The following is a 57671-nucleotide window of genomic DNA, read 5'->3' as shown; positions in this document are numbered from 1 at the left end:
TTATGGCTTTCAAGCTATAAAAAATTAGAACCGTTAATGGAAAGACAATTAGCAGAATTAGACAGTGATATTTCTATAGAAGGAAGCAAAATTAGTAAGCGAATACAAAAATGTTTAAAAAAGAAAGTTTTTTATCCTATAGCAGAACCGGTATCAGGAAACTCATATGCACGTTCTAATTATTCAAATTGTCCATCTTGTGAAAAAGATTGGTAATTAAAAACAACATTTCATGGAATATTTGATTATAAATGTAATAAATGCCTTTTATTAAGTTATGAACTTCATAGTTAGTTTTGTTTCCTAAAATTAGTATACCTTGCATATACGCCGGTTTAAAATAAGGCTCAAACAAATCCGTTAACTTGATGCTCCCAAAGCTCCTTAAACTTACCCTTTTCCTTACGAACGAGTTCCGTAAAAGTGCCGTCTTCTATGATCTTGCCTTTATCCATAACAATAATTCTATCCATATGCTTGATAGTAGATAATCTGTGGGCTATAGCAATTATAGTTACATTCTCAATATCAAGCATGGTATTAATAGATTTTTTCACTTCTTGCTCAGTATGGCTATCAAAGCTTGAAGTTGCTTCATCTAAAACCAAAATCGGAGCGTTTTTAAGAATAGCACGAGCAATTGCTATACGTTGTCTCTGTCCGCCACTTAGCTTTACTCCTCTCTCACCGACAATGGTGTTATATTTTTCCGGTAAACTCTCGATAAATTCATGGATATTTGCAGCTTTGGCAGTATTTTCTATTTCCTTAGATGAAAAAGCATAATATCTTGAGGAATTAATGATATCTGCTCCCGCAGGCTGTCAGAGGAAGTATTGTAAAGGCTTTGGTTATCGATTATAATATCGCCGGTTTTTCAGCTTTAAAATTTTTCAACAATAATGCAATCAAAGTAGATTTACCACTACCTGAATGCCCTACAATACCTACCTTCTCACCAGCCTTAATATGCAAATTAAGATTGCTAAATACACTACTACCCTCTTTGCATGCAAAAGATATATCCTTAAATATAATCTCGCCTTTAGAGATTTTTAATTCAGCAGCATTTTCTTTATCTATAACATCTTCTAAAAAGTCTTTAACTCTCATAGTAGCATGCCAAGAATTTTCAGCAAATAAAAAGTTAGTGACATAATAAAAGCGATATCACCGATACCGATCTCACCAAGATTACACAAGTAAATTACGTATACAAATACTCCTATCAAATATACCCAATATACTAAGTTCAATATTATAGAGATAATGAGATCATATTTATAATATCTAGTTGTTAAACTATTATGCACATTATGATAATAATCTTTTATTTTATTTAATTCTCTCTGTTTTGCCGCAAATGAAAAAATGGTAAAAATATTTGTAATACAATCAGCTACGATACCAAATAAATTATACCAAGAATCTTGCTTATCCTGCTCCATTTTTGCAAGTTTGATAAAAAACCGTAATGCAAGCGGTAAATAAACAGCAATAAAACCAACAATAATAAATATTTTAATATTAATATAGGCAAGAGTAACACCGGAAAATAATGTAATAAGTAGAGTTTGGCTTAATTTATACTCAATTGCTTGGTGCATTTTATAATAATTATCACCTATGCCCCGTACTCTTCCGACTATAGAACCGGAAAGGTTATTTTGAAAATAAGTATACGGCAAATCAAAACAGTGATTACATATTTTATTCATCATATCTTGAAAGATATAAGGCATGTCTTTAAGCTGTGCAAAATTGTGAGCACGCCAAGCTACATCAAGTATTGCTTGTGCCATTACAAACCATATTATTGGTTTATAACCTTGTGCGAATGTAATCTTTTCGTTTTGGGTAAACAAATCAAGCAAAAGCTTTACGGCATAATTATATAGAATAGGATGAAAAGCGCTCGCAAACGGTGCAATCATCATAACAAGATAGCAATATTTATACGGCTTTATAACCGACCATAAAAAAGGAACAGGATAAGTTTTGATTTTCATAAGTTGAGAAATATTGGACAAATTTAGAGAACTTTTGTGGTATGCATTCCTACATAGGCAGAAATTTAGCTCTTTCCGGTGTCATACCGTGGTCAAGCCACAGTATGACAACACCGAACATGCCTTATGATTTATACAACAATGCCGCTTTAGTTAGAAATGACATCAAAAAAGCTATACGAGATATTATAGATACCTACTATTCTCTTCCTTAACTAGAACTATTAACTGCTCAATCGATAATACTTCCTGCTCGGTAGTTCCGAGTCTTCTTATCGTTACTTGTTTATTTTCTTTTTCCTGCTTACCGATTACGGCAATCATCGGTATTTTTTGATTAGAAAACTCACGAATCTTATGGTTAATTTTATCAGGTGAGATATTAATATCCGTTCTTACGCCATTATCAATTAAAGCTTTTTGTACTTCTAAAGCATAATCGTTTAAATCACTGGTAATGGTCGCCACAGCGACCTGTATAGGAGCAATCCAAAGCGGAAAACGTCCCGCATATTCTTCGATCAATATACCGATAAAACGCTCAAGCGAACCAAGGATTGCTCTATGCAGCATTACAGGTCTTTTTTTCTCACCGCTTGCTGCGATATAGCTAGCATCGAGTCGCTCCGGCAATACAAAATCCATCTGAAGCGTACCGCATTGCCACTGCCGTCCTATCGCATCGGTTAAAACAAACTCAAGCTTTGGACCGTAAAATGCCCCCTCACCTGGGTTTAGCGTATAAGTAAACCCTGCTTTTTCTACTGCTTCTTTTAAAGCATTCTCAGCCTTATCCCAAACTTCATCACTTCCTGCTCTGATTTCAGGACGATCAGAAAATTTTACCTTTATATCGGTAAAGCCGAAATCTTTATAAACTTCCGTCAGTAGCTTACAGAAACTAACCGTTTCATCGGTAATTTGTTCCTCAGCACAAAATATATGTGCATCATCTTGCACTAAGCTACGCACTCTCATTAAACCGTGCAATGCACCGGACGCCTCATTACGGTGACACAAACCAAACTCCGACATACGAAGCGGTAAATCACGATAGCTCTTGATACCTTGTTTGAAAATCTGCACGTGGCAAGGGCAATTCATCGGCTTTAAAGCTAATGTCTTATCATCTGTTTCTAACGCGAACATATCATCACGAAATTTTTCCCAGTGTCCTGAAGCCTCCCAAAGTCTTTTATCCACCAAAACAGGAGTCTTAACTTCAATATAACCGTTTTTACGAATCTTTTTCCTAATATATTGCTCGATAATATTATATATACTCCAGCCCTTATCATGCCAGAATACCATTCCTTGAGCTTCTTCTTGGAAGTGGAATAAATCAAGCTCTCGCCCAAGCTTTCTATGATCACGCTTTTCGGCTTCTTCAAGCATAAAAAGGTAATTATCTAGTTGCTCTTTCGTAGCCCACGCCGTACCGTATATACGCTGCAACATCTCATTACAACTATCACCTCGCCAATAAGCTCCTGCAACTTTCATCAACTTAAAATGCTTAACAAACCCTGTAGAGGGAGCATGCGGACCTAGACATAAATCAATAAAATTACCTTGCCTGTATAAAGTAATTGGTTCACCTGCCGGAATTGAAGCAATAATTTCGGCTTTATAATGCTCTCCTATCGATTTAAAAAACTCTACGGCTTTATCCCTATCCCATAGCTCTCTTGTTACTTTCTCGTTCTTTTTTGAAAGTTCTTGCATTTTAGCTTCTATAACAGCTAAATCATCAGTGGTAAAAGGTTTATCACGAGCAAAATCGTAATAATAACCGTTTTCAATTGCAGGACCTATTGTTACTTGAGTTTCAGGGAATAGTTCCTTTACGGCTTCAGCAGTTAAATGAGCAGCATCGTGCCTTATTATCTCAAGACATTCAGGATCTTTTACGGTTAAAATACGAAGCTTGCAATCATTTTCAATTACGGTACTTAAATCTTTAAGCTCACCGTTTATTTCAGCAACCATTGCTTGTTTTGCAAGTGACATTGAAATCGCATTTGCTACTTCATAGGCGGTAATGTTTTTTTCAAATTGTTTTATACTCCCATCGGGAAAGGAAATATTAATCATTATTTTATAACTTATTTCTTTATCTTAAAATTTATAATCTAATACTATCACCGAATTTATCCCATCCTCAGTTAAAGGCATAATATCGTCAGAAGCTACTCTAATATGATCATGGTGTTTTAAATAATCTTCTCTATCTTTCTCACTTAAAAACTCCATAACAAAAGCATAGCTAAAACCCTTATTTAAATTTTCAGGGCTACAATTTCTGCTAAAACTAAAAGATTTAATTTGTGGAATAGTAGTATTTTTTAAATTTCCTAACTTTGCTAAAGCCTGCTATATTTGCCTTTCTGAAGCAGTTATTGCAAATTTAAATAATACTATATGTTTGAGCATATCAATATAATTCTTAAGATTATTTTTTATTTTCAACTTTTCTTTCTTGATCTATCATAGCCATGGCATTCATAAATTCTAATACTCTTACATCACTAAAGATCTGATCAATAGCTTTATCGTTAAAGGTTAGTCCGACATCTTTACCTTTCACGTCAACTACTAAAAATTCACCGTCTTTCAATTCAGAATTTTTACTAAAAGCTTCTATTGCCCTAAAGCCGTATTGCTTTATTACTGAAGATTGTTTTCCTAGATTTAAAGCAAATTCCTTGGAATCTTCTATTTTATTAAGCACCGGTATAATAGCATTATTAGTATAATTCACAAAATTATTTATAACCGCACTCGGATCCGATAATTTTATTACGCTTTCTAGATTCATAGGATTCTCTAAATTAGGCACATCAATATCAATAGCAAAATTAAAATCATCCATTACAAGATTAGTTTTACCGAATAATTTTTTTTCTTCGGGATCAAACTCACCTTTTAAATTAAATTCGGAATTATTTATTTTTGCAAAAACACCCATTACTTTTTCCCCGTCTTCTTGAGTAATAGGACTAGTTAGTTTAAAAATTTTATCTAACTCAGCTCTTTTGTTTAAACCATTACTAAAGTAACGTCCTAAAGCTTCAACTGCCGTTTTTTGGTATGTTTCAGAAGGTTCTATAGTAGATTTAATATTTAAAGCAAAATCAAAAATTTTATCTTTTTCTATATTTAATTTGTATAAATTACTTTCTATTTTTCCTTTTCTTTCAAAATCACAAGCAAATAAAAACGGCTTACCTTTTACTAATTCTCCTAATATCTGCATAAAAATAACAGCATGCATATTCTCATCTTGCTTTTGATCTAGAGAAAAGTTTTGAATTAATAATTTCCCAAGAGCTAATAGCTCATCACTATATTTAAGCTTTAATTGGCTATTATAAGTAATTGGCACATTTAACGCATCCAACTGTGCTATATCATATTCAAATGAGTTAAAATTAGCTTCCTCTCCTATTTTATCTCTTAAAAATTTAAAAACTTTATCAGATAAATTTTTACTATAGTTTTCAGAAGTAAAAGAAACGGTGCTTTTTCCATCCACAGTTAATAAATTAAGATTATCCGATGTTTTAGTATTAGTAATTACAGAATCACTAATATCACTCTCTGCTAATTTTTCTGCATCTAGAGAATTATAAAGAGTTGATTTATTGTCACTCAAGCTTAATTTCCAATAATCAGGCTCTCTATTAAACAAAGATTTTCTAAACCAAATTGTTGTATGATGATCAGGTGAGTAAAAAATATTTTTTTCACCTTGAGCGGTAGTAATTTTTACATTATTTCCGTAAGAATCAATTTTTGTAATATTCAAAAACGGTATATGCCTAATAACTATTTCATCAAAATAAAAATCTATAGGTTTTAACATTACTTTATTTAAAGTAACACTAAATCCATATTTATTAACTTTTATTGCATCATAAGTTATATATTCTTCATATTTATCAAGAATAGAGATAATATTCTCTTTACTTTGATGTTCAAATTTATAGGCAGCGTATTCCCACCCCACTAATATTAAAGCTAAAAAGCTTATTATAATAAATCGTATTTTCATCTTTTCTACTGTAAAAAATTATTAAAAATCAAAAATGTTATTTCTGCGTAGATACCAAATCGTCATTGCGAGCAGGCGTAGACTGCGTGGCAATCTTTTGTTTGTTTGCTGAGATTGCTTCGTCGACATAAATGTCTTCTCGCAATGATGATGAAACCGAATCATGCAACAAAACCGGTATGACATCGGAGCGCTTTTCAAGTCCAAAATAGCATATATCACTTAAAAAATATATTTATTTTTCTTTTAAACGATCAGCTATTAGCTGATATGATTCAAAAACCTTATTTGGTTCTTTTTCAAGCAATTCAAATCCTAATTTTTCATTACTGTTAATATGCCATAATCTACAATTATCCGGACTAATTTCATCAGTTAACATAATGATAGATTCTTCACCGTTAAACACACGCCCAAATTCTAATTTACACTCAACAAGCCGAATCCCGACACCAATAAATAAGCCGCTTAGAAAATCATATATACGCAAAGCTTGCTCTTTTACCGCTTTAATTTCATCCCTAGTTAACCAGCCAAAATTTAATATTTGATACTCATTAACTATCGGATATTTAAATTCACGACTTCGGACCTTAAAATCAATGATCGGTTTATCAAATACATACCCTTCATCCATTCCGAATTCTTTTACAAATCTACCGCACGCTACCGATGATATTATTACTTGTATTGGGAAAACTTCGACATATTGAATTAATTGCTCCCTCATATTTATTTTTTCGATAAAATGATTTTCAATGCCAATCATTTCCAGTTTATCCATTAGAAAGGAAGAAATATTATTATTAAGCACTCCTTTACCTGATATATCAACAGTCTCGCCGGTTTCTAAAATAGCCTTATCGGAAAAAGCCATTATAAGTAAAAAATCTTCTTCGGCGGAATATAAAATTTTACTTGAACCTTCATATAATTTTTTTTTCATTTATTTGTCTCAAAATTCATCTTCCTCGTCATTGCGAGGAAATTACGCAAATAATTGACGAAGCAATCTCAGGAGTTTGTTATTATTTCATGAGATTGCCACACAGCCTACGGCTGCTCGCAATGACGACTCTGGTATCTACAAGCATATCATTAAAATCCCTGAAGATCATGAGGGCCTATAATTGCCGATGTAGTAGCACCGCTAAATATTTTATTTGCCGTATTAATAATATCATCAGCTTTTATACTCATGATAATTTCCATAATCTCTTCAGGAGAAATATATTTACCGAAAACAGAATAATTTTTACCTATTTCTTCTGACTTATAGGTATTTTTCTCTTGAGCCATTTGTAAATTACTACGAAGTTGTGTTTTAGCTCTAATAATCTCTTCTGTGTTTACTTTTTCAGTCATTTTTATTATTTCGTTTTTAATCTCTCTATATAATAATTCTAACTTGTCATGTGCAGTGGATGCATAAATTGTAAACACTCCACTATCAAAATAAGCACTATTATAACTACCTACTGCATATGCTAAACCTAATTTCTCACGAATAGTTTGGAATAAACGCGATGACATACCGCCGCCGAATATTATAGAAAGTAGATGGGTTTGGTAAAGCTTTTCTAAATTAATATATGATGTACCTTCAAACCCTAGCACTAAACTAGTTTGCTCTAACTCCTTATTAATAAAGCCGCTTCCGCCTATATATTTTGCCGGAATAAAGCTACTTTTTACTCCTTGCTTCAAAGAAGAAAATAACTGTTCCGCTATAATTACTATTTTATTATGATCAATATTACCGGCAATTGATAAATAGAGATTTTCGGCATTATAATGTTTACCTATAAAATTAAAAAAATGTTCTTTCGTAAAAGTTGCAAGGGTTTTAGCAGTACCTAAAATCGACTTACCTAATGGTTGCTCTCTATAAACTTTATTATAAAATTTCTCATATACTAGGTCATCCGGATTATCCTGATGATGAGCAATTTCTTGCATTATCACCTGATATTCCTTAGTTATTTCTTCGTCAGCAAAAATAGAGTTTTGAATTATATCGGTAAGTATATTAAGTGCTTTATCACAATTTTCAGACAAGACTCGTGCATAATATACCGTATTCTCATGACCGGTATAGGCATTAAAATGTCCGCCTATAGAGTCAAATTCTTCCGCTATCTGTTTTGCCGTTCTAGTTTTCGTACCTTTAAAAGCCATATGCTCAAGAAAGTGAGATATGCCTTCCTCTTCTGCATTTTCATAACGTGCTCCAACTTTAGCAATTAAATTTATTGCTACCGAATTAACATAAGGCATATTATATGTTAAAATTGTCAAACCGTTTTTTAATTTACTAACGTTAAAATTTTCTTTCATAATTTATTTTTTATTTTCTAAAACGTCATTGCGAGGAGACGTTGTTACGTGGATCGATTTTCCGTCATTACGAGAAGAATTACGTAGTAATTCGACGAAGCAATCCAGTAAAAAATTCTGTAAATCAGAATTTTTTTAATTATTTTTCTGGATTGCCGTGTCGCTTCGCTCCTCGCAATGATGACTTGGTATCCATGCAATAATGCCTATAGTCGCTCGCAATGACGTTTTTTGATTTAAATAACGACTCTCTTAATTTCGCAAGCCTTAGAAACCTTGCAAAAGCAAAAATTATTGAATCTACAAAACCGTCAAAACCGAATACAAAATATCGTCTGATAAAAAATGCTTTAAAAAACCACCATAACATTTCAAATGCTATGCGGATATTTGAAACTTTTTTATCTTGCATCATTAAATCTTTTGTTTGCTCGCTAGAATAAAAATTTGCTTTAGTTACCAACTGCTCAATTGAAGTACCCGAATAATGATAAGCAGCTTCATTTAATAGATAAATTTTACCTGCAAAATCAACATCCTTATTAAATATCACCGAATCATGAGTAGTACTATTTACGGTATTTGCAAAGCTTGCAAATTTTTTATTATACAACCGAGTACATTTATTAAATGGAGCAAACATTCTTGGCTTTTGGTCATTACGATGCATTATTAACAGCTTTATTTGATAAGCTAGATATTGATCTTGATTCTTAGATACAAAAATATACTCTATTTCATCTTGTAACTCTTTAGATAACTCCTCATCGGCATCAATATTAAGGACCCAATCATTTACGCAAAGGCTTTCGGCAAAAGATTTCTGTCCTACATAACCAAGCCAAGGTTTTATCACTACCTTTGCCCCTAATTTTTCAGCTATACTAACTGTATCATCAGTACTTTCATTATCTACTACTATCACCTCATCGACAATATTTTTTACGCTATTTATAGCTATCGCTATCCTTGCCGCTTCATTTTTAGTAATAATAAATGCTGAGATTTTTGCCATATACCTATACTTTAATGTCATTGCATGTATTCGGTGTCATTCCGTGACTTGACCAGTCTTGTTGCATAGATCAATTCCACCCTTGTCATACCGCGACTTGATCGCGGGATCCAGCTTAAAATACTAATATTAGTATTTTAAATTGTTTTTATGGACCCCGTAGACAAGCCACGGGATGACAACAAAAAATAAACCTACCCTATCATCCTAAACACCAACTTAACTACATAAGTCAAAAGTAATGTGGATAATAATCCGCTGAGCCATAGAATAATAAACCATTGCCACCCTTTTAGACAAGAGGTTATTTTTTTAATATATCGGATGATGAGATGATTTGCCACGGAATATATAATAACAATAGAATGTGTAGCCAAGTATGACAGGTAGGAATATTCCAGCCCCTATCAACAGTAAAGACTGTGACTCCGGTGCTGCTGCTGCAGTTTCAAGCGTAACTTTATAAGGAACGATATATGGCCATATGCTTATCGCAAGCCCTAAATATCCTAATAAAAATAACAAGATCGTATAAATAAACGGCTTTACTTCTTTTTTTTGCTTAACGGCTTTAATTAACTTGATAAATATTAAAGCAGTTACAATAGGTACAATAGATAAATAGTAAATATTAGGTACACTAAACCAACGATGATTTATGTGGTTATTTAAGAAAGGAACCCATAAGCTTACAAGTCCCATAAAAAGTGCAACATAAAATAAAATATATAAAGCAGATTTATAAGCCCAATCTTGTGTTTTCTTTTCTGTTTTCAGAATAAGCCAAGTAGCACCCAAGAGTGCATAACCGAATATTAATGCTATCCCCGTTATAACGGAAAAGGGAGTAAGAAAATCAAAGCTCCCCCCTGCAAATTCTCGTCCTTCTATCTCTATTCCTTGGACAAACGTACCAAGCATTAAACCTTGACAAAAAACAGCAAGCATAGAACCGAAATGAAAAGCGTAGTCCCAAATATAACGATGACCTATATGAGCCTTAAAACGGAATTCAAAAGCTACACCACGAAATATTAAGCCAAGTAACATTAATATAATAGGAATATATAAAGCCGGCATTAATAGCGAATATGCCAGTGGGAAAGCTGCAAATAAACCACCACCGCCAAGTACTAACCAAGTTTCGTTACCGTCCCAAAAAGGAGCAATAGAATTAATCATTTTATGACGGCAATCATCAGTAGGTGCAAACGGAAATAAGATCCCTACTCCTAAATCAAAACCGTCTAATAAAACATATAAACAAATAGCGGTAGCTATAAGCCCACCCCAAACAAGCGGTAAATCTATATAAGGTGCAAAATTTAACATAAGCTTATTACTTTTCTAATAATAGTTTATTCAAACCGATCTCTCCGTACATTTTTTATTATCTATCGCTTCTATACCTTTCTTTATCAAATGCATTATATAATATATACCCGCTCCGAAAATGATCACATACACTACTACAAAAGCAATTAGAGAAATAAATACATATTTGCCGAGTACCGGTGATACCGTATCTACGGTTTTTAAAATATTATACACTATATAAGGTTGTCTACCTACCTCGGTTACGAACCAGCCGGCAAGTACTGCAATAAAACCTGAAGGTGACATTAATATATACCAATATTGAAACCAATGCGTAGTATATAATCTTTTCTTCAAATAAAGATATAAACCGGCAATACCTGTAAATACCATTAAGAAACCGATTCCTACCATAATACGGAAGCTAAAGAATACTACTGCAACCGGCGGACGCTCTTCTTTTGTCCATTCTTTTAATCCTTTCACTTCACCGTCTAAACTATGCGTTAAGATTAAACTACTAGCATAAGGTATTTCTACAGCATATTTTGTTTTTTCTTCTTCCCCGTCAGGAAAGCCGATAAGATTAAAAGCTGCTCCTTTTTCCGTATTCCAAATACCTTCCATAGCCGAAACTTTAACCGGCTGATATTTAAGAGTATTTAAACCATGCAGATCACCGATAAATATTTGAATAGGTGCAACAATTAACGCCATTAACACCGCCATAAAAAGCATAATTTTAGCATGCTCTTTATAACGATTATTTAGTAAATAAAAGCTAGCTACACCACCGATAACAAAAGAAGTAGTTAAATAAGCCGCCGTAATCATATGGAAAAAGCGATATGGGAAAGAAGGGTTAAAGATAATTTCTAACCAATTCAAAGGATAAAAGAATCCTTCGCCTCGCAGTTCAAAACCAGCAGGCGTATGCATCCAGCTACTAGCTGCAAGTATCCAAAAAGCTGAGATTACAGTACCAACGGCAACTATTAACGTAGAAATAAAATGTACTTTTTTACTGACTTTATTAAAGCCGAATAACATTATACCTAAAAAAGAAGATTCGAGGAAAAAGGCAGTAAATACTTCAAAACCGAGAAGCGGACCAAGGACATTTCCAACCTTATCTGAAAAATTCGACCAGTTAGTCCCAAATTGATAAGACATTACAACGCCCGAAACTACTCCCATACCGAAAGTAACGGCAAAAATCTTCACCCAAAATTTGTATATTTCTTGATAAACCGGCTTTTTTGTTTTTAACCATAACCCTTCAATTACCGCTAAAAAGCTTGCAAGCCCTATAGTAAAAGCAGGAAATATTATATGAAAACTTACGGTAAAAGCAAACTGAATCCTCGATAATAATATTTGATCAAATTCCATATTTAAGCTGCTGTTTTAAGATTCAACGTCATTGCGAACGACTAAAAGGAGCATGGAAATCTAGAAAAATAATAAAAAAATTCTGTAAATCAAAATTTTTTACTGGATTGCTTTGTTAAAATTTTCAATTTTTCCTTGCAATGACAAAAAAAACTGAAGCACACAATAACATCAATACAGTATTTGATTTAATCATCCACCTTTGCTATTATTAAATTCTATCTGATTAGTTTTAACAAATTTTCCTTTTTCGGAGCTCCAATTATAATGAACATTTACTATTCTTACTTCTGTAACATTAATATCACCATTGGGTAATTGCGTTACATCATACCCTTTTCGGATAGAATCCGTAATTAATAAACTTGCTTGACAAATATATTTTACATCAAAGAACGGAGAATCGTCTTCCTTAGACTTTTCTTGTTCTTCTAAAAAATTATTAGATAATTCTTTTTCTTGCATTTCTAATGATTTTAAAGTTATTTTCTGAATTTTGTAGCATTATTTAAGGTAAGAAGCAAGGCTTGTTTATTATTTTTCCATAGATTTAATATTTTTAGGTATATTTTTGCAAAATAATTAAATTATATGCTCCAAAATAACACGAATTAATATATTATTTTAAAATCGAGGTACATTATCGTGATAAAATACCCTACTTTATCTAAATCAACATTTAGCTTAGGTATTTATTTTTTAAAATTCAATAAAGTTAAAATTACTTTATTGACTGTAATTTGTATTTTACTCGGTATGATTCCGGCGATTGATAGTATATTACTTCAGAAAATCATTGATTTAATAGAATCTTTCAGCGATGAGAACGCTAATAATCTTTTATCTTCCATGATTTACTGGGCAGTATTTTATGCTCTTTGGTGGGAGAGTATTAATATAGCATATCGTTCATATGATTATTTGTATCTAAAGACTATGCCCGTAATAAAAGGGAAAATACTAAATGAACTTTATAATTATACCCAATATCATAGCCATAAATTCTTTCAGGATAATCTAGCAGGACATATTAGCAATCGTATTACCGAAACCGCAAGATCATTTGAGATGATCATTTCAATATTCGGCGAAAAAATTCTTCATAAACTTGCCATTATTGTATTTGCGTTAATTGCTTTATATTCCGTACATTACGTTTTTGCTACGATATTTATTTTATGGATTACGGTTTTTTTAGGACTTAGCGTTCTTTTCTCAGATAAAATCAATAAATACTCGTTAAATTATGCTAGAAGCCAATCTTTTGTTGCCGGCAGTATTGTAGATGCAATTAGCAATATTAATTCGGTTAGAATGTTTACAGCCCATAAGTTTGAACGTCAACATCTAGAAACAAGAGTAGAAAATGCCGTAGCCGATGAGCAAACTATGCAATTCTTTATGTTCAAATTGCGTTATGCTCTTGGGACTTCTTGTTCAATAATGATTTTTATAATGATTTATTATTTATCTAAACTTCGTAGCGAATTATCTATAAGCATAGGTGATTGCGTATTAGTGCTAACATTATGTATAAATGTAGCAGACGATATTTGGGATTTAACGCAAGAAATCGGTGATATGTTTGAGCAGGTCGGAGCATTTAATCAAGGTTTATCCCTAATGGCACCGCATATTATAACGGATATTGAAAATGCTACTCCTTTAGATATCAAAGAAGGTGTTATTGAATTTAGAAATGTTACGTTTAATTATCACCATAATAACAATCTATTCTATAATAAATCAGTATTAATACCGAGTAAACAAAAAGTAGGGCTAGTCGGCTTTTCCGGTTCAGGAAAAACCACTTTTATTAGTTTGCTCACTAGGTTACATGATATAGAAGAAGGGATGATTTTAATAGATAATCAAAATATTAAAAACGTAACTCAAGACTCTCTTAGAAAAGCTATTAGCCTTATACCGCAAGAACCGGTACTTTTTCATCGTACTATTTTGGAAAATATCAGATACGGAAAAAAAGAAGCTACTCTTGAAGAGGTTATAGAAGCAGCAAAAGCTGCACATATCCACGATGTTATCGATAATTTACCGGACGGTTACGATACTATGTGCGGAGAGCGGGGAAATAATTTATCCGGCGGTCAGCGTCAAAGAATCATTATAGCAAGAGCTATCTTAAAAAATGCTCCTATTTTAATTCTCGATGAAGCAACAAGTAGTTTAGATAGCGAAACGGAAAGCCTAATTCAAGAGTCAATGGATTATTTAATGCAAAATAAAACCGTGATAGTTATTGCCCACAGATTATCTACTTTACTCAATATGGATAGAATTTTAGTTTTTGAAAAAGGTAGTATAATCGATGACGGTAGCCACGCAGAATTACTGAAAAATAGTAAGCTATATCAAAAATTATGGAACTCTCAAGTAAAAGGGTTGATAGTGTGAAGCAATTATTGTCATACCGTGGTCAAGCCACGGTATGACACCGAAAAAAACTGGATTCCTGCTTTCGCAGGAATGACATAGTACCAGCCTCAACCTTTAAACTAAGTCAGTAGGAGCCACCGCTTCTCCTGCTGCTTCAACTTGAAGTAGTTTATACTCTGTCATCGCTTTTATTGTACTCTCATGAGTATCTTCAATTTTTAAGATGCATAAAAACTCTAAAGACGGTACCAACTCAACTATCTTTTCTCTTAATTTTATTAGTATTTATTCTTAGAAGCATCTTTTGCAACCGGTAATATTTCTGCTTTCCATTGAACAAATGCGGCTAAATCTTTCTTGTCAATAGCCTTAATTGCCTTGTAATCATTCTTACGAAATGCGGATTCAAGCGTTAAAAGAGCTTTAAGAGGTCCATAAATTACTTCTTTATCACGGACCATTTGACCGTCAGGATCGAGTACATCCGGATTAGCACCATATTGTAAATATACTTTTACCATATCTGTACTCTGATGCCTATCCTCAAGATTTCTAGTTAAGTCTACTAAACTTTTAAATATGGTCTTTCCACAACGAATAAATTCCATATTAGCACCATAAGAGAGTAATTTAGTTACCATAGCTATATTTTTGTATAGGAAAGTAAATATTTCTAAATAACTAAAATTGTCATCTTTTACGTAATTAGGATCAGCCCCATTTTCAAGTAGAAATTCTACCATATCAAAATGTCCGGCTGTTATGGCAGTGTGTAAAACGGTTATACCGTTATTATAGTCAAGTATTATACTTGCCCCTTTTTCAAGTAAAAGCTTAGCTATCTCTTTCTGATTATTAATACACGCAAACCTTAAAAGACTGGAGGCCTCATGCTTCAACGTAGATACTTTTGTATTTGGATCAATATTTAAAGCAGTTAACATACTATCAACTAAATCATAATCACCTTGACAAATTGCTTTAACTATAGCAGTGTCAGGAGATCTTGCTATTTTATCTACATTGCAGTATGCCATATTGTACACATTAGAAATATTTGTATTTGGATCTTCAATCAAAGCTTTGAATTCTTTGACAAAACTTTCTCTAAAAAATTCATATCTTTTCATTTTATCTATATTATTAAATCCCATATTTTGCTGTTCTTCTATATCTTTACTGCTTAATATCTCATAAAATTTATCTCTAATCAGGTTCTCGTTTGTCATAGCATTTCCTTTCGTTATTCAATTAATAGTGTTTTGTATCGTACAGAAAAAATCATTTTATCAACAAATAGTTTATTTATTAGTAAGCAATCAATAAACTAAATATTATATTAAATATTGTCATATGCTGTTATAATAACTTCTTTAGCCACTAATATTTAAACAATGAAACTATCTGATTTTGACTTTGATTTACCAAGCGAACTTATCGCACAATATCCATCTAATAAACGTGACCACTCGGATTTGCTAATTGCTACCACACCGCTTATTAAAACCAAATTCTATAACATAATAAATTACTTAAAAGAAGGTGATTTATTAGTCTTTAATAATAGCAAAGTGATTAAAGCAAAGTTACATTTAGGGAAGAATATTACAATAAATTTGAATCAAAAATTACCTGATAATTGTTGGTCGTCTTTTGCAAAGCCTGCTCGAAAACTTAATATAGGCGATGAATTTTATTTTGATAATCATAAGGTAATTATTACCGCAAAACTTGCGATGGGCGAGATTAAAATAAAATTCGAGCTTGATAATATTTCTGTATTTGAATTCCTAGATAAATACGGTGAGATGCCGCTGCCGGTTTATATTAGGCGTTCACACTCATTATGTCATCCCGCGGCTACGACCACGGGATCCAAAAAATTTTTAAATAATGACTGGATACCGTGGTCAAGCCACGGGATGACAAACACTCAAAACGACAACGAACGCTATCAAACAATCTATAGTCAAATAGAAGGTTCAGTTGCAGCACCGACGGCAGGCTTGCATTTTACAAAGGATATACTTGATAAGCTTAAGGCAGAAGGTATACAAACTACATTTTTAACATTACATGTGGGAGCAGGAACTTTTTTACCTGTAAAAACCGAAAATATTCATGAGCATAAAATGCATACCGAATATTGCTCTATCACTCCTGAAACTGCTGAAATCATCAATAAAGCAAAGCAAGAAGGGAGACGTATTATCGCAGTCGGCACTACAACACTTAGAACACTTGAGAGTTCTTGCAATAAAGGCACTGTAAAAGCCGGTGATTTTGAAACCGATATTTTCATAACCCCAGGCTTTAAATTCCAAACGGCAGATATGCTACTTACTAATTTCCATTTTCCTAAATCTACTTTATTTATGCTTATATGTGCTTTTGCCGGATTTAAAGAGATGCATGAATTATATAAATATGCTATAAAAGAAAAAATGCGTTTTTTTAGCTACGGCGATGCAACCTTGTTGTACAGGAAGATATGAATAGTATAATAGAATATTCCTTTTTAACAAATCTTACTAAATACCCTTTATAGAAGAAGTTTGGCTTTTTGGGTCACGCGGGCGCGGTGATAATCGTGAACGTTCTGATATTGATATCGCCATCCTCTGCCCTAATGCAAATGAAGATGATTGGCAGCAAGTTTTAGAAATAATATATGATGCAGATACACTTTTGTGTACGATTTGATACATTAAATGATGATGATAAATTTAAACAAAATATCATTAATTTTAAAAAAATTCTTTATAAAAAAGGAGAAGCTCTAATGGAAAAAATATTGTGGCAAGATTATTTTAAAACACTAGGACAAGCTATACAACGCTTACACGAGGTTATAGAAAGAACTAAAGTAGATAAAGATCCTGTTCTTTTAGATGCTGCTATTCAGCGATTTGAATTCGTAATAGAACTATTTTGGAAAGTACTAGAGAAAATACTAACCCATGAAAAAATTGATAGTACTACTCCAAAAGATGTTCTAAGTAAAGCTTCTCAATTTAGTATGATTGATGATGAAAAAATGTGGCTTGGAATGCTTGATGATTGCAATAATACTTCTCATGTTTATAAATATGAAGATGCAAAACGAGTTTTTGAAAATATTAAATTATACCTACCGATTTTAGAAAAAACATATAATAAATTAGATAAAAAATATTTTGGATGATAAAATCCTCTACTTCATTAATACAATATATTTCAGAAAGCTTTAGACAAGATGAATTTAAAGGCGATTCTGCGCAGCGTAGAAAACTACGTGAGCACAGACGAGACCTGCAAAATTCGCTTGTATCAAGCTTTCTGAAATATATTGTACTAGATGCAAAACAAGCTGCTTTACTAGAAGAATTAAAACAACTGGCAACAGAACTTAATAAGCCAAAAAGTTTATTTAAATTCTTTAACCAAAATAATTTAAAAAGCGGAATTTATTTATACGGTCCGGTGGGCAGCGGTAAAACTATGCTCATGAATTCTTTTTTTGAAGAATTAACCACACCTAAAATAATAATACACTATCAGAACTTTATGCAGGAAATTCATAAATCTATGCATAAATTACAAACAGAAAATCAGAAAGATATCATTCCTAAAATTGCTAAAAACTATGCTAAACAAACTAAAGCGTTATGTATAGATGAGTTTGAAATTAAAGACATTACAGATGCAATGATAATCGGTAGATTATTTGATGAATTAATAAAGCAAAATATTTTTATTTTTATAACCTCTAACACGAGTCCCAATAATCTTTACAAAGACGGGTTACAACGAGAATCTTTCTTACCTTTTATAAAGATAATCAATAATACATTTTATGTTAAATATCTAGATAATCACCATGATTATCGATTTGATAAAGCGTTAGGAGTTAAAGGAGAAAGGATAATTTATCCCTTAACTTTAGAAAACCAAAACAAACTTGAAAAAATTATCACGGAGATTAGTGATAATAATCTTGTTTCTCAAAATATACAGGTTCTAGGTAGAGAAATATCGTTTCAAAAAGTGCATAAAAGAATATTAGTAACAGATTATAATGAATTATTTGCAAGAGACTTAAGCTATATCGATTATGTTAATATTTGCCAAAATTTCAACGTTATTATAGTGGGGAACGTTCATACTATCGATGCTAACGATACAAATACAGCCGTTAGATTTATCAACTTTATCGATAATGCCTATTTCTATAAAATACTCTTATTTATGAGCTTAGAAGATAACCCAAATAAAATATATCAAGGTTCAGCACGAGCCGCAGAATTTAAACGCACTATTTCAAGACTAAATGAAATGAATAGCGAATCTTATTTATTAAATAATGATTTTAAGAATTAACTTCCTTAAGAGGTTGAAATATGAATACTAATTATTGTTTACAGATGACCTCTAAGAAAACTTAATAAATTTATCAATATTGACCTTTATATCGTCTTCTAAATGCTCTTCTGTTGTCTGATCTACATAAAAAGGATAATAATCGCATGACATATAATTTGCCATTCTTTTATAAAAACTTCTAGAGGGAGTTGTACCGTGATCAATTTCTACTACTTTGCATTTTGGAGCCGCAAAAATAAGGTTAGCAAATCCTGATCCGTGCGGTCCAACTATTATTTTTGCTTTATTAAAAAGCTGGGCCTGTTCATACGGGGAGGATAGCTCTAGATATATTACCTTAAAACCGAGTCTCTCAATTTTTTCTATTAATTCCTCTTCATTAACTATTTTTCGGGTAGAAGATTTACGAGAAATATATATTTTATTGTATGCTTTACTATTATCTTTAATAAAAATATTTCTTAAATCTTTTTTTAAGCATAAAGGCAAAGGCGTACCTTTTACCGGAATAAACGGTACAGATGAAACAATTAGTCTAGTAGCTTGAATTATACAGTCACTATTTACTACAAAAAGCTTATCTTCCGATATATCTAAATAATTTAATACTATTTCTAATGACTTAATTTGCCATGAATATTTTAAATTATTAATATAGATACGGTCATATTCAAGATCTGATTCTTTTAATATAATTAATCTAGGCAAAATTTGTAGCAGCCAATGATACCAATTTTCAGAACCAGAAGATGAAATTACTGCTAATTTTCCATTAAAATATAAATATAAAGGATTTTCTGTATTAATATCTCGTTTTTTATTTAATAAACGATGTTGATCACCTAAGCTTGTTTGAGTATCTTGTAGAATATAACCTTCTTGAGTTAAAATTCCACCTTCATTAATTACTATGCCGTTTGGTAACTCTAAAATAATTTCTTTAAATAGCTTTTTAATTTCTATGTTAGACTTTAGCGATCTATGGAAATAAATTGATGTTTATTCTTTAATGCGTAAGCATTACTAATATAGAGAAAGGTAAAAATTATGAATGTAAAATACCTCATAAAGAAAAAGAAAGATAATTAAAAATTTGCATTGCAAGCTTGGCAGCGACCTACTCTCCCATGCCTTATAACATAGTACCATTAGCGCTATGAGGTTTCACGTTCGAGTTCGGGATGGGATCGTGTGTTTCACTCATGCTATAACCACCAAGCTAGCAATACAAACTTTTAAAAAGATAGATTTGTATTATAGTTTGCTGTTAATGTTATTGCACGACTCAAAAAAAGTCTTAACATCATATCTTAACTTTTACTACGATACTCAGCAAAATAATTTTTACTGGATACCGTGGTCAAGCCACGGTATGACATTGGTCATGCAACAACATTTTTATTCATTGATAAAGCTAATTTAACCTGATAACTTTGTGAGTTGATACTACATTTTTATAGAATTAACACTATATGCATATATGTAATCTCACAGCAAAGTAAATCAATCGAGCTATTAGTATCGGTTAGCTACACACATTACTGTGCTTCCACACCCGACCTATCAACGTGGTGGTCTTCCACGGCTCTAATGGGGAAGTCTAGTTTTGAGGGTGGTTTCCTGCTTAGATGCATTCAGCGGTTATCCCTTCCGTACTTAGCTACCCAGCTGTGCCATTGGCATGACAACTGGTCCACCAGGGGTACGTCCACCTCGGTCCTCTCGTACTAAAGGCAGATCCTCTCAAACTTCCTACACCCACGGCAGATAGGGACCGAACTGTCTCACGACGTTCTAAACCCAGCTCACGTACCACTTTAATCGGCGAACAGCCGAACCCTTGGGACCTTCTCCAGCCCCAGGATGTGATGAGCCGACATCGAGGTGCCAAACGATTTCGTCGCTATGGACGCTTGGAAATCATCAGCCTGTTATCCCCGGAGTACCTTTTATTCGTTGAGCGATGGCCCTTCCACTCGGGACCACCGGATCACTATGACCGACTTTCGTCTCTGCTCGTCTTGTCAGACTCGCAGTCAGGCTAGCTTATGCCATTGCACTCTAAAAGTTGATTTCCGACCAACCTGAGCTAACCATCGCGCGCCTCCGTTACTCTTTGGGAGGCGACCGCCCCAGTCAAACTACCCACCATGCATTGTCTCGGATCCTGATTCAAGGATCTCGGTTAGATGTCAAGAACCAAAAGGGTGGTATCTCAAGGATGACTCCACAAAGGCTGACACCTTCGCTTCGTAGTCTCCCACCTATCCTGCACATCCGATTCCTAACACCAGTGCAAAGCTATAGTAAAGGTTCACGGGGTCTTTCCGTCTGACCGCGGGAACTCCGCATCTTCACGGAGAATTCAATTTCGCTGAGTCGATACTGGAGACAGTGGGGAAATCGTTACGCCATTCGTGCGGGTCGGAACTTACCCGACAAGGAATTTCGCTACCTTAGGACCGTCATAGTTACGGCCGCCGTTCACTGGGACTTCAATTCAGAGCTTGGCACCCCTCCTTTTAATCTTCCAGCACTGGGCAGGCGTCAGACCCTATACGTCGTCTATTGACTTTGCAGAGCCCTGTGTTTTTAATAAACAGTCGCTACCCCCTAGCTTGTGCCACCTGTACATGGTTGCCCATATACAGGTCATCTTTCTTCCGAAGTTACAGATGCAATTTGCCTAGTTCCTTCAGTATCGTTCTCTCAAGCGCCTTGGTATACTCTACCTGTCCACCTGTGTCGGTTTCGGGTACGGTCTATAATGAAGGTGTTATTTCCTGGGAAATATTCACTGCACAATCAATCCAATAAGACTGTACAATTTACTATTTTCGTCACATCCTTCAGGTTCAGGAATATTAACCTGATTCCCATCGATTACGCCTTTCAGCCTCATCTTAGGGGCCGACTAACCTTGCGCAGATTAACTTTACGCAAGAACCCTTGGACTTTCGGCGAGAATGTTTCTCACATTCTTTATCGCTACTTATGTCAGCATTCTCACTTCCGATACCTCCAGCAAACCTTACAGTTCACCTTCGTAGGCTTACGGAACGCTCCGCTACCATTTATGCCAAATGCATAAATCCGCACCTTCGGTACATGACTTGAGCCCCGTTACATTGTTGGCGCAAGAAAACTTATTTAGACTAGTGAGCTATTACGCTTTCTTTAAATGATGGCTGCTTCTAAGCCAACATCCTAGTTGTTTTGGTCTTCTCACATCCTTTAACACTTAGTCATGATTTAGGGACCTTAGATGGCGGTCTGGGCTCTTTCCCTCTCGACTATGGACCTTAGCACCCATAGTCTGTCTGTTATGCTGTACTCGTCGACATTCGGAGTTTGATTGAGTTTGGTAAGTCTGTGGGACCCCCTAGCTCATTCAGTGCTCTACCTTCGACGGTAATCGCTATAACGCTCTACCTAAATAGATTTCGCGGAGAACCAGCTATATCCGAGTTTGATTGGCCTTTCACCCCTAACCACAGCTCATCCCCTACTTTTTCAACAGTAGTGGGTTCGGTCCTTCAGCGGATTTTACTCCGCTTTCAACCTGGCCATGGCTAGATCACCCGGTTTCGGGTCTAATTCATCTAACTAAACGCCCTATTCAGACTCGCTTTCGCTACGCCTACACCTAACGGCTTAAGCTTGCTAGATAAACTAAGTCGCTGACCCATTATACAAAAGGTACGCCGTCACAAGACATATAAATACGCTTGCCCCGACTGCTTGTAAGCATTTGGTTTCAGATACTATTTCACTCCCCTTGTCGGGGTACTTTTCACCTTTCCCTCACGGTACTTGTTCACTATCGGTCACTAGAGAGTACTTAGGCTTAGAGGGTGGTCCCCCTATGTTCAAACAGGATTTCACGTGTCCCGCCTTACTCAAGGACTTCAAACTTTTTACCTATACGGGACTATCACCCTCTATGGTCAACCTTTCCATGTTGTTTTAGTTATTTTTTTGAAGCCACTGGCCTGGTCCGCGTTCGCTCGTCACTACTAACGGAGTCTCGGTTGATGTCCTTTCCTCCAGCTACTTAGATATTTCAGTTCGCTGGGTTTGCCTCATATAGCTATGTATTCACTATACAATACCTAATAAATTAGGTGGGTTTCCCCATTCGGAAATCTTCGGATCAAAGTTTATTCGCAACTCCCCGAAGCTTATCGCAGCGTATTACGCCCTTCATCGCCTTCTAGTGCCAAGGCATCCACCAAATGCTCTTATTATATTTACTTACGCTTTTAACTTGAGATTACACGATGCATACAGAATTAATTTCACAATTATTTTCAGTATCTACTCACGATATAAATTTTTATTATCGCGGTGTATTTAGTTTTTAGCTTTATCAACTTTTTAAACAGCTACAAAGTTTTACGTTTCAAACTTTGTGTGGTGATTTTATATCTATATTTTTAAAGCTTGTCAAACACTAATTTCAAATAATTTTAATTTTATTTTTCATGAAGGAGCTTAAAGTTATTTTAACCTCTTTTTATAAGTAGGCTTTGCCAGCTTTTTGTTTAGACTTGCGGTCCCTAATTTTGTATCTACCTTACCGCCTAAATCTTCAAAAAAGAACCTGCCTTTTTATAAAACATGATTTACTGCTTTCATTTCTCCTTCTCTGTTTATCAAACCGCTTTGAGTTTTAACAAACAATAATTTACCGTCTTTTCTAAAGACTAGATTTTCATCAATTTCAAAATCTTTAGTCATACTTAAATTACCGTTCTTATCAAATTTACCTAAAACATTTTTCTGTAAATCAGCAAATTCGGCATGAGCGTATAATTTTGAAATTTCTTTTATTTGTTTTGGATCGTTTATACGTTCGCCGGCTTTGTTAATAAAGCCGCTAATTTCATATTGAGATATTTTACCGTGTGGAGTTTTTTTCACAAGAAATTGAGTTTCCGTAAGTAGCTTAGTTTGATCCTCTACTTCATCATCTACTATATTAATTACTTTTCTTTTTACAGAATAAATATCACTATTCTTTTCAAGCTTTGAGGTAAACTCCTTAACGTCTAAATTATCATTAAACCTAACTTCTTTTTTATCTTTACCCATAATAATACTCTTATTTTAATATTGTATCTTTTAAAATATTTGTACCACGTAAAAATTCTTCTATATTCAAAGCTTTTTTACTCTCTTGCTGAAGTTTTTTCACTCGTAATATACCACTTCCACAAGCTATTTCCAGCTTATCGCTAATAACGGTACCGGAAGTAAAGTGATGATCCGTATTTAAATATTCTGCTTCAAGGATTTTAATTATTTTATCATTATAACTAAAATATGCTCCGGGCCAAGGATTCATCCCCCTTATTTTACAATCTATTTTATATGCGGATTCATGCCAATTAATCTTTCCTTCTTCCTTTGTTAGTTTATGAGCATACGTAATACCGTCGCTTGACTGTTTTATCGGTACTATATTATCGATATTTGCGAGTGTTTTAATTAATAACTCCGCTCCGAGATTTGCACATTTATCATACAATTCTTCCAATGTTGTTTTTTCTTCTAAATTAAAATCTTCTTTCATCAATATATCACCCGTATCAAGCCCTGCATCCATACGCATAATACATACGCTACTTTTCCGGTCGCCCTCTATAATAGTATGCTGCAGAGGAGCCGCTCCTCTGTGGCGAGGCAAATCGGATGGATGGATATTAAGACAGCCGTATTTTTTAGCTTCTAATATAGCTTTCGGCACAATAAAACCATATGCAATAACAACTATAATATCAGCATTAACTTTATTAATTCGATTTATTATTTCATCATTACGAAGAGTAGAAGGAGTATAAACAGGAATTTGATGCTCAAATGCTAATTGATGTATGGGAGATTTAGCTAAGTTAAGTCCTCTGCCCTTAGCTTTAGGTTGCTGGGTAAAAACAGCTCTAACTTCATGATGAGTTATAAGTTTTTTAAGAGCGGGAACGGCGAATTCAGGCGTTCCCATAAAGATTACTTTCACACTATATTATTTTTGAGTTTCTTAAGCTTACGAAGTACTACATCTCGTTTCAAATTACTTAAATAATCAATCATAAGCTTACCTTCTAAATGATCATACTCATGCTGGATAACTCTTGCAAGCCAATCATTTGCCTCAAGCTCTTGTTGCTTATTATGATAGTCTAAATACCTAATCTTTATAGATTCCGGTCTTGCCACCTCAATACGTTGCTCCGGTAATGAGATACAACCTTCGTTAGCCGTAACTAGCCCTTCTGATTTTTCTATTATTTCAGGATTCACTATAAAAAGCGGATACAAATCTTTTGGTCTTTCTACCGAATCATGATCTTTTATATCAATTACTAAAATACGTTTCAATACCCCTACTTGTACTGCTGCAAGCCCTGCACCGTCTTCATGGTACATAGTTTTAAGCATATCATCCATAAATTTTCGTGTTTGATCGGTAAACTCTAAAACCGGCTGAGATTTCTGCTTTAATCTTTCATCAGGTGCCGTTACTATCGGTAATATTGACATAATTAAATCTTAATATTTTATTTTAATATACCATAAAATCACCAAAATGTAAAGAAAGCAAACCTACCTAATTCCAGCAATAGTTGCATAATAAACTCACCTATTTGCAATAATTTGTCGAATTAATAATATTTAGTAAAAAATAATAGCAAATATCAGATAACATGTTAATAAATAAGGCTTGCATAAAATTAAGGAGGAATAGTAATGCATTGGGGTGATATTGAAGAAATTGCCGAACAACTCGAAGAACATTGTAGCGATCAGTATAATGAAAAAAAAATTTCATTATTAAAGCTAGAGAAACTGATTAGAGATTTAAAGGACTTTGAAGATGAAGAAAAAAAAGTCGAAGAAGTTACATTAGAAGAAATTTTAGACAAATGGGAAGAATTACGTGAAGAAATGAGAGAAATCGATTAAGTAGCTTTTTGAGTTATTTTCAGGCATTTATAAATTAACTTTATAAAAATATATTATAATCAATAAAAATATGGCGACTGCCTGAAAAAAAACTCTTAAAGTCATTAGCTTTGAACTAAATTTCTTATTAAACTTTCCTCCGATAGCCATCGACACTACCCCTATAATAAGAACCGCAACGGTTAAACCAATCGCAATTAATAACCACATCATACTTTATTACCAATATATAACTTTCCACACAAAGATTATATACTTTTTCTCTTTTAAATCAATTATCTAATTAATATTAAAATAATAATTCAAGGGACACAAATATCTAATTTATCAAATATAGATAATTCAACAATTACTTTAAAAGAAAGAGAGATATTAGGTTCTTGCGTTCTTATTAATTTTTGCCCAAAAATATCTAAAAATACAAATAATTTAATTTTCCGCATGCAAGAACCTAGAGTATTTTAAGAAACCTCATCCTATTGCTGAAATATTTATTAATGCTCACGGTGGAACATGACTTAATCCATGCAAATTTGCTTAAATTAAGCTTTCTGAGTTACACTATATAATATTATCTATCAGTTTAACAAAAGCACCATTTCCTAAAACATTAGCACAAGTGATCACAGGATCAAACAAGATATAAAGAGCTGTAATCAGCGACATCATATTAGTATTAAAACCTAGATATTGTTCAAGTATAGGGAGCATTACAATAATTCCGCCACCTGGTATGGCTGCTACTGAAAATTTTGCCAATACAAAATAAAAAGTAAAAATAAGGTAATTAAATAAAGTAGGTTCAGCTAATCCATAACTCTTTAGTATGGCATGAGCCAAAATCGGTATGGCGAAACAATCGCCAACAAGATGAATATTTACTGTTATTGGTACAACGGTACGAGCGAGTGCTTTATTATTTGTATTATTTTCCGCTCCTATTATACTAAGTGGCATAACTTACAACACTAGACATTGCACTAAATCCACTTATAGACGCTGGCATCATATTACTAAGGCTAGCTATGAATTCCTTAACTCGACAGTTACTTAAAATAAAATAAGCAAGAAAGATATAGCCAAACTGAGCAAATGCGATTGTCACAAAAATAAACATATAATCTTTAATAATTATACCTAATACTTCATCAAACTGTAGTTTTACGATAAAGCCCATTATAAATAAAGGAATTACATAGATAAACAATCGCAATATTTTTGCAACAAATACTTCTATCTTGAAAGCCAATCCAATTGCAACTTCAGCACAAAATTTTGAGGAAATAAAGCCTAAGATAATACTACTAAATACGATTTTATCATTAGAAATAATATTAGGAAAATTAAGTAACCATAAAGGCTTTAAGCTATCATTTTCTATAGGAGAGATCATTGATAAATCGAATTGATATATGTATATACCTACATAATGACTTATGAAGGTAGAACAAAAATTAGACCCACATACTAGTAATAATATTAAGAAAACTATACGTGTTGCACCTTTGGCTAGCATTACAACAGATTTAAAAAGTAAGCCAAAAATAATTAAAGGAAGAAATAATCCAATTATAGATTTAATAGATAGACTTATTGAATACAATAACCTTTTTACTTCTAAACTCATTAGTGGGTTTAACAATATGATAGCTATGATAATAGCCATTAAAATAAGTGGCATTTTACGAAACATAAAACTTACCTAATAATAATTAGTTAATTTAAATAGATGGATATAATTAAAAGAAAGATATAGAGATATTGTTACCGGCTTGGACCGGTTGTAGTAGTAAAAAAAGACTGGAAAGTTAATATTTGCATATTCATAAATTCAACATACAGTTATTATAGAGAGAAAAATTAGTGTTGCAATACTTTTCTAGAAGTTCTTTGGGGGGTATTGCTAACTAAAAGCAGATCAATTAATAAATTAACGTCATTGCAAGGAAAATTACAAAGTAATTTGTACGTCCGCAATCTCAGGAGTTTGTTATTATTTCATGAGATTGCTACGCAGCCTATGGCTGCTCGCAAGGCATTGTTGCGTGGATCAATTTCACCTCTGTCATACCGTGGCTTGACCACGGGATCCAGTTAAAAATACTAAAATTATTAGTATTTTTTATTGTTTTTATGGACCCCGTGGTCAAGCCACGGGGTGGTGACACAGTGGGTTTTACCGGTCCACGCAACAATACCCCCTCGCAATGACGACTTAGGTATCTACACAAAATGCTTCCGCAAGAATGACATCGAGAGCTTTTTAAGAGCTATGCGGGAATGACAACGCCTCAGCCCTTACACCTCTTCAGATTGCTCTAAACCTTCTTCTTCCACTTCACTATCCTCTTCACCCTCGGTACTTTCAGCAATGAGAGAAACAGATACGACTTTTTCCCCCTCATCTAGCTTAAACAGGATTACGCCGCTAGTGTTACGTCCCGTAATACGTACTGACTCAAGTTTACAGCGAATTAACTTACCGCTATTGGTAATCAGCATTAACTCATCATCCATTTTAACCGGCATAACACCGACAACTAAACCGGTTTTGTCGTTAATATCCATATTGATTATACCGCTACCGCCACGGTCAGTAATTCTATAGCCATAAGCTGAGCTTTTCTTACCAAAACCGTTCTCAGTTACGGTTAAAATGAATTCTTCGGAATTTGCCATTTCTAAAATAGAATCTGCAGTCAAAGCTACGCCTAACTCTTCGGGGTTAAACGCCTCACCTTTAGCAACCTCAAGCCTTTTTTCCCATGGCACTGTTAAATAAGCATCTCTATCCTCTTTTGTACTGCTAATGCCTTTAAGCACAGTCATAGAAATTACGGAATCCTCTCTAGCAAGCTTCATACCTCGTACACCGTCAGAAGTACGGCTCTTAATAACACGCAATGATTCAACAGGGAATCTTAAAGCTTTACCGACTTTGGTGGCAAGTAAAATATGCTCGTCTTCTTTACATGGTTTTACGTCTATTAATTTATCGTCCTCATCAAGCCTAATAGCAATTTTACCGTTCGACTGAATCTTTTTGAAATCTAATAAATCGCTTCTTCTGATATTCCCCTTGGCAGTTGCGAACATAATGTTTAAATTATCCCACTCATCCTGATTTTCCGGTAGCGGCATGATATTTGTAATATGCTCATTTTCTTTCAACGGTAATATATTAACCATCGGTCTTCCTTTACCTTGCGGATTACTTAAAGGTAATTTATACAGTTTTAAACTATAAACCTGACCGATATTTGAGAAGAACAACATTGGCGTATGAGTACTACCGACAAAAACTTGCGTGGTAATATCTTTATCACGCATTGAAAGCCCTGATCTTCCTTTACCGCCACGTTTTTGCGAACGATAGCTACTTAGAGGTACACGCTTGATATACCCGCCAAGCGTTACGGTTACAACCATTTCTTCACGCTGAATTAAATCTTCTATATCTTGATCAAATTCGCCAAATTCAATTGAAGTAAGACGAGGAGTCGCAAATTCTTCTTTAACTTTAATTAGCTCTTCCTTTAAAATCTCAAGTAACCTTGTACGAGAGCCGAGTATATTAAGATATTCGGTAATTTCCGTAGCGAGGTTCTTCAAATCCTCTTCAAGCTTGTTTTTCTCCATAGCGGTCAGGCGTTGCAATCTCATTTCTAAGATTGCCTTAGCTTGCACTTCGGTAAAGCTACATTTGCCCTGCTCGTTTAACATTGCTTTATCATCAACCAGCTTTACAAGAGGTAGTATATTTAATGCTTCCCACTGGCGAGCCATTAATTCTTGTTTAGCTGCATTCGGGTCATTTGAAGCTTTAATAATACGTATTATTTCATCGATATTACTAACGGCAATAGTTAGCCCTAGTAAAATATGTGCTCTATCTCTTGCTTTATTTAGCAAATATATAGTACGGTTAGTAATTACCACTTCCCTAAAACTAACGAAAGCTGCGATTACTTCTTTCAAATTCATCACTTTCGGTAGCCCGTCTTTAAGAGCAAGCATAATAACACCGAAGCTAGTTTGTAGCTGCGTACATGCGTATATTTGATTTAAGACTACTTCAACAACTACGTCTTTCTTTAACTCAATAAAAATCCTTACACCGTTTTTATTCGATTCGTCACGTAAATCGCTTATACCCTCAATACGTTTCTCTTTAACCATTTCAGCAATTTTCTCAACGAGCCTTGCTTTATTTACCATATACGGTATTTCGGTAATAATAATTGCTTGACGGCTATTACCGATATTCTCAACCTCCGCCCGACCTCGCATAATGATACTGCCTCTACCGGTAAGGTATGCCGATCTAATACCGCTAATGCCTAAAATCATTGAACCCGTAGGAAAATCCGGTCCTTTAACAACTTCTAGCAAATCTAAAATTTCTATATCGTTATTATCTATATATAAACAGCACGCATCGATAACTTCACCAAGATTATGAGGCGGGATATTAGTTGCCATACCGACCGCAATACCTCCGCTACCGTTAACCAATAAATTAGGAAACATTGCAGGAAGTACGGAAGGCTCTTTTTCAGAACCGTCATAATTAGGGTTAAAGCTGACGGTCTCTTTATCGATATCCTCTACAAGCTTATGCGAAACTTTGGCCATTCGAGATTCGGTATATCTCATTGCCGCCGCCGCATCACCGTCCATCGAGCCGAAATTACCCTGCCCGTCGACAAGCGGTAAACGGAGCGAAAAACCTTGTGCCATACGTACTAACGAATCGTAAATAGCACTATCACCGTGCGGATGGTATTTACCCATCACGTCACCAACTATTCTAGCGGATTTTCTATAAGGTTTACTAGCATGATTACCGGCTTCATGCATGGAATAGATAATTCGGCGATGCACCGGCTTTAAGCCGTCCCGAACATCCGGTATAGCTCTACTTACTATAACACTCATAGCATAATCAAGATAAGATACTTTCATCTCATCTTCGATATTTACCGGTACTAAATTAGAAGAATATTTATCAGTCACGATTACTTAGCCTTAAATTTAATTTAATGAATTATATTTAATTATAGAGACATAATAAATTTCTTTCAAGGATTGCTTGTATTTATAATTTGACGGTTAACAAACTTCTATTGTCTATTATTTTATACTTTCTAAATATAATGAACACTGCTCTATTCTTTTTATCTCATCTACCGTTACTTGTTCTTCTAGCCTTTGTTTAAACTTAGATCTTAGTTTTTCTAAATCTTTATTTTTCTTAGAAATCGGTAATATTTTAGATAATAATTTATTATTTTTATTGAACATGTAGTTGCTCCCGATTGATTAAACTTAAATTGCTCAAGCTTCAACCACCGAAGAGAAATAAACCCCTGGTGGTCGGGGAGTTCAAAGAACCGCCTAAGACAACTACAATAGCCTTTAAACTTAAAGCAATGCTTTAAGCTCTGTACATAGCTATATCTCCCCGACCGCAATGAAGTCGAGGATTATACCATTTATACGGCTGATAATACCGCTTAGGAGAGAGGCTTTGAAACCCCAGAATAACGTTACCGCTATTCTTGCAGGAGGTTTTACTTAATTTTTTAAAAATGTCAATTAGCTATCCATGTCATTCCTGCATGGATCGGTTTTTTCGTCATTACAAGGAATTTGCATAGCAATTGACAAAACAATCCAGTTAAAAATTCTGATTTACAGAATTTTTTTAATTATTTTCTGGATTGCCACGTCGCCTACGGCTCCTCGCAAGGCATTGTTGCGTGGACCGGTTTCCTAATTGTTCATCCCGCGACTCGATCGCGGGATCCAATTAAAAATACTAAAATTATTTATTAGTATTTTTAATTGTTTTTATGGACCCCGTGGTCAAGCCACGGGGTGACACAGTGGATTTTACCGGTCTACACAACAAGGTCTTTAGTCGCTTAGCTCATGACGACATCAACTTTTATTTTGCAATGCCGTATTTTATTTACTTTTCTCTTCCTGCTGTTTATACCAAAGTTCGGCGTAATAGCCTTTATGTTGTAGTAAGCTCTTATGGTTGCCTCGCTCAACTATATAGCCGTTATCCAAAACGATAATCTCGTCTACATCGATAATAGTTGATAGTCTATGGGCAATGATAAGGGTAGTATGGCGTGCCGAGATCTCTTTAAGGCTTGCCTGAATTAGCTTTTCGGTTTTAGTATCAAGCGAACTTGTTGCTTCATCAAAAACATATATTGCCGGATTTTTTAATATGGTTCTTGCGATTGCAATACGCTGTTTTTCGCCGCCTGAAAGCTTCAAGCCTCTCTCCCCTACCTGCGTTTCATACCCTTTGGGCAGCGTGCTAATAAACTCATGAATATGAGCATTTTTTGAGGCTGCTATAACTTCATCGTAACTAGCTGCATTATTACCATATGCTATGTTGTAATATATCGTATCGTTAAACAGTACCGTATCTTGCGGAACAATCCCGATAGACTTACGAAGCGATTGTTGTGTGACTTCTCGTATATCTTGATTATCTATAGTAATATTGCCGCTATTAATATCGTAAAACCTAAACAGCAAGCGTGATATCGTCGATTTCCCCACTCCGCTGCTACCTACTACTGCGAGTGTTTTACCGCTCTTGATCGTAAAGCTTATATTATGCAAAATCGGACGTTCCTGATTATAAGCAAAGCTAACATTATCGAAACTAACCTCGCCTTTTGAGATAATTAGCTCCTTAGCGTTCACGGTATCCTCTACTTCTGCCGGTATATCTAAAAGATTAAACATATCTTCCATAATAACTAGAGCGTTTTTAATTTCTCTATAGGCAAAGCCAAGTATTGAAAGCGGAATTGATAGCTGAAACGAGTAAGTATTAACCATTATTAAATCGCCGACGGTCATTTTATTCTGATTAATAGCATTTGCCGAAAGTATCATCAAAGAAACAAGCCCTAAGGATATTATAACATCCTGCCCGATATTTAAAATCGATAGGCTGTTAGTAGTTTTAGTGGCTGATTTTTCATAAGTTTGTAAAGCCTCATTAAACTTTATCGCTTCATATTCTTCATTACCGAAATATTTAACGGTTTCAAAATTCAGTAAACTATCGATTGCCCTATTATTGGCGGTGTTATCGCTTTGGTTCATTTCTCTTGCAAAAGAAATACGCCAAGTACTGATTAGGAAAGTATAACCAACATAAACTATCATTGTTATTAAAATAGTTACGGCAAACCAAATACCATACACATACCATAACATCCCGCTTACTATTATAATTTCTACGCTTGTCGGGAAAATATTAAATAATGAATACCGCAGCACCGCTTCAATACCTTTAGTACCACGCTCTATTGACCTACTTAAGCCCCATGTTTTTCTAGTAATATGAAAACGCATACTTAAATTATGCATGTGCTTAAAGACATTTAGAGCAACTAAGCGAGTCGCTTGATGCCCTACTTTTGAGAAAATAATATTTCGCAGCTCACTAAATATTTGTACCAATATTTTAGTACCGCCATATGCAACAATAATCCCGATAATAACCGAAAGAGCAAAATTTTTATTTAATCCGTCTATTATATATTTATAAACAATCGGAACGAAAATATTTATTACTTTAGCTATAACTAGACAAATAAGAGATGTAACAATACGCAGGCGTATATCAAAATCCTTCGACCATAAATACGGCAGAAGTAGATAGAATGAATTTTTGTGATTGTTGTTTTTGGACATTTTTGGAGTTTTTGTGAATTTGTATGGCTTTGTTATCCAAGAAAACTGTAGGTGTAACTCGATGTCATTCCCGCGTAGGCGGGAATCCAGAAATACACTTGCCTAAATCTTCCCAATTAAGATTAAGTTTTTCTATTAATTTTATTTTCCAAGTACGACCATTTCTTTAAAGCTTTTTCTCTAGCAATAGCTTCTTTAATATCAGCAAATTCTTCTGTATAAACAAGCTTTATAACATTATATTTTGTCGTAAAACCCTTGATTATTTTTTACTTATGTTCATAAGTACGACATAGTATATTATTAGTAATACCAATAAGTACCATTTCGATCAGAACATAATATAATACATTTTTATTATTTATTTTTTCTGGATTCCCGCTTTCGCGGGAATGACATATGGCATTGTCTATATTCGCTCGCAATGACATTTTTATTAATTATGCCCCAGCAGCGGGTGAAGTCTTCTTTGGCTGATTTTCTAACAACTTATCTAGCCTTCCCTCTTTTTCAAGATCAAACAGAGCATCACAACCGCCAACATGCATATTATCTATAAATATCTGCGGGACGGTCTTTTTTCCACCGGATTTCTTAATAAATTTTTCTTTCTCTTCCTGAGTAAAATTACTTACTTCAATTTCCTCATAAGCAACATTTTTCTTATCAAGCAATGCTTTAGCTTTTATACAATAAGGACAACTAGCAAGAGTATAAATAATAATTGTGTGTAATATAGCTTTATTCATAATGTTATATTTTTTTGTTAGATTTTAATATATTATCTTAAACTATAGTTTTTAAAGCAAGTAAAAATGCATGAATAATTTTTCTATTATCTCAGAATATAAACCGGCAGGCGATCAACCAAAAGCAATAGATGAAATTATAGCAGGGTTAAATAGTAAAAAACGCTCACAAATGTTGCTTGGTATTACGGGATCAGGGAAAACTTTTACCATGGCGAATATTATAGAGAGAACTAATCGTCCTACTCTTATTATGGCTCATAATAAAACTTTAGCTGCCCAAATTTATTCAGAAATGAAGTCGATTTTTCCGAAGAATGCCGTTGAGTATTTTGTATCGTATTATGATTATTACCAGCCGGAAGCATATATAGCACGCACCGATACTTTTATAGAAAAGGATTCATCAATTAACGAGCAAATTGATTTAATGCGTCATTCCGCTACAAGATCGTTATTAGAGCGTCGTGACGTTATAGTAGTTTCTTCCGTTTCTTGTATTTACGGGCTTGGCTCTCCTGATTTGTATTATCAAATGACGGTTAATCTAGAACCAGGTCAAAGCTACCCTCGTTATAAGCTACTAAATGATTTGATAAATCTACAATATGAGCGTAACGATATTGGGTTTGAGCGTGGCTGTTTTCGAGTTAAAGGGGATAATATCGATATTTTTCCCTCACATTACAGCGATAAAGCTTGGCGTTTATCGTTTTTCGGTAATGAACTTGAATATATACACGAATTTGATCCCCTAACAGGCGAAAAACTTGCTAAGCTCAATAAAGCTACGGTCTTTGGTAATTCACATTTCGTGATGCCTCAAGAAACGGTAAATAGTGCCATATCAGGCATTGAGGAGGAGTTACAAAAACGCTTAGAGTTCTTAAAGTCGCAAGATAAACCACTTGAAACGCAAAGGCTAAACCAACGTACTCAATATGATCTTGAGATGTTAACGGAAACAAGCAGCTGTAAAGGCGTTGAAAACTACTCTCGCTTTTTCACAGGGCGTAACGCCGGTGAGCCGCCGCCTACCTTATTCGAGTACTTACCGGAAGATGCGTTATTATTTGTTGATGAAAGCCACGTATCTGTACCGCAAATTAGAGCGATGTATAACGGCGATCGAGCAAGGAAAGAAGTATTGGTAGAGCATGGGTTTCGTCTGCCGTCTGCACTTGATAACAGACCTTTAAAATTTGAAGAATGGGAAAAATTTAGACCGCAAACTGTTTTTGTATCCGCAACTCCGGGACCATTTGAGTTAGAAGAAACCGACGGTACTGTAGTAGAACTGATTATCAGACCTACGGGACTGCTTGATCCTGAATGTATTATCAAACCCGCTACTAACCAAGTTGAGGATTTAATTAGCGAAATTCAAACCACTATCTCTAAAGGTTTTCGTGTCTTAGTCACCACATTAACAAAAAAAATGGCTGAAGATTTAACCGCCTATTTGCAGGAGCTAAAATATAAAACTTCTTATTTACATTCTAACGTTCATACTCTAGAGCGTATCGAGATTTTACGGGATTTAAGACAAGGTACTATAGATATTTTAGTCGGTATTAATCTATTAAGAGAGGGGCTTGACATCCCTGAATGCGGCTTAGTTGCTATACTTGATGCAGACAAAGAGGGATTTTTGCGGTCGGAAGTATCGTTAATACAAACAATAGGAAGAGCTGCAAGAAATAGCGAGGGTAGAGTTATACTTTATGCCGATAAAATGACTAAATCTATCGATAAAGCCGTTAGTGAAACGTTGCGTAGAAGGCAAATTCAGCAGGAATATAATGAAAAACACGGCATAATTCCAAAAACCATCAACCGTGCTATTCACGCTTTAGCAGAACTTGAGAAAATCGATAGTAAGCTTGATAAAAAACAAACTCATACTTTATTTGATAACCCTGCTAAGCTAAAAGCCCATATTGACAAATTAAAGAAAGACATGCTTAAAGCTGCAAATAATCTTGAATTTGAACAAGCAGCAAAACTTCGTGATCAACTAAAAACTCTAGAAGAGGCGGCACTTGAGTTGAGTTATTCCTAATGTGTCATACCGTGGCTTGTCCATGGTATCCAGAAAAACAACTAAAAATACTAATATTATTAGTATTTTAGACCCCGTGGACAAGCCACGGGGTGACAGTGGTGAAACCGATCCATGTAACAACCACCTATTAACAACACCTAAAACTCCTTCTATGATACGGCGATAGGCCGTGCGTATTAATAGCTTCAATATGTTCTTTGGTACCGTAGCCGGAATTTTTGTGCCATAAATATTGTGGAAATTCAGCACTTAAGTCTAGCATCAAACGATCTCTAGTAACTTTTGCAATAATGGAAGCCGCTGCAATCGATAACGATAAATTATCACCGTTAACTATACTAACAAATCTTTCATCATTAAACTGCATATTACCGTCAACTAAAACTATCTCCGGCTTAGTTGTAAGATTTGCCGCAGCAATAGAACAAGCTTTTTTAGTTGCTTCTAATATATTAATTTCATCAATTTCGGTATGAGAAATAATAGCGGTTGACCAAACATAGTTACTAGTTATTTGCTCATATAATAATTCTCTTTTCTTTTTAGAAAGCTTTTTAGAATCTTTAATACCCGTTATAATATTGGCGTTATCTATTATAACGGCACTTGCTACTACCGGACCTGCGAGCGGTCCTCTACCTGCTTCATCTATACCTGCTACAATATAGTTATGATATTTTTTTTCAAAATGTAATAGATCTACTTCCATAATTGTATTTTTTTAATTTTTAATGTATACTCGTTTAATTTGAAAAATTGGCGTCGTTGTATGGGGCGATGTCGTTCCCGCATGGATCGAAAAACGCGTTCGTTGTCATACCGTGGCTTGTCCACGGTATCTAGAAAAAAATTAAAAAAGACTGGATACCGTGGAGGGGCCACGGTATGACAGTGAATAATATAATTACAAAAAAGTAAAAGTGCAAAATTATTTTCAATTACTAGGGCTTCCGCAAGAGTATAATATTGATTTAAAGATATTAGAAAAGCAATATTTTGCTATGCAGATAAAATATCATCCCGATAAAGCAAAAACTTTGCAGGAAAAGGAACAAAATCTAATTACTGCGGCTGAATTAAATAACGCTTATTCTACTCTTAAAGATGCCTTAAAGCGTGCTGAATATATGCTGCTTTTGCAAAATATAAATTTGAATGACGAAAAAACACGCAATTTACTTTCGCAGCTAGAATTAAGCATATTCTGGGATGAAATGGAAGTAATTGAAAATACTATCTTATTTAGTGATTTAGAAAAAATAAAAGACAAATATGAATTAATGAAAAAGCTTGAGATTGATTCTTTAAAACAAGCTTTTGAAGAACAAAATCTATCAGACGCAACTATAAAAACTAGCAAACTTAAATATATTGGGACATTGCTGCATAAACTGCAAGAAAAAATAAAATCATGCAAATAATAGAAATTAGGGAACCAGAGCAAGCTGATTTTAAGCAAGAACGGCAAATAGCAGTCGGTATCGATTTTGGTACTACTAACTCATTAATAGCTATCTCTAGCAATAGACAAGTTAAAGTTATTAAATCTATAGATGACAAAGAATTAATCCCAACTACTATAGATTTTACAAACGAAGATTTTATAATAGGTAATAATAAAGGACTGCGTTCTATTAAAAGACTATTTGGTAAAACATTAAAAGAAATTTTAAACACTCCGGCACTTTTTTCGTTAGTTAAAGATTATCTAGATATAAATAGTAGTGAGCTTAAGCTAAATTTTGCCAATAGAAGAATACGGATTTCTGAAATTGCAGCAGAAGTTTTTATTTACCTAAAAAATCAAGCAGAAGAACAATTAAAGACTAATATAATTAAAGCAGTAATAACAGTACCTGCACATTTTAACGATGCAGCAAGAGGCGAAGTAATGCTTGCAGCTAAAATAGCAGGCTTTGAAGTATTAAGGCTAATTGCAGAACCGACGGCAGCTGCCTATGCTTACGGCTTAAACAAAAATCAAAAAGGCTGTTATTTAGTATATGACCTAGGCGGCGGCACTTTTGATGTATCTATTCTTAATATACAAGAAGGTATTTTTCAAGTTATAGCAACAAACGGCAATAATATGCTTGGTGGCGACGATATAGATGTAGTAATTACACAATATTTTTGTAATAAATTTGATTTACCTAATTCTATAGATACTTTACAACTTGCAAAAAAAGCAAAAGAAACTTTAACATATAAAGATAGTTTTAATAATGATAATATATCAATTAATAAGCAAACATTAGAACAATTAATTTTACCTTTAGTAGAACGTACTATCAATATAGCTCAAGAGTGTTTAGAGCAAGCAGGAAATCCAAATATAGACGGAGTTATTTTAGTAGGAGGTGCAACCCGCATTCCTTTAATAAAAGACGAATTATATAAAGCATTTAAAGTAGATATTCTATCAGATATCGATCCTGATAAAGCAGTTGTATGGGGGGCTGCATTACAAGCAGAAAATTTAATAGCACCCCATACAAATTCATCATTGATTGATGTAGTACCTTTATCGCTGGGCATGGAATTATATGGCGGTATAGTTGAAAAAATCATCATGCGTAATACTCCGATTCCTATTTCGGTAGTAAAAGAATTTACGACTTATGCCGATAATCAAACCGGTATACAATTTCATATATTGCAAGGTGAACGTGAAATGGCTGTAGATTGCCGTAGCTTGGCTCGATTTGAGTTAAAAGGATTACCTCCTATGAAAGCAGGGAATATTAGAGCCGAAGTTACTTTTGCTATTGACGCAGACTGTATATTATCCGTTTCTGCTTATGAGAAAATCAGCAATACATCACATACTATAGAAGTAAAGCCAAATCACGGTATTGATAAAACTGAGATTGATATTATGTTAGAAAACGCTTATAAAAATGCTAAAATAGATTATACTACAAGATTATTACAAGAAGCAGTAATTGAAGCAGAGGCTTTAATCTTTAGCATAGAACGTGCTATAACGGAATTAACAGCTTTATTATCGGAAAGTGAGATATCTATAATTAATTCTTTATTAGATAATATAAAAGAAGCCTCACACGCTAGAGATAGGATCTTAATTAATAATTCTATTAAAGAGTTTAAATCCAAAATAAAAAAATCTATGAATACAAAGTTTAATATAATAATTAATGATTTGCTAAAAGGCAAAAATATCAATCAAATTAAATAGCCTCAGTTATATATAATCGAACTAATTTAGATAAGGAAAAATAAGAAGAATGTCAGGAAAAATAAAAGTAACATTTATTATAAATGATGGAGAAGAAAAAACAGTAGAAGCACCGATAGGGCTTTCTATTTTAGAAATTGCCCATAGTAACGATCTAGACCTTGAGGGAGCTTGTGAAGGATCACTTGCTTGTGCTACTTGTCACGTTATTTTAGAAGAAGAATTTTACAACAAATTAAAAAAACCTACGGAAGCAGAGGAAGATATGCTTGACTTAGCCTTCGGTCTTACCGATACTTCTAGATTGGGATGTCAAATTATTTTAACCGAAGAATTAGACGGCATAAAAGTACGCCTTCCTTCTGCTACTCGTAATATAAAATTATAATGGATTAAAAAAGTGATACGTAAAATACTTCTTTTTGTGTTTTTAGCCTTTACTATAATATGGTTTGCAACTGCATATACTATAAAAAATAACGTTGTAAGTTTAATTAAGAATTCTGAATCCGATAATTTTAAAATATCTTATAATGCGGTTAAGTTTTCAGGCTATCCTTTTAATTGGAAAATTACCGTAACGGATCCTAAAGTAAAATTAATTGATCATGTAAATTCTAAAGAATTTACTAGCGAAAATATTGTCCTAAATATAGCTTTTAGTACTAAAAGAGCCGCTCTTAATTTCGGTCCTTTTATTAGAGAAGTCGATAATTACGGCGACAAAACATTTACCCATGATGTACGCAGCGATGATGACATAAAGGGTATAGGAAAATTTAATAAACCTTTATATAAAACATCAAAAGATGATAATTTAAAAGAAATATTAAAATCAATTCAGTTAAATAATAAAGCATTATTGATATTTAAAGATAATCAAGAAATCTTTAAAATTAATGATTTAGCATTTCTTATAAGAAAACAGAATTTAGCAAGTGAGGAAAATATATCCTTATTTTTAAATATGAATTATTATTCAGAAAAAGATATTTTGAATTTTAAAAATGCTAATTTAGATATTGCTGCTTCTTTAAAATTTGCTGAAGACGGAGAAGATTCAGCTATTTTACAAAATTTTAATATAGAAAGATTTATTTTTACTTGTGATAATGATTCTAAAGTTAATTTAAACGGTGCTTTACAATTCTTTGCCAATAAATTACCGGAAGGAAAACTATATTTTGAGCTGGAAAATTATAATTCCATAGTTGATAAATTATTACCGAATAATATTATTTTTTCTAAGAAAATAATTAAAACAATTATTGCTAAAGCAATTAATAAAGCTTCCGACGAGCAATTAAATATAGATCAAAATGATGTAAATTCGGCTTACAATAATATAGAAAAAGCTAAGTTTGATATTGAGTTTTCAGACAAAGGAATAAATATCGGTTCTATTAATTTATTAGAACTAAAACTTGGTGAACATAAAGAAGACCAAAACACCGAAAATAATCCAAATTAGTTTTATGAACAATTTTAAACTAACTACCATTATTAGTATATTTCTTATTTGCAGTAATATTTATGCTGCTCCAAAAGTCATTAAAATCGGTACCGGCTCTATTTTAAAAGGATATTATGCTATTGGACTTGATTTATGCAAGACTATTACAAATGATGATAAAAATAATGAACATATTAAATGTGAAGTTGTTACAACAAACGGCAGTATAGAAAATTTAAAATTATTACAGCAAGGCAAAATTGATTTAGCCTTAGTGCAAGCTAATATTGCAGTAGAAGCATATGAGGGCATAGGTTATTATCACGATCAAGAAAAAATGCAAAATTTACGTCAGGTGCTTAATCTACATGATGAGTTTTTTACGGTTATTGTAAAAGATGAGGATAAAATAAAAGTTTTTGTTGATATTGACGGGAAAAAAATAACTAACGGTCCGGCATTTTCCAGTAGTAATATTACTTATGATGCCGTACGTTCTTTATATAAATTTTCTAAGGAACCTGAAGAGCTACACATTAATTATGAAGATTCTATTGATAAATTCTGTAATAAGGAAATAGATGCTATAATAATGATGGTTGGACACTCTAACCACTTAGTAAATTTAATAGCTAATAAGTGTGAAGTTGATTTCGTTTCAATTGAAAATGATAAAATAGCAGAATTAATAAAACAAAATAGAACTTTTCATAAAGCTATACTTCACAAAGGCTTATATCCAGGGATTACCGATGATCAAACTACCGTAAAAGTATCGGCAATCCTAGTAACTAGAGATGAGGCGAATCGTGATATTTTAGATAAATTTATCGGAGCTTTTCATAGAAACGTAGCAAATTTTAAACTTTCTAATTACTTATTAAATAACCTCGACATTAACTATTTCGCCGATACTAAAAATTTTGTTCTACCAAAACATGATTCAGTAAGAAACAAAAACTAACAATATCTTATGTCTGAAAATACTATATTTAAAAATATACTTATACCTATAGATTTAAATGATAAAAAATCTATAAAAGGTATTCTTTCTAAGGCTTTAATGCTTGCGACGAACTTTCAAGCAAAATTACATTTTGTGTACGTAATTCCTGAATTCGGTACGAAAATGTTTGAAGATTATTTACCTAAAAATTGGAGAACGGAGAAAAAAGAAAAGTATAAAGCTCAAATTAAAGAGCTTATCAAACAATATATTCCCGATGAAATTGAAACAGATTATTATATAGGTAGCGGTGCCGTTTATGATGAAATAATTAAGCACTCTAATGAAATTAAAGCCGATTTAATAATAATCTCTGCAGTCAGACTACAATTAAAAGATTATATGCTTGGACCTAATGCTTCTAAAATCGTCCGTCATTCAGATATATCAGTTTTGGTAGTAAGAAACGAGTAATAAGTATTATTTACGACTCTTGGGAATGCATTGTTGCGTAGATCGAAAAACACACTCGATGTCATACCGTGGCTTGTCCACGGTATCTAGAAAAAAATTAAAAAAGGACTGGATCCCGCGATCAAGTCGCGGGATGACAGCAATGGAATTGATCAACACAACAATACCTTGCGGGAATGACATCTTAATTTATTACAACTTCACTTTCAACTTCACAAAACTTTGATGGCTTTGATATTTCTTTTGTAAATGACAATTATATTCAAGTAATACGCTTACATTACCTTTTTCAGTTAAAACGCTAGCACCAATATTATAACCGACTTTAGGTTGCTTTGGTAATGCAACAGTTTCATTATATCTTTCCATTTTACTTTAGTATTAAGTTTTTTACTCTTATTGTTAAAGTAATTTTCCACAGAAGCTTGAAGTGCAGGCGTAATGCTTAAGCCTCCAGCTATTTTTTGTGGGGCTAAAGCTACCTTAGTGCCTAAAATACCGCTCCATAAATGCTACTTTTTAGAAGCAATACTTAAATCTGGACACCTACATCGCTTTCTTGGTATGTACCGTCTTTAGAGTGGCCGTATCTTATACCAAGATTTGGAGTTAAGAGTAATACCACCATTCATAAGATGATTATAACTTAATAAGGTTTCAAAGTTATAATTATTATTCTTATATTTACCGGTTGCAATAGTACCTAAACGGTTGATTTTACTCTTTACTATATTATGATTATAAGCAAACATAGCTTGGATCATAAAGTTTTTCGGTAATTCTTTTTGTCCGTATAAAGTTATGATATGGCTATCGATATTAGTATTTGACCTGCTACCACTAGATTTAAATTTTGAATCTAGTTTAGTATAAGCAATACCGACTAAATCTTTGTAGTTATCAGAGCCAATATTAAAACCTATAGTACCACCTGAAACATGACCTTTATAACCGCCTAAACCTTTTTGCGTATTAACACCGTAAGTACCTGCGATCCAAGCCCCCTTATCTAACACTCTTTCATCTTCCACCCGCAGCACTAGAGAACATTCTATGCGATATAATATACGGCTCATTTGAGTGATATCATGAATCGGATTATATATTGCTCCAATCATTTCTTCGTCTTGTTTTACTGCATTTTGCATTTCTGCAACTTCAGCAGCTTCAACTCTTACAGCTTCAGCAATTCTTGCTTCTTCTGCCTCCTTTATAGAAGCAGCTACTTTTGCCTCCTCTTCTTTTTTTGCTTTCTCTTGTTTCAAGTTTTCAAAGCTATCTTCAGAATCCTTAGATTCTAATTTATTTACAATTACTGCAGTGCTACTAGATACTTCTACGTTTGTTTGCTCCTGTATTATATTATCATCATCTTCAAAATCTTCATCATCATCAAAGTCTTCAATATTGCCATCTACAGGAACAATCCTCTCTATACGTCGAATAATCATAATTTCTGTATTAGTATGCGGAGCTTCTTCCATCGGAGGCGGAACTACCTCTATATCTTCCATATTAATAACCACCGGAGCCGGAGCTACAGGAGGAGCAGCAGGGGCTACTACAACTACTCCCCCATAACTTACGTCTCCATTTGCTACTGCTTGTGCTGCTGCTGACTCTGGAAGTCTTTTAGCAACTTCTTCTTCATTTACGGCTGCTGCTTCTATAATTGCAGCTAACCTAGGATTATTCGTGTTGCTGCATTAATCCCGCATCTTGATTTATTCTAACACATAGATTTCTTGTTTCCTGATCTATACCGCTTGCTACTTCTCTTTTAGGACCTATGAACTCAATATCGGTTCCTTCTTTTATAGCTTGAGCTAATTGATTTATATTACCATCAAGTGCATCTGCATTTTTAGCTGTATATTTCTCAAAAACTTCTTCTACAATTAATGCTTTTAGCTTTTCCTTTCCTTGAGTCTTTATTGCTAACTCTCTTTTTAAATCCGTATCAACTGAAGCTGCTATAGCTTGAACAGCGATTTCGTATTTTCTCCCTATTTCAGAAGTAGGAGCAATATAAACTACTTCACTTGCATCTGCATCGGGTTTTTTAGGAAAAAGATTTTCGATAGGCTTTAGACTGTTCATCTTTCTGACTAAACCATCCATACCAAGCCCATTATATCCTACCGTCGTAGGTGGTGGCGGTCCACCTGCCTACCACTATTACCGGTGCAGCAACAGGGGTACTAGCAGCTTTCGCTGTTTTTACTCCTTTTAATACCGCTTCTATTTTCTTATCACTTATTACATTAAGAAATTTTACAATTTCTTCTTTTGAGAAATTTTTAGTATCAGGTGTTAAAGCTTTCATTTTTGCATCGAAATCATTTTGTAAGGCGTCTGTTATATTTTTCTCCGTAATATGCTTAGAAGCTTTAGATAAATCAGCTGCATTATCGGCTAAAACTTTTTTTAGTAATTTAGCTTTAGTATCAACTCCTATTTCATAAATTTTTGATAATGTTGCCGGGGCAGCTTTATTTTGTAAAAACGTTAAATCTCCGCTATCTATATCACTCCCTACTGTTAAATTAACAATATTGTTATTAATCCAATTATTGACTTCAATATCTACTTCGTTGGCTTTAGTAGTAATGGCTATATTATCGCGTACATCTCCTTTATTAAGAGCAAGATCTAATGCATCGGAAAATTTTAAAGTATTAGTATTAAAATTATTAACAATTCTCTCTATTTCATTATTTAAAGAATCTGCTCCTAAAACATTTTTATTTTTAGCAATATACTCTATTCTTGATATAATTGTTTTCTGACCTTGCAACTCATCTTTTATTTTTATTTCATTACTTCTTGCCGTAATATGATCTTGTAAGTCCTGCGGTAATTTATCAAAAATATAATTTAAACGGTTTATTGCATTATGCTCTTCTTCGTTGAACAACTCTTCAAAAAATGTACCATTGGCTATTTTATTATTTAAAGTTAAAGCTTGTCTTGAAATTTGCTTTATTAAATCATCACCTTTTAGTCTATTCCAAATATTCTCAGCTTTTATCATTAATTGTGCTTTATCAGGGTTTGCTTCTGAAAATAATGCTAAAGACTTAAACGGAGTTTTTCCTTCTTCTAAAGTTAAAAGCGTTTTTATTGTAATTCCTAAATCATTTTCTACTCCTAATGTTCTTACTTCTAGCTCTTCAGGATTTTTCTTATTTTTAGCTAAATACATCTCGTTATGAAATATGCCGTCTAAAGTATTCGGAGCTACAAGAACTTCTTTAACTGCTCCGCCTATAACCGGTGCAGGTGCTCTTACTACTACAGCTGCATCTTCTTTCGCTTTTAGATCATGACCTGCTAATTTTAATTCAGGACTAAGATCAACTATCGCATCTAGATTATTTAAATTTCTAACCGTTCTACCTGTTGGTCGAGACGGTGACATTGTATTATTAAGCCCTACTAAACGCTCATTATCTGTTTTTATTTCACCTACCGTCTTGTTTAAAATAAGTGCTAGATCACTCATTGTGAAAGCATTGAAATTATCTATCAATGCGTGCATTTTCTTACCATCCAAATCTTTAGTTATTAAACCGGCATCTTTTAAAAGCTTGTTATAATTCTTTAAACCTGCTTCATCAATTACCTTACCCTCTTCATTAACTACCTTATTCCTACTGTTATTAATATACGCCGTCTTTAATTCAGCCATTTTCTCTAAATAAGTTACTAATCTTGCAGGATCAGCTAGTTTTATTATAGCCTGTCTTGTAGTAATATTAGATTTGTTAGCTTCAAGTTCAACTAAGTTTTGAGTAACATAATTTTCAAATTGATTTAATAATTTACGCTTTGTTTCCGGGGCCGCTACACTTTTAAACTTTTGTAATAAATTACTTTGTCCTGATTGATAATAGTTAACACTAATATCTTTGCCTCTTACATTAGGATCAGTAATATTAGTGCCAAAAAATACATGTTCAAAAGCTTCTTTTGTTAAAGGAACATCAACATAATTATTTACAACTTTTAAATCATTATTAACGTCTACACCGCTGTCATAGCTATATATTTTAACTGCTCCAAAGGTGTATTTAAATTTTCTATGTTATTAAAATGTATAGCTTTTTTGATTTTATCATTGACACTTACAGCATTTGCCCCTTCAGCTTTAGCAAGGATTTCCAATACTTGAAGTCTATTTTCTAGAGCCATCCCTTGCTCGTTACGTCCTGTTTCTAAGGCTATATTACCTACCGGCTGTTTAAATCGACAATTGCAGCACCGGCTGCCCGTGCTTCTCTTCTTTCTCTAGCACCGTTAAGTACAGGTGCAGCTGCTTGAAGTTTAGTGACTTCTATTATTTCGTTATTGAATAATCTTCTTTCCTCCGGCATAAAACCGTCAAAAAGGTCACCAAAATCCGCATGGCCTTGAATTCCTTTTATAACATTAAGCTTTTTAGCAGGAGTTAATGCTTGGTAGTCAGCAGTATGATTCAATATATAATAGATTTCTATATCTGCTCTTGCTTCTCCAACCATAGCAGTCATGACTGCCGCATTAGCACAGCTAAGTAAGAATAATTTTGTAAGTTTAGAATTTATAGATTTAATATTTTTTCCATAATATCTAATTCCCCTTTAATAAATATTAATGTTTAATTTATTATTAAAGATGATTATACACGAAAAAATATTATGTCAAGAAATTTATATTGATGGGCTATAAGGCAGGGTAGTAACGTAGATTTTATATGATAATTTAATATTTATAATAATCGTAATGTTTAATTTTTGTTAATGATTAGTTAATTTATTAATGCCTTGTGGTGCATTATACGATATTACTTCTATACATGCAAGCTATATTATTAAAATTTTCATTATTTTTAAAATGCTTTATAATAATGGTGTCATACCGTGGCTTGACCACGGGATCCAGTTTTTTAAAATTTTTTCTAGATCCCGTGGTCAAGCCACGGTATGACACGGACACCGTACTACTATCCCCCGAGGCAAGTTATCTAACACTTGATATTATAAAAGATACGACCCGTCCTATTACCTATAATAATACAAAGCATAACTTACCGATTTATTGGAAAACAGGTACTTCCAGCTCATTTAGAGATGCACTTAGCATCGGCATATTCGGAAAATACGTACTTGCCGTTTGGGTTGGGGATTTCAAAGGGCAAACTCACGGAACATTTACGGGTAATATCTCTGCAGCCCCTTTATTCTTTAATATTATCGAATCAATAGCCCATCCAAATAAAGATGAGGATTTAATCCTTTCAAAAATTAATGAACTAAATATTACTAAAGTAAAAGTTTGTGCAGATACGGGAGATATCGATAACGATATGTGTCCGGTTAAAGCAGAAGCCTTATTCATTAAAGGCAAATCACCGATAAAACAATCAGGCATTTATAGAAAAATGTTGATAGATTTAAAAACCGGTATGCCTGTTTGCAACTTTATTAAAGGACAAACAGAATATAAAACAGTAAATTTATGGCCGACAGATATGCTTTCGGTTTATCAAAAAGCTGGAATACATATATTACCGAAACCGATACCTACAAACCATTGCAATAGGTTGATAAATTGGCATCATCAAAAACCTAAAATTATATACCCGTTAAAAAATTCCGTACATTCAATTAAAAATAGTGATAATATTACTTTTAGTGCGATTAGCGATAATAAAACCAATAACATTTTTTGGTTTGTGGAGAATGAATTAATAACAACCGCAAAACCAAACGAAGCAGTAATATGGCAAGCAAAATCCGGTGAATTTATTATTAGAGCTATCAGTGATAGTGGCGAAAGCGACAGTATAAAAATTTATATTAAAGAATAAATTAGTGGTTACATATGAAATTTAAAATTCCTACAGAAGTTGATATTAACTCTTTAACAGACGAAGAAACTGCTCTTGATTCTTTAAAAACAAATATTCTAAATGTATTGACTGAAGTTAATTATTCACTAATACAAGCAGGAAAAACACCAGAAGCTACAGTAATAATAGGGTTGCCTCATAGCGGAAAAAGCACATTTTTAAATGCTCTTGAAAACAACATTGAGATTATCGAAAACGGTAAAGAATTTACATTTGATAAATTATTTGATTTTGAAACAACGCCGGAAATTAAGCATACATATAAATCGGCTGTATATTACCCAAAAAAATTTGAAATTGCAGGAAAAGTATTTTGGGAATGCTCTAACAGGGTACCTGATACAGTTCAAGAGTTAATCAATGTATTTTTCATTAAAAAGCTAGTTCAAATGACCGATAAATTAAAATTTATCATAGTAGCAAAAGAAGAGTCCATAAAATCCCCTAGTATCTTTAACAGGATTATAGAAGATTTTAAAAAGTTTTTCCCTTTAGAAGAATACAAAAAATTAAAAGGGAATGTTATATGCGTAATAACCCAACATAATGAAAATAATCATGAAAACATTATACCGATGTTACAAAATAGCATCGCTAGCAACAAGGATGTATTAGAATCCTCTGATATAAAATTTTTCTGTAAACCTACTTCTCAAAATGAGGAAATAAAGCTCACTCTAGAGCTAAAAAACTTAGAAGAAAGAGCCGGTGTACAAAATCTAGGGATAAAGAAGCTAAGTTCATTGCTAAAAGAACAAGACAGTCTTATAGAAAATTTATATATACAGATACATGTAGAATGTATAATTAATACTATCCAATCAATTTTCAGAGATTTTAATATATCTACATCTCTTAACTGTGTAAAATTTTCAGATAATAATAACTATGATGATTATGTTAAACCATATTTACCAAGTTCTTCAATACAATATCCGGCTCTAAAAAAAATTCCTTCTTGTTTTGAAGGATTAGCACAATTATCGGAATTGCAAGCTATCATATCAAATAAACAAGCTAATAACCTTATAGAGGCAATATTTCAAATTTTAGACTCTATTGAGAAATTTACAGATAATAAGCCGGTTATTCAAGCTTACCGATATGTATTAAACCTACAAATTAAAGAATTATTATTATTTGAAGAAATGTTACCTACAACATGGTCTCAATCCAATGATTGCTATATGAAATATGTGATTTATTCATAAAAAATAACTATCTATCTTCTATAAAAAATATAGAACCTAAAAACGATCAACCGGTGCAATATTATAAAGAAGCCATAGAGTGGTTAAATAAGTACCCTGACAAGGCGGAAGTAATTAAAACTATAGCTAGCTGCTACTCCAAAATAGGCGATATATTGAGCGAAGAAGAAGATTATAAGGGACCTTTAGCTAATTAATAATGCAGCTCTAACATGTAATGAAGAACTTAAAGAAATGTACAATAAAATCGGTGATATGCTATTTAACTTAGGACGTGAAGACTCAGCTATCATATTTTATAGAAAAAATAATAAATTAGACTCTATATTAAAATGTTATGACAGCCTCATAAATAAGGCTGAAAAGCCTATAAAATATGATTTATATATAGACCAAGAAAACGAACTTCGCTTTCAAAAACAACAGAAAGCAGATGCTGCGGAATCCTATTTTAAAGCAACTGGTGTTGTACGTGATCCTCAAAAACAACAAAATTTAATGCTTATGGCATATAATACTTTCTTAGGAAACCCAAATAATAACGCAATTCAACAAACAGATATTTCAGCACAACAAAGAAAGGAGTATTTTAAGGATATAATCGGCGATATTATTGATCTACATTCTTAATAGATCATTTATGCTTACTTTAGCTCTAGTAGTTTTATCGACTTGTTTTACGATAACTACGCAATAAAGTCCAGGCTTGCCGGCTTCCTTAGCAGGTAATACTCCTGGAACTACAACAGAATAAGCCGGAATTCTGCCGTAAATAATTTCACCTGTATCTCTATATACTATTTTTGTAGAGCTACCGATAAACACCCCCATACTAATTACTGCTCCTTCCTCTACTATTACACCTTCTGCTATTTCCGATCTTGCACCGATAAAACAATTATCTTCAATGATAACGGGCTTTGCTTGCAGCGGTTCAAGTACCCCGCCTATTCCCGTGCCGCCTGAAATATGGCAATTCTTGCCGATTTGAGCACATGAGCCAATAGTAGCCCATGTATCAATCATTGTTCCCTCATCTATATAAGCACCTATATTAATGAAAGAAGGCATAATTACAACATTTTTAGCTATATAAGTACCGGTTCTAACAACAGCTCCGGGAACGTTGCGTATAGCAGCTTCTTTGAATGTATTTTTATCGATATCTGCAGAAAATTTAGGGGCAACCTTATCATACCAACTATTATAATTGTTATTATAAAGCTGCGATTCCGTAGTGATAAAATATAGCAATATAGCTTTCTTTACCCATTCATTAACTTGCCAATCATTTTCTTGCTTTTCACAAACACGAATTGTACCTTGATTTAAGCCTTCTATAATATCATTAAGAGTTTTCTTTAATGTTATAAGCTTTGAAGAATCTTGAAGAAGTTTGTCCTTAATTTGCCAAGCTTCTTCAATTTCTTTAATAAGAGAGGACATATCTTTTAACTGTTTTATTGCCAAAAATGATAAATGAGATTATCATAAAGTCAAACATAATAATTATAATTAACTATGTATATTACTTCTTGCCCAAATTGCCAAACAAGATTTATTGTTACAAGCAATCAAATAGGTATTAACGGACGACGAGTAAAATGTTCCAAATGTAGCCATTTGTGGTATCAAAAATTAGACTATAACACTAGTAAATTAAATGACTTTAAAGATAAAGTAAACACGGAAACTATTAAAACTCCTATTAAAAATCATTATAATGCTAATGTGCCGGTTATTTTACCGTATATTCCTCCTAAGAAAAAATATAATATATTTCCAATATTATGGACTAGCTTTATAATTTTTTGTTTAGTGATATTACTAATAGATAGTTTTAAATTCTTAGGTAAATATGATCAATTAAAGATAGAGGAAATTAATTTAGGAAAATCTCGTCATATAGGCGGTATGAAGGTATTTTATAAATTATCTAATCAGTCTGATTATTTAATTTCTGATCCTATAATCAAAGTTAGAGTAATGGATACTAATAATCAAGCTTTAGATGAATATGTATCAATTACAAAACTACAAGCAAAAATCCCTGCAAAACAAGCAATATATCTAGAAATGAATATTGAGGGGATCCCTGTTACGGCAAAATATATTAATATTGCTATAGGTAATAGATTAGGGCTTTTATTTAAGTGAAGACGGTTCGTGGATCGATTTATCCGTCATTGCGAGGAAATTACGTAAGTAATTGTACGTACGCAATCTCAGGAGTGTGTTATTATTTCATGAGATTGCCACGCAGCCTACGGTTGCTCGCAATGACGACTCGGTATCCACGCCGCCCCCGTCTTTTCTCATGAATGATATACAAAAAAATAAAAATACCCATAAGCCGAAACTTATGGGTATTACTAAAGATATAATAATTTTTATGTGTATTAGGAAACACCACACTTTGAGCTATTAACATCACTTGATATTATATTAACAATATCTGGAGCTTTAAATAATATAATGATTGCAGCAACTACCACTAAAGCTACTTCCCACTGCAATTTTCCTCTTAATGTTTGAATTCCCAGAACAATTATACCGATAACAGCTATACCTTTTGCAGTATTGCCTCTGAATACTTTAATTAACTTACATAATGCCTCACCCACAGGATCGCCGGCATCACTACCTAAACTATCAAAAGCTACCATAATAATAGCCACACTTAGAATAGTAAATAATATGCGTAATGATAGATTATAATCGATTAATTCTTCGTTTAATTTACGAATAGGAAAGTTCATATGTTTTACCTCAATAAAATAATTAGCATTTAAAAAGTAATGTATAATTTATTTATATATAAATCAACTCCTAAATATATGCAATTTTAATTAATATGCAAAAATATTTTAAAAACACTTATTTTAAGTAACATTATAATCACATATAGTATAATTTAACTTCCAAATATATAAACAAACGTAAATAAAAATAACCAAACCACGTCCACAAAATGCCAGTACCATGCAGCAAATTCAAACCCTAAATGTCCATTACCTTCTGTAGTAAAATCTCCTCTTTTTGCTCTAAAGTAGCAAACTATTAGAAATATAGTACCTATAATTACATGAGCTCCATGAAAACCCGTTGCTAAATAAAAATTAGAAGCATATATACCATCTGTAAATTTAAACGCCGCATGATAATATTCATATGCTTGCATAGTTGTAAAAAATATTCCAAGCAATATGGTAAGAGCAAGTGCAGTTACGCAATCTTTTTGATTTTTTTCTTCTAAGGCGTAGTGAGCCCAAGTAACGGTAGTGCCTGATAAGAGTAATATTAAAGTATTGATAAAGGGAATATCAAACGGATCAAAAGTTTTAATTGTAGGTGGAGGCCAAATTCCCTGCTTTACAACCCATACACCGTCTAAAAGACCTACGGGTGATAGACTTGATTTAAAAAAAGAAGCAAAAAATACGCCAAAAAATACTATTTCCGTTAAGATAAATAACGCCATACCTATTTGTAAACCTTTTCTAACAGGACTAGTATGCTGATGTTCGACTATTCCTTCTTTCACTACATCTTTCCACCAAGAATATAAACAGTAACCTACTGAAATAACTCCTGCAGATAAAATATATATATTAAATTTATAGCCATGCATGAACGAGACGCCGCCTATAACCAAAAGAAGTAAAGCAAAAGATGTTAGGACGGGCCAAGGGCTTGGATCTACTATATGGAATAAGTGCGATTTAGTAATAGGATGTGAATTTGGATTCATATTTTATTTTATCATTTTCTAATTATACTTCGAGTAGATATACGAAGATCAACTTGGAAAAGAGCAAGGAGTCTGTAAGCCAAGGAGCAGAACGTATAGTAATATGTGAGCGTCCAAGGTCTTACAAAGACGAGATAGTCAATTTTTCAAGTTCTATCTTAGTATATAAATAAATATAAATTATTATTGATGTAAAAGCAAATTCTAGAAGCAGATTATATAGAAAATATACCTCGTAACTTAGAATTACATTATTTATTATTAATGACAACTAAAATCTCTTGACTTTTTATATTATTCAACTAATATATAGACCGCTAATAATATTTAAGCTCCATTGTTGCAAGACCAATCTGTCAAAACTTAATATTAAGTTATGCCAGGGGTCTATTATTATAAGTGAGTAAAATCATGAAGTATAATGGAGGTTGTTGTCTTACAGCAACGGAGCTTAACCCCTGGCACCTTTATTTATTAATTCTAGATTAAGTTTAGGCATAAATTAAATAAAGGAATTGCGAATAGTATTAACTATGTTTGATAAAAATAAAGATTTATTAATTCTAAAAAATACAAATACAAAAAATAAAGAAAAAATTAAAAAAAATTTTTCTTTTCATCACCGTTTCTAATAATATTTAATGTTTTTTTATTATCTTCTTAATATCTTAGAAGTAAAATATTTCTAGATTTTTCAACTAATTAAGCTGTTAACTCTAAATTTTCTTACTTAAAATTATAGAGATACGACAAATTATCTTCACTATTTTACTAGTTATTTCTGCAAATATTGCCTCAGTACTATCATTCATTATAGCAATATTTTTATGTTCAATTTCATCAAGTCGAAATTTAATAATATTATTTAATAATTCCGGCTCAACATTTTTATTTTCTAAATAATTTATTTGCTGTTCATAATGTTTTTCTATTACTTCTTCTACACTCTCGGTAACAAGCATCGCCGTTTTTATTCCCATCAAGGAAGATAAAGCACCAAGTAAAAATCCGTAATGATGCCAAAAAAATAATAAAAACGTGGGTCTTACTTCTTTTTCTAGTAATTTTTTTTCAAAATAATTTAAATGGACCTCTTCGTGATCAAGCATTTCTTTAATCAATATATGATCATTTTGAGATTTGATATATTTTAGCTGCCCTTGATAAATTCTTTTTGCACCATACTCTCCAGCATGATTAACTCTAATTATCTCGTGAATTTGTTTGTCAGGGTCAGAAAAATCAGGTCTAGGCATAATGTATACTCGTTTAATTTGAAAAATTGGCTACGTCGTCTTATAAGAGCTACAATGCTCTCGTATTTAAGTATACGCTCCTCGCCTTATGGTCTCCTTGCTCTTTTCCAAATTAAACTTCGTCTACTCTTCATTTACTTTGGAGTATATTTTGGAATAAATCGAAACTAGCAGGATTTAACTTATAATCCACTTCTGCCTGTTGTAGCAGTTTTAAAGTCTTTAGACATTCGGTTAGGCTAAGACTACCTGCTATTTTCGTAAAATCATTAATATACTGATAGAAAATCGGTGGGGATAATGATTTTATTGCGAGTTCCAAACGCTCACCGTTTTTTACTTTCGACAAAACTATATATAAATTTAAATAATGCCTTATTAATGCTCTAATAATTAAAACTTCATTGATATTTTGTTTTTTTAATATTTCCAGCTCTTGCAGAAAATTACTATAATCTTTTTTTGAAAAATACATTGCTAAATCACTGCCGTTTGCCGTAATTTCGCTACTTATAACTTCTAGAACATCGTTTAAAGTAATTTCGCGTTTATCATGAACAAAATATATTAATTTATTTATTTCGCTACAAATTAAATCATGATCACCTTTTAAATGAGCTTTTAAATAAGTGATAGCTTCTTTACTTATAATTTTATTAGTTTTTTCTACTTTACCTAAAATAATTCGTTCAATTTTTGCTTCATCGTCATGATAACAAGCAACTGCCGCTAAATATTCTTCCGTTTCAAAAAACTTTTTAAAGCTCCCACTTGAAGTAATTTCCTCACCGATAAACACAGGAAAATTTATATAATCACTGCTTAGAATTGTTTTTAAATTCTTATCGATTGAATTCCCAACCGATCTAATTTTAATTAATTCTTTTTGACCAAAAAAATTAGACGAATTAAGTAATATTTCTAAAGATGAAATATTAAGATCTGCGTATTCTATAGAAGTTTGTAGCATATTTAAGCTTTTTACTAAATGCTTACAAATTTTTTCTATATAACCTTTATCAGGACCATATAGTAAAAGAGCTCTAATCTTTCCGGCTGTTATTAGTTCAAATAATCTACCTATTTGTGAAAAATAAAATTTCATAGCTTAACTATTTCCGTGTAAAATATAAAATTAATCTGCTACGAATTTCTTCTGCTGCTTGATATGCCAAGTCTATTCCTGTTTCATCTCTTTCAACATTTGTTGCATATGGTGTAAAAATAGCATTATATGACGTGTTTTGGTAAAACTTCTCTTCAATTAAAACCTTTTGGCTTTCTATATCAATTAATTTATACCTAACTAATTGATTAATATATTCCCTTAAAACATTGGAGTTTTTTTCAATAGTAGCAGGCATAGTTGTTGCGGTAAGCTCTGCTTTAAGCAGGTATTTTGCTTTTGCTTTCTGAGGTAAAATATTAGTTAAACGATGATAAAACTCAGCTCCTTCAATTGTTCTAATCGGTTCAACTTCAATAGCTTCTAAATCATTATTTCTACTGTATTTTTCACTATATACCGGTTTTAAATTACAACTGCTCATTAGAAAGAATATAATTAATAAAGAACGCATATATACATATATAGATTAAGATTGGTTTTTTATATTAATAACAGTTTATTTCGATTTTGTGAAAGAAAATTATAATAATTAGCATTTGTTAATACTTATAGTAATTATATGTTAATTTATATTGACATTTATAAATAAGACTTATATATTGCCGCTTCAAAATAATTTTAAGGTATTAGATGTTATTATATAAACTTGTTCTAAGTGTTCCAATAAAAATAAAAACAGCATTGGTAAAAATAAAAGCATATTTTTTCTTCCCAAAAAAAGAAAAAGTAACTTTAATAAAATATAACTCAACAGAAAATATTGAAACACTCAAAGTAAATACAAATGAAGCTAAAACTGTAAAGATTACAAAAGAGGATTTAGAAAAATCTTTTGAGTTATATGAAAAAAAATTGACAATATTAGCACAAAAACTATCATCACAAACATCAATTAGCTATGATGCTTATAACCCTCAAACAGAGTATTACCCATTGATAGGAGAAGATGGAAATATCAAGTATATCCCTACTACTGAATTATAATTTTTTAATCTTTAAATTTGATCGGTAAGTTTTACATACTCACTGCTTTTTATTAAAGAACTCTCCCTTCCTTACAAATCTAATACTCTATTTTAAATTTACAAGGAAGATGCTTGTCCAATAATTTACAAATTTTTTATACAAGTTCCATTATTGTATGCTTATTTTTTCCGATTATAGACATATCATCTTCTAAATATTTGTGCATATCTTCTTCCAAATTATTACACGGTGTTATATTGTATTTTGATGATTCTATAGGAATTCGATCTTTAACATCTCGAGTGTAAGCTTGTAATATTTCTACTATCTCTACCCTACTTCCATAATATGTAGAATAATCTAATGGAGTAAGACCTGAAGCATCTTTATTGTGTTACTAAAGTAGGTTTTGCCTGTAATAGAATTTCAATAACATCTTTATTATTAACCCCTGCAATTGCCGAATGTAATAAAACGATAGACCCTGAGGAGTCGTAGAATCTATAGAATCCCGATTTACTTTTAAGATTGCTACCACTAACTCTTTTTTACCATGTTCAGCCGCTTCGTGTAATAAGGCAGTGGAATTATTTTCAATACATACCTTTAATGTACTATTAAAAATTGCTATACCGTCTTTTATCTTATCTTTAAACAATTCTCCTAACTCATCTATATCGCTCTTTACCGATGCATATTTCATTTCTCTCTCTGAATCGGGGGAATCTAGACTTGGAGTTTTATATTGACTTAAATCTGATGTAAGTAAAGTAGGTATTTTTTGTTTTCTCATTAATTTTCCTAAATTTATAAATTATTAATTATTTTAGAAGGGATTGTTAATTAGCTATGTTTCTTAGGTGTTGAGTAGGGACCGTTTTTCTGTCATTGCGAGGAAAAACTGTAAGTTTTGACGAAGCAATCCAGTTAAAAATTCTGATTTACAGAATTTTTATTATTTTTATGGATTGCCATGCAGCCTACGGCTGCTCGCAA

Annotated in this window: 60 protein-coding genes, 2 rRNA genes and 9 pseudogenes (1 of these 71 running past the window's edge); 25 read left to right on the top strand and 46 right to left on the bottom strand. The window is 32.9% G+C overall.

The features are described 5' to 3' along the window. A protein-coding gene (locus tag MB29_RS10535) for a DUF2310 family Zn-ribbon-containing protein (protein ID WP_084686940.1) crosses the window boundary here: on the top strand, positions 1-216 show its final stretch. 510 nt of this gene lie to the left of the window's left edge; 216 of the gene's 726 nt are visible here — the last part of the coding sequence; the start codon falls outside the window, past its left edge; its stop codon occupies positions 214-216. A 131-nt stretch (positions 217-347) separates the two neighbouring features. Here MB29_RS10535 and MB29_RS13810 read toward each other — a convergent pair whose 3' ends face one another. Genes MB29_RS13810 through MB29_RS10525 form a run of 3 tightly spaced genes read right to left on the bottom strand, consistent with a single transcriptional unit; the run spans position 348 to position 2009 of the window. After that, positions 348-806, bottom strand: coding sequence for an ATP-binding cassette domain-containing protein (locus MB29_RS13810; RefSeq protein WP_084686938.1), 459 nt, complete (start codon positions 804-806; stop codon positions 348-350). A gap of 52 nt (positions 807-858) precedes the next feature. Continuing rightward, the gene (locus tag MB29_RS13500; protein ID WP_032139433.1) at positions 859-1113 is read right to left on the bottom strand and encodes an ATP-binding cassette domain-containing protein; all 255 of its coding nucleotides are present in this window, start codon (positions 1111-1113) and stop codon (positions 859-861) included. Then, entirely contained in the window at positions 1110-2009 is a 900-nt protein-coding gene (locus MB29_RS10525; RefSeq protein WP_084686936.1) for an ABC transporter transmembrane domain-containing protein, read from the bottom strand. Before MB29_RS10525 ends, MB29_RS13500 begins: the two co-directional genes overlap by 4 nt. A 41-nt stretch (positions 2010-2050) precedes the next feature. Between MB29_RS10525 and MB29_RS11765 the strand changes: the two genes are divergently transcribed. Beyond that, positions 2051-2224 (top strand): hypothetical protein, encoded by a 174-nt coding sequence (locus MB29_RS11765; RefSeq protein ID WP_008580348.1) that lies wholly within the window; start codon positions 2051-2053, stop codon positions 2222-2224. On the opposite strand, the gene thrS is transcribed toward MB29_RS11765, so the two are convergent. The 9 genes and pseudogenes from thrS to MB29_RS08685 form a co-directional block, all read right to left on the bottom strand. Next, on the bottom strand, positions 2196-4103 hold the full coding sequence (gene thrS / locus MB29_RS05815; RefSeq protein WP_032139432.1) for a threonine--tRNA ligase: 1908 nt from the start codon (positions 4101-4103) through the stop codon (positions 2196-2198). The two genes, MB29_RS11765 and thrS, sit on opposite strands and share 29 nt — an antisense overlap. 24 nt (positions 4104-4127) lie before the next feature. Continuing rightward, a pseudogene (locus MB29_RS10520) lies at positions 4128-4364 on the bottom strand (Dabb family protein); the annotation flags it as partial. Positions 4365-4461: 97 nt separating this feature from the next. After that, on the bottom strand, positions 4462-6063 hold the full coding sequence (locus MB29_RS05810; protein WP_032139431.1) for a hypothetical protein: 1602 nt from the start codon (positions 6061-6063) through the stop codon (positions 4462-4464). Positions 6064-6100: 37 nt separating this feature from the next. Then, positions 6101-6235: a hypothetical protein gene (locus tag MB29_RS13495; protein WP_267881755.1), complete on the bottom strand. Its 135-nt coding sequence runs from the start codon at positions 6233-6235 to the stop codon at positions 6101-6103. Positions 6236-6298: 63 nt separating this feature from the next. Next, on the bottom strand, positions 6299-7009 hold the full coding sequence (locus MB29_RS05805; RefSeq protein ID WP_032139430.1) for a phosphoribosylaminoimidazolesuccinocarboxamide synthase: 711 nt from the start codon (positions 7007-7009) through the stop codon (positions 6299-6301). A gap of 152 nt (positions 7010-7161) precedes the next feature. After that, a complete protein-coding gene (locus tag MB29_RS05800; protein WP_032139429.1) occupies positions 7162-8400 on the bottom strand; it encodes a M16 family metallopeptidase in 1239 nt (412 codons plus the stop codon). A gap of 139 nt (positions 8401-8539) precedes the next feature. Continuing rightward, on the bottom strand, positions 8540-9415 hold the full coding sequence (locus tag MB29_RS05795) for a glycosyltransferase family 2 protein (RefSeq protein WP_032139428.1): 876 nt from the start codon (positions 9413-9415) through the stop codon (positions 8540-8542). Positions 9416-9727: 312 nt separating this feature from the next. Further along, positions 9728-10747, bottom strand: a complete 1020-nt coding sequence (gene cydB / locus MB29_RS05790) for a cytochrome d ubiquinol oxidase subunit II (protein WP_023507109.1) — start codon at positions 10745-10747, stop codon at positions 9728-9730. A gap of 30 nt (positions 10748-10777) precedes the next feature. Beyond that, entirely contained in the window at positions 10778-12124 is a 1347-nt protein-coding gene (locus MB29_RS08685) for a cytochrome ubiquinol oxidase subunit I (protein ID WP_215426261.1), read from the bottom strand. Positions 12125-12144: 20 nt separating this feature from the next. On the opposite strand from MB29_RS08685, the pseudogene MB29_RS14315 reads away from it, so the two are divergent. Then, positions 12145-12237: pseudogene (locus tag MB29_RS14315) on the top strand (lytic transglycosylase domain-containing protein); the annotation flags it as partial. A gap of 79 nt (positions 12238-12316) precedes the next feature. Here MB29_RS14315 and MB29_RS05780 read toward each other — a convergent pair. Further along, on the bottom strand, positions 12317-12589 hold the full coding sequence (locus tag MB29_RS05780) for a DUF2671 domain-containing protein (RefSeq protein WP_032139427.1): 273 nt from the start codon (positions 12587-12589) through the stop codon (positions 12317-12319). Between the two features lie 180 nt (positions 12590-12769). On the opposite strand from MB29_RS05780, the gene MB29_RS05775 reads away from it, so the two are divergent. Beyond that, positions 12770-14539 carry an ABC transporter ATP-binding protein gene (locus MB29_RS05775; RefSeq protein WP_032139426.1) on the top strand — a complete coding sequence of 590 codons (1770 nt, stop codon included), beginning with the start codon at positions 12770-12772 and terminating at the stop codon, positions 14537-14539. A gap of 96 nt (positions 14540-14635) precedes the next feature. Here MB29_RS05775 and MB29_RS12975 read toward each other — a convergent pair whose 3' ends face one another. The 3 genes and pseudogenes from MB29_RS12975 to MB29_RS14305 form a co-directional block, all read right to left on the bottom strand. After that, positions 14636-14773 (bottom strand): hypothetical protein, encoded by a 138-nt coding sequence (locus tag MB29_RS12975; protein WP_233418976.1) that lies wholly within the window; start codon positions 14771-14773, stop codon positions 14636-14638. Between the two features lie 26 nt (positions 14774-14799). Further along, on the bottom strand, positions 14800-15264 hold the full coding sequence (locus MB29_RS14310) for a hypothetical protein (RefSeq protein WP_407690065.1): 465 nt from the start codon (positions 15262-15264) through the stop codon (positions 14800-14802). Beyond that, positions 15262-15750, bottom strand: a pseudogene (locus tag MB29_RS14305) (ankyrin repeat domain-containing protein); the annotation flags it as partial. The pseudogene MB29_RS14305 and the gene MB29_RS14310, both read right to left, overlap by 3 nt. A gap of 165 nt (positions 15751-15915) precedes the next feature. Here MB29_RS14305 and queA point away from each other — a divergent pair. The 4 genes from queA to zapE are packed head-to-tail and all read left to right on the top strand — an operon-like array spanning position 15916 to position 18880. Further along, complete coding sequence (gene queA, locus MB29_RS05765; protein ID WP_032139425.1) at positions 15916-17016, top strand: tRNA preQ1(34) S-adenosylmethionine ribosyltransferase-isomerase QueA; 1101 nt, start codon at positions 15916-15918, stop codon at positions 17014-17016. A 40-nt stretch (positions 17017-17056) separates the two neighbouring features. Next, a complete protein-coding gene (locus tag MB29_RS10505) occupies positions 17057-17224 on the top strand; it encodes a nucleotidyltransferase family protein (protein WP_324607283.1) in 168 nt (55 codons plus the stop codon). Next, the gene (locus MB29_RS05760; RefSeq protein ID WP_051965322.1) at positions 17193-17705 is read left to right on the top strand and encodes an HI0074 family nucleotidyltransferase substrate-binding subunit; all 513 of its coding nucleotides are present in this window, start codon (positions 17193-17195) and stop codon (positions 17703-17705) included. The genes MB29_RS10505 and MB29_RS05760 overlap by 32 nt, the downstream gene beginning before the upstream one ends. Continuing rightward, complete coding sequence (gene zapE / locus MB29_RS05755) at positions 17702-18880, top strand: cell division protein ZapE (RefSeq protein ID WP_084686930.1); 1179 nt, start codon at positions 17702-17704, stop codon at positions 18878-18880. Before MB29_RS05760 ends, zapE begins: the two co-directional genes overlap by 4 nt. 51 nt (positions 18881-18931) lie before the next feature. Here zapE and MB29_RS05750 read toward each other — a convergent pair whose 3' ends face one another. Together MB29_RS05750 and rrf are read right to left on the bottom strand one after the other, a co-directional pair. Beyond that, on the bottom strand, positions 18932-19591 hold the full coding sequence (locus MB29_RS05750) for a glycosyltransferase family 61 protein (RefSeq protein WP_051965321.1): 660 nt from the start codon (positions 19589-19591) through the stop codon (positions 18932-18934). Between the two features lie 396 nt (positions 19592-19987). Further along, positions 19988-20102, bottom strand: a 5S ribosomal RNA gene (gene rrf / locus MB29_RS05745). Between the two features lie 51 nt (positions 20103-20153). Between rrf and MB29_RS14495 the strand changes: the two genes are divergently transcribed. Then, positions 20154-20306, top strand: coding sequence for a hypothetical protein (locus MB29_RS14495; RefSeq protein ID WP_233418974.1), 153 nt, complete (start codon positions 20154-20156; stop codon positions 20304-20306). 71 nt (positions 20307-20377) lie between these two features. Here the strand turns inward: MB29_RS14495 and MB29_RS05740 are convergent. The 4 genes and pseudogenes from MB29_RS05740 to def all read right to left on the bottom strand — a co-directional run bounded on the left by MB29_RS05740 (position 20378) and on the right by def (position 25423). Then, a 23S ribosomal RNA gene (locus tag MB29_RS05740) occupies positions 20378-23139 on the bottom strand. Between the two features lie 219 nt (positions 23140-23358). Continuing rightward, a pseudogene (locus tag MB29_RS08680) lies at positions 23359-23806 on the bottom strand (hypothetical protein). A 181-nt stretch (positions 23807-23987) separates the two neighbouring features. Continuing rightward, on the bottom strand, positions 23988-24899 hold the full coding sequence (gene fmt / locus MB29_RS05730; RefSeq protein ID WP_032139424.1) for a methionyl-tRNA formyltransferase: 912 nt from the start codon (positions 24897-24899) through the stop codon (positions 23988-23990). Then, complete coding sequence (def, locus tag MB29_RS05725; protein ID WP_032139423.1) at positions 24896-25423, bottom strand: peptide deformylase; 528 nt, start codon at positions 25421-25423, stop codon at positions 24896-24898. The genes fmt and def overlap by 4 nt, the downstream gene beginning before the upstream one ends. 207 nt (positions 25424-25630) lie before the next feature. Between def and iscX the strand changes: the two genes are divergently transcribed. Then, positions 25631-25846 carry a Fe-S cluster assembly protein IscX gene (iscX, locus tag MB29_RS05720; RefSeq protein ID WP_032139422.1) on the top strand — a complete coding sequence of 72 codons (216 nt, stop codon included), beginning with the start codon at positions 25631-25633 and terminating at the stop codon, positions 25844-25846. Between the two features lie 27 nt (positions 25847-25873). On the opposite strand, the gene MB29_RS05715 is transcribed toward iscX, so the two are convergent. The 4 genes from MB29_RS05715 to MB29_RS10500 all read right to left on the bottom strand — a co-directional run bounded on the left by MB29_RS05715 (position 25874) and on the right by MB29_RS10500 (position 27239). Beyond that, complete coding sequence (locus tag MB29_RS05715; protein WP_008580611.1) at positions 25874-26059, bottom strand: twin transmembrane helix small protein; 186 nt, start codon at positions 26057-26059, stop codon at positions 25874-25876. Between the two features lie 89 nt (positions 26060-26148). Further along, the gene (locus tag MB29_RS05710; RefSeq protein ID WP_032139421.1) at positions 26149-26289 is read right to left on the bottom strand and encodes a hypothetical protein; all 141 of its coding nucleotides are present in this window, start codon (positions 26287-26289) and stop codon (positions 26149-26151) included. A gap of 118 nt (positions 26290-26407) precedes the next feature. Continuing rightward, the gene (locus MB29_RS08675) at positions 26408-26803 is read right to left on the bottom strand and encodes a cation:dicarboxylate symporter family transporter (protein ID WP_084686927.1); all 396 of its coding nucleotides are present in this window, start codon (positions 26801-26803) and stop codon (positions 26408-26410) included. Next, positions 26793-27239, bottom strand: a complete 447-nt coding sequence (locus tag MB29_RS10500) for a transporter (RefSeq protein ID WP_084686925.1) — start codon at positions 27237-27239, stop codon at positions 26793-26795. Before MB29_RS10500 ends, MB29_RS08675 begins: the two co-directional genes overlap by 11 nt. A gap of 43 nt (positions 27240-27282) precedes the next feature. Here MB29_RS10500 and MB29_RS10495 point away from each other — a divergent pair, with 43 nt between their 5' ends. Further along, the gene (locus MB29_RS10495; protein WP_032139420.1) at positions 27283-27552 is read left to right on the top strand and encodes a hypothetical protein; all 270 of its coding nucleotides are present in this window, start codon (positions 27283-27285) and stop codon (positions 27550-27552) included. Positions 27553-27873: 321 nt separating this feature from the next. Here MB29_RS10495 and MB29_RS10490 read toward each other — a convergent pair. The 6 genes and pseudogenes from MB29_RS10490 to grxC all read right to left on the bottom strand — a co-directional run. After that, positions 27874-28050, bottom strand: a pseudogene (locus tag MB29_RS10490) (tRNA lysidine(34) synthetase TilS); the annotation flags it as partial. A 94-nt stretch (positions 28051-28144) separates the two neighbouring features. Beyond that, a complete protein-coding gene (gene gyrA, locus MB29_RS05685) occupies positions 28145-30862 on the bottom strand; it encodes a DNA topoisomerase (ATP-hydrolyzing) subunit A (protein ID WP_032139419.1) in 2718 nt (905 codons plus the stop codon). Positions 30863-30979: 117 nt separating this feature from the next. Then, positions 30980-31150 (bottom strand): hypothetical protein, encoded by a 171-nt coding sequence (locus tag MB29_RS11755; protein ID WP_215426260.1) that lies wholly within the window; start codon positions 31148-31150, stop codon positions 30980-30982. A gap of 666 nt (positions 31151-31816) precedes the next feature. Beyond that, the gene (locus tag MB29_RS05680; RefSeq protein ID WP_032139418.1) at positions 31817-33583 is read right to left on the bottom strand and encodes an ABCB family ABC transporter ATP-binding protein/permease; all 1767 of its coding nucleotides are present in this window, start codon (positions 33581-33583) and stop codon (positions 31817-31819) included. Positions 33584-33647: 64 nt separating this feature from the next. Beyond that, positions 33648-33931 (bottom strand): annotated as a pseudogene (locus MB29_RS13805) (GIY-YIG nuclease family protein). Between the two features lie 92 nt (positions 33932-34023). Next, positions 34024-34332, bottom strand: a complete 309-nt coding sequence (gene grxC / locus MB29_RS05675) for a glutaredoxin 3 (RefSeq protein ID WP_032139417.1) — start codon at positions 34330-34332, stop codon at positions 34024-34026. 70 nt (positions 34333-34402) lie between these two features. Between grxC and uvrB the strand changes: the two genes are divergently transcribed. Then, a complete protein-coding gene (gene uvrB, locus MB29_RS05670) occupies positions 34403-36394 on the top strand; it encodes an excinuclease ABC subunit UvrB (RefSeq protein ID WP_032139416.1) in 1992 nt (663 codons plus the stop codon). Positions 36395-36524: 130 nt separating this feature from the next. Here the strand turns inward: uvrB and MB29_RS05665 are convergent, their stop codons facing one another. Next, on the bottom strand, positions 36525-37106 hold the full coding sequence (locus MB29_RS05665) for a ribonuclease HII (RefSeq protein ID WP_032139415.1): 582 nt from the start codon (positions 37104-37106) through the stop codon (positions 36525-36527). A gap of 211 nt (positions 37107-37317) precedes the next feature. On the opposite strand from MB29_RS05665, the gene hscB reads away from it, so the two are divergent. The 6 genes from hscB to MB29_RS05635 are packed head-to-tail and all read left to right on the top strand — an operon-like array spanning position 37318 to position 42469. Further along, the gene (gene hscB / locus MB29_RS05660; protein ID WP_032139414.1) at positions 37318-37818 is read left to right on the top strand and encodes a Fe-S protein assembly co-chaperone HscB; all 501 of its coding nucleotides are present in this window, start codon (positions 37318-37320) and stop codon (positions 37816-37818) included. Continuing rightward, positions 37809-39596 (top strand): Fe-S protein assembly chaperone HscA, encoded by a 1788-nt coding sequence (gene hscA, locus MB29_RS05655; RefSeq protein ID WP_032139413.1) that lies wholly within the window; start codon positions 37809-37811, stop codon positions 39594-39596. Before hscB ends, hscA begins: the two co-directional genes overlap by 10 nt. A gap of 49 nt (positions 39597-39645) precedes the next feature. Continuing rightward, positions 39646-39984: a ferredoxin family 2Fe-2S iron-sulfur cluster binding protein gene (locus MB29_RS05650; protein ID WP_010423662.1), complete on the top strand. Its 339-nt coding sequence runs from the start codon at positions 39646-39648 to the stop codon at positions 39982-39984. Between the two features lie 12 nt (positions 39985-39996). Then, entirely contained in the window at positions 39997-41067 is a 1071-nt protein-coding gene (locus tag MB29_RS05645; RefSeq protein WP_032139412.1) for an RP198 family tick cell line-upregulated protein, read from the top strand. Positions 41068-41071: 4 nt separating this feature from the next. Further along, positions 41072-42013 carry a TAXI family TRAP transporter solute-binding subunit gene (locus tag MB29_RS05640; RefSeq protein ID WP_032139411.1) on the top strand — a complete coding sequence of 314 codons (942 nt, stop codon included), beginning with the start codon at positions 41072-41074 and terminating at the stop codon, positions 42011-42013. A 9-nt stretch (positions 42014-42022) separates the two neighbouring features. Continuing rightward, positions 42023-42469, top strand: a complete 447-nt coding sequence (locus MB29_RS05635) for a universal stress protein (protein ID WP_032139410.1) — start codon at positions 42023-42025, stop codon at positions 42467-42469. A gap of 6 nt (positions 42470-42475) precedes the next feature. On the opposite strand, the gene MB29_RS11745 is transcribed toward MB29_RS05635, so the two are convergent. The 6 genes and pseudogenes from MB29_RS11745 to MB29_RS08655 form a co-directional block, all read right to left on the bottom strand. Continuing rightward, positions 42476-42625: a palindromic element RPE4 domain-containing protein gene (locus MB29_RS11745; protein ID WP_233418972.1), complete on the bottom strand. Its 150-nt coding sequence runs from the start codon at positions 42623-42625 to the stop codon at positions 42476-42478. 36 nt (positions 42626-42661) lie between these two features. Next, entirely contained in the window at positions 42662-42838 is a 177-nt protein-coding gene (locus MB29_RS11740; RefSeq protein ID WP_032139409.1) for a hypothetical protein, read from the bottom strand. Between the two features lie 206 nt (positions 42839-43044). After that, positions 43045-43983 (bottom strand): autotransporter outer membrane beta-barrel domain-containing protein, encoded by a 939-nt coding sequence (locus MB29_RS12965; RefSeq protein WP_233418971.1) that lies wholly within the window; start codon positions 43981-43983, stop codon positions 43045-43047. A gap of 175 nt (positions 43984-44158) precedes the next feature. Beyond that, positions 44159-44590 (bottom strand): hypothetical protein, encoded by a 432-nt coding sequence (locus MB29_RS12960; RefSeq protein WP_233418970.1) that lies wholly within the window; start codon positions 44588-44590, stop codon positions 44159-44161. Positions 44591-44600: 10 nt separating this feature from the next. Next, positions 44601-46160 carry a hypothetical protein gene (locus MB29_RS12955; protein ID WP_233418969.1) on the bottom strand — a complete coding sequence of 520 codons (1560 nt, stop codon included), beginning with the start codon at positions 46158-46160 and terminating at the stop codon, positions 44601-44603. A gap of 401 nt (positions 46161-46561) precedes the next feature. Beyond that, a pseudogene (locus MB29_RS08655) lies at positions 46562-46992 on the bottom strand (hypothetical protein); the annotation flags it as partial. A gap of 443 nt (positions 46993-47435) precedes the next feature. On the opposite strand from MB29_RS08655, the pseudogene MB29_RS05595 reads away from it, so the two are divergent. From MB29_RS05595 to MB29_RS12945, 5 genes and pseudogenes are all read left to right on the top strand, one after another. Next, positions 47436-48320: pseudogene (locus MB29_RS05595) on the top strand (penicillin-binding protein 1C); the annotation flags it as partial. Positions 48321-48751: 431 nt separating this feature from the next. Continuing rightward, positions 48752-48977 (top strand): annotated as a pseudogene (locus tag MB29_RS13800) (hypothetical protein). A 128-nt stretch (positions 48978-49105) separates the two neighbouring features. Beyond that, the gene (locus MB29_RS13795; protein ID WP_324607282.1) at positions 49106-49573 is read left to right on the top strand and encodes a hypothetical protein; all 468 of its coding nucleotides are present in this window, start codon (positions 49106-49108) and stop codon (positions 49571-49573) included. After that, a complete protein-coding gene (locus MB29_RS05580) occupies positions 49543-49770 on the top strand; it encodes a hypothetical protein (RefSeq protein ID WP_032139408.1) in 228 nt (75 codons plus the stop codon). Before MB29_RS13795 ends, MB29_RS05580 begins: the two co-directional genes overlap by 31 nt. Positions 49771-49807: 37 nt before the next feature. Further along, positions 49808-50203, top strand: a complete 396-nt coding sequence (locus MB29_RS12945) for a hypothetical protein (protein ID WP_233418966.1) — start codon at positions 49808-49810, stop codon at positions 50201-50203. Here the strand turns inward: MB29_RS12945 and dapD are convergent. After that, a complete protein-coding gene (gene dapD, locus MB29_RS05570) occupies positions 50192-51019 on the bottom strand; it encodes a 2,3,4,5-tetrahydropyridine-2,6-dicarboxylate N-succinyltransferase (protein ID WP_032139407.1) in 828 nt (275 codons plus the stop codon). The two genes, MB29_RS12945 and dapD, sit on opposite strands and share 12 nt — an antisense overlap. Positions 51020-51094: 75 nt before the next feature. Between dapD and MB29_RS05565 the strand changes: the two genes are divergently transcribed. After that, positions 51095-51730 (top strand): MJ0042-type zinc finger domain-containing protein, encoded by a 636-nt coding sequence (locus tag MB29_RS05565; RefSeq protein ID WP_032139406.1) that lies wholly within the window; start codon positions 51095-51097, stop codon positions 51728-51730. Positions 51731-51972: 242 nt separating this feature from the next. On the opposite strand, the gene MB29_RS05560 is transcribed toward MB29_RS05565, so the two are convergent. The 5 genes from MB29_RS05560 to MB29_RS05540 form a co-directional block, all read right to left on the bottom strand. Then, entirely contained in the window at positions 51973-52332 is a 360-nt protein-coding gene (locus MB29_RS05560) for a TrbC/VirB2 family type IV secretion system protein (RefSeq protein WP_032139405.1), read from the bottom strand. 155 nt (positions 52333-52487) lie between these two features. Next, the gene (locus MB29_RS05555; RefSeq protein WP_032139404.1) at positions 52488-53324 is read right to left on the bottom strand and encodes a cytochrome c oxidase subunit 3; all 837 of its coding nucleotides are present in this window, start codon (positions 53322-53324) and stop codon (positions 52488-52490) included. A gap of 716 nt (positions 53325-54040) precedes the next feature. After that, positions 54041-54580 carry a demethoxyubiquinone hydroxylase family protein gene (locus MB29_RS05550; RefSeq protein ID WP_032139403.1) on the bottom strand — a complete coding sequence of 180 codons (540 nt, stop codon included), beginning with the start codon at positions 54578-54580 and terminating at the stop codon, positions 54041-54043. 130 nt (positions 54581-54710) lie between these two features. Further along, the gene (gene holA / locus MB29_RS05545) at positions 54711-55685 is read right to left on the bottom strand and encodes a DNA polymerase III subunit delta (RefSeq protein ID WP_032139402.1); all 975 of its coding nucleotides are present in this window, start codon (positions 55683-55685) and stop codon (positions 54711-54713) included. Positions 55686-55692: 7 nt separating this feature from the next. Beyond that, positions 55693-56160 (bottom strand): hypothetical protein, encoded by a 468-nt coding sequence (locus MB29_RS05540; RefSeq protein ID WP_032139401.1) that lies wholly within the window; start codon positions 56158-56160, stop codon positions 55693-55695. A gap of 179 nt (positions 56161-56339) precedes the next feature. Here MB29_RS05540 and MB29_RS05535 point away from each other — a divergent pair, with 179 nt between their 5' ends. Beyond that, positions 56340-56693, top strand: coding sequence for a hypothetical protein (locus MB29_RS05535; protein WP_032139400.1), 354 nt, complete (start codon positions 56340-56342; stop codon positions 56691-56693). 379 nt (positions 56694-57072) lie between these two features. Here the strand turns inward: MB29_RS05535 and MB29_RS12940 are convergent, their stop codons facing one another. Beyond that, on the bottom strand, positions 57073-57468 hold the full coding sequence (locus MB29_RS12940; RefSeq protein ID WP_032139399.1) for a hypothetical protein: 396 nt from the start codon (positions 57466-57468) through the stop codon (positions 57073-57075). Between the last annotated feature and the right edge of the window lie 203 nt (positions 57469-57671).

The organism is Rickettsia tamurae (genome assembly GCF_000751075.1).
Taxonomy (GTDB): domain Bacteria; phylum Pseudomonadota; class Alphaproteobacteria; order Rickettsiales; family Rickettsiaceae; genus Rickettsia; species Rickettsia tamurae.
The sequence above is the reverse complement of the archived record's forward strand: the minus strand, read 5'-3'. Positions and strand labels throughout refer to the sequence as shown.

Excerpts from the sequence above, each read along its gene's own strand:
- uvrB (WP_032139416.1), top strand. The coding sequence starts at position 34,403 with ATGAATAATTTTTCTATTATCTCAGAATATAAACCGGCAGGCGATCAA.
- MB29_RS05680 (WP_032139418.1), bottom strand. The coding sequence starts at position 33,583 with ATGTCCAAAAACAACAATCACAAAAATTCATTCTATCTACTTCTGCCG.
- MB29_RS10525 (WP_084686936.1), bottom strand. The coding sequence starts at position 2,009 with ATGAAAATCAAAACTTATCCTGTTCCTTTTTTATGGTCGGTTATAAAG.
- MB29_RS05795 (WP_032139428.1), bottom strand. The coding sequence starts at position 9,415 with ATGGCAAAAATCTCAGCATTTATTATTACTAAAAATGAAGCGGCAAGG.
- thrS (WP_032139432.1), bottom strand. The coding sequence starts at position 4,103 with ATGATTAATATTTCCTTTCCCGATGGGAGTATAAAACAATTTGAAAAA.
- MB29_RS11740 (WP_032139409.1), bottom strand. The coding sequence starts at position 42,838 with ATGGAAAGATATAATGAAACTGTTGCATTACCAAAGCAACCTAAAGTC.
- MB29_RS05710 (WP_032139421.1), bottom strand. The coding sequence starts at position 26,289 with ATGCGGAAAATTAAATTATTTGTATTTTTAGATATTTTTGGGCAAAAA.
- MB29_RS05560 (WP_032139405.1), bottom strand. The coding sequence starts at position 52,332 with ATGAACTTTCCTATTCGTAAATTAAACGAAGAATTAATCGATTATAAT.
- MB29_RS05635 (WP_032139410.1), top strand. The coding sequence starts at position 42,023 with ATGTCTGAAAATACTATATTTAAAAATATACTTATACCTATAGATTTA.
- MB29_RS05565 (WP_032139406.1), top strand. The coding sequence starts at position 51,095 with ATGTATATTACTTCTTGCCCAAATTGCCAAACAAGATTTATTGTTACA.
- grxC (WP_032139417.1), bottom strand. The coding sequence starts at position 34,332 with ATGAATAAAGCTATATTACACACAATTATTATTTATACTCTTGCTAGT.
- MB29_RS12945 (WP_233418966.1), top strand. The coding sequence starts at position 49,808 with ATGTACAATAAAATCGGTGATATGCTATTTAACTTAGGACGTGAAGAC.
- hscA (WP_032139413.1), top strand. The coding sequence starts at position 37,809 with ATGCAAATAATAGAAATTAGGGAACCAGAGCAAGCTGATTTTAAGCAA.
- MB29_RS10500 (WP_084686925.1), bottom strand. The coding sequence starts at position 27,239 with ATGATCTCTCCTATAGAAAATGATAGCTTAAAGCCTTTATGGTTACTT.
- MB29_RS05760 (WP_051965322.1), top strand. The coding sequence starts at position 17,193 with ATGATGCAGATACACTTTTGTGTACGATTTGATACATTAAATGATGAT.
- MB29_RS05540 (WP_032139401.1), bottom strand. The coding sequence starts at position 56,160 with ATGCGTTCTTTATTAATTATATTCTTTCTAATGAGCAGTTGTAATTTA.
- MB29_RS05810 (WP_032139431.1), bottom strand. The coding sequence starts at position 6,063 with ATGAAAATACGATTTATTATAATAAGCTTTTTAGCTTTAATATTAGTG.
- MB29_RS12940 (WP_032139399.1), bottom strand. The coding sequence starts at position 57,468 with ATGAGAAAACAAAAAATACCTACTTTACTTACATCAGATTTAAGTCAA.
- MB29_RS12965 (WP_233418971.1), bottom strand. The coding sequence starts at position 43,983 with ATGGAAGATATAGAGGTAGTTCCGCCTCCGATGGAAGAAGCTCCGCAT.
- MB29_RS05665 (WP_032139415.1), bottom strand. The coding sequence starts at position 37,106 with ATGGAAGTAGATCTATTACATTTTGAAAAAAAATATCATAACTATATT.
- MB29_RS05650 (WP_010423662.1), top strand. The coding sequence starts at position 39,646 with ATGTCAGGAAAAATAAAAGTAACATTTATTATAAATGATGGAGAAGAA.
- MB29_RS14495 (WP_233418974.1), top strand. The coding sequence starts at position 20,154 with ATGTTATTGCACGACTCAAAAAAAGTCTTAACATCATATCTTAACTTT.
- MB29_RS12960 (WP_233418970.1), bottom strand. The coding sequence starts at position 44,590 with ATGGATGGTTTAGTCAGAAAGATGAACAGTCTAAAGCCTATCGAAAAT.
- cydB (WP_023507109.1), bottom strand. The coding sequence starts at position 10,747 with ATGTTAAATTTTGCACCTTATATAGATTTACCGCTTGTTTGGGGTGGG.
- iscX (WP_032139422.1), top strand. The coding sequence starts at position 25,631 with ATGCATTGGGGTGATATTGAAGAAATTGCCGAACAACTCGAAGAACAT.
- MB29_RS14310 (WP_407690065.1), bottom strand. The coding sequence starts at position 15,264 with ATGGTAGAATTTCTACTTGAAAATGGGGCTGATCCTAATTACGTAAAA.
- MB29_RS05715 (WP_008580611.1), bottom strand. The coding sequence starts at position 26,059 with ATGATGTGGTTATTAATTGCGATTGGTTTAACCGTTGCGGTTCTTATT.
- MB29_RS05780 (WP_032139427.1), bottom strand. The coding sequence starts at position 12,589 with ATGCAAGAAAAAGAATTATCTAATAATTTTTTAGAAGAACAAGAAAAG.
- MB29_RS05535 (WP_032139400.1), top strand. The coding sequence starts at position 56,340 with ATGTTATTATATAAACTTGTTCTAAGTGTTCCAATAAAAATAAAAACA.
- MB29_RS12955 (WP_233418969.1), bottom strand. The coding sequence starts at position 46,160 with ATGGCTGAATTAAAGACGGCGTATATTAATAACAGTAGGAATAAGGTA.
- holA (WP_032139402.1), bottom strand. The coding sequence starts at position 55,685 with ATGAAATTTTATTTTTCACAAATAGGTAGATTATTTGAACTAATAACA.
- MB29_RS05640 (WP_032139411.1), top strand. The coding sequence starts at position 41,072 with ATGAACAATTTTAAACTAACTACCATTATTAGTATATTTCTTATTTGC.
- MB29_RS05805 (WP_032139430.1), bottom strand. The coding sequence starts at position 7,009 with ATGAAAAAAAAATTATATGAAGGTTCAAGTAAAATTTTATATTCCGCC.
- MB29_RS08685 (WP_215426261.1), bottom strand. The coding sequence starts at position 12,124 with ATGGAATTTGATCAAATATTATTATCGAGGATTCAGTTTGCTTTTACC.
- MB29_RS08675 (WP_084686927.1), bottom strand. The coding sequence starts at position 26,803 with ATGCCACTTAGTATAATAGGAGCGGAAAATAATACAAATAATAAAGCA.
- MB29_RS13500 (WP_032139433.1), bottom strand. The coding sequence starts at position 1,113 with ATGAGAGTTAAAGACTTTTTAGAAGATGTTATAGATAAAGAAAATGCT.
- MB29_RS05555 (WP_032139404.1), bottom strand. The coding sequence starts at position 53,324 with ATGAATCCAAATTCACATCCTATTACTAAATCGCACTTATTCCATATA.
- def (WP_032139423.1), bottom strand. The coding sequence starts at position 25,423 with ATGTCAATATTACCGATAGTAACGGCACCTGATGAAAGATTAAAGCAG.
- MB29_RS05550 (WP_032139403.1), bottom strand. The coding sequence starts at position 54,580 with ATGCCTAGACCTGATTTTTCTGACCCTGACAAACAAATTCACGAGATA.
- queA (WP_032139425.1), top strand. The coding sequence starts at position 15,916 with ATGAAACTATCTGATTTTGACTTTGATTTACCAAGCGAACTTATCGCA.
- MB29_RS11765 (WP_008580348.1), top strand. The coding sequence starts at position 2,051 with ATGCATTCCTACATAGGCAGAAATTTAGCTCTTTCCGGTGTCATACCG.
- dapD (WP_032139407.1), bottom strand. The coding sequence starts at position 51,019 with ATGTCCTCTCTTATTAAAGAAATTGAAGAAGCTTGGCAAATTAAGGAC.
- MB29_RS11755 (WP_215426260.1), bottom strand. The coding sequence starts at position 31,150 with ATGTTCAATAAAAATAATAAATTATTATCTAAAATATTACCGATTTCT.
- MB29_RS05800 (WP_032139429.1), bottom strand. The coding sequence starts at position 8,400 with ATGAAAGAAAATTTTAACGTTAGTAAATTAAAAAACGGTTTGACAATT.
- zapE (WP_084686930.1), top strand. The coding sequence starts at position 17,702 with ATGATAAAATCCTCTACTTCATTAATACAATATATTTCAGAAAGCTTT.
- MB29_RS10495 (WP_032139420.1), top strand. The coding sequence starts at position 27,283 with ATGAAGGTAGAACAAAAATTAGACCCACATACTAGTAATAATATTAAG.